This is a genomic window from Algoriphagus sp. 4150, assembly GCF_031457395.1.
Taxonomy (GTDB): Bacteria; Bacteroidota; Bacteroidia; order Cytophagales; family Cyclobacteriaceae; genus Algoriphagus.
This window is the reverse complement of sequence record NZ_JAVDWS010000002.1, coordinates 576,715-634,385: the sequence shown is the minus strand read 5'-3', so window position 1 is coordinate 634,385 and position 57,671 is coordinate 576,715. Positions and strand designations below refer to the sequence as shown.

Genomic DNA, 57,671 nt, shown 5'->3' with positions numbered 1-57,671 from the left:
CTTGAAAATTATATTCAGAACGCTCAAGATACAAATCTGGTAGAATTGGCAAGAAATATGCTAAAACCAATGCTATCGCAGTCTGAACTGGCAGAACTGAATCCTAAAGAAATAGAGGAAGCGGATTCCACAAAAGTCGAAAATGGAAAGGTGGCGGAAAATGGGAAAAATGAGGTCTCGACAGGGTATAAATACAGTGAAACCACAACACATATCTTTGTGATTGCGATGGATCCGGGCCAGGCTGAAGGTGCTAAAAGTCTTTTGGCAGACTTAGAGAGTTTTCATTCTACCAATTTCTCCAAGGAAAGATTAAGAACCGGAAATATGAATATGAATAGGGAAAATGCAATTTTCATCATCAGCCCATTTTCAAACGCTGCAAAAGCAAAGAATTACTATAGCAAGTTTCAAAAAGAATTCAAATCCGATGGACTGCCTGATGAGGTAAAGTCCAATTCATTTGTGATTTCAATTGAAAACTTTCAGGCATTGAACAAAAGCAAAAATTTAGAAGAATATAGGACTTTTTTCAAGTCCGCATATAAGTAAACTATGAGTAACAAAGCAAAACCTCAATCTTCCTCTTGGGTGCCCAAGACTATTAAGTTCCTTTGGATCGCCTTTACAGCAGGGTTTTTAGGTTTCATTCTATTTGTATGGATGATTAGTATCAATTTTCTGGGGCTGTTTGGAACACTTCCTGACTTTAAAGCCTTGGAAAATCCTGACTCGCAGATAGCGTCAGAATTATACTCTTCCGATGGATTGCTTCTGGGAAGATATATTCGTGAAAACAGAAGTCCGGTCACCTATGATGAGCTTTCTCCCAAACTGGTTGAAGCATTGATAGCCACTGAGGATGTTCGGTTTGAAGAGCACTCGGGAATCGATTCGAAGGCAATGATGAGGGTTCTATTCAAGTCTATTCTGCTGGGACAGGCTACGGGAGGAGGTTCTACCTTAAGCCAGCAAACAGCCAAAAATCTTTTCAAGACAAGAACGGACGCAAGCAATGGGCTACTTAGCTCTGTCCCGGTTCTTCGTATGCTCATTATTAAAACCAAGGAGTGGATTGTTGCGACTCAATTGGAAAAAGCGTACACCAAAAATGAGATTCTGACACTTTATCTCAACACTTCCGATTATGGTTCCAATGCTTTTGGAATCAAAACAGCATCAGAGACTTTTTTCAACAAAAAGCCTTCAGAACTATCCACCCAGGAAGCAGCGGTATTAGTAGGCCTTTTCAAAGCGCCATCGTACTACAGCCCCGTTTACAATCCTGAAAATTCCTTGAGAAGAAGAAACACCGTGCTTGCCCAAATGATGAAAAACAATAACCTCACAAGAGAGGAATTTGATTCTTTGTCCAAGTTACCCATAGAATTGAACTACAGTGTGGCGAACCAAAACAAGGGCTTGGCTACCTATTTCCGGGAAATTGTAAAGGCTGATCTAATCAAATGGACTAAAGAAAACTTAAAATCCGATGGCAGTGCATATGATCTCTATGGGGACGGTCTCAGGGTGTATGCCACCATTGATAGCAGAATGCAGCGATATGCAGAGGAGGCCGTAGCAGATCACATGAAATCTCTTCAAACTCTTTTCTACAAAGAGATGGGCACTAGAGACCCATGGGTAGATGGAAGCAACCGTGTGATCCCAAATTTCATCGAAGATGCAGTACGGCGGACAGAGGCTTATCGTTTGCTTAAAGTACGGTATGGAGACGAAACTGATTCAATCAACCTTAAGCTGAATGAAAAGAAGAAAATGAAAGTCTTTTCGTGGGAAAAAGGAGAAGTGGATACCCTTATGAGTTCCATGGATTCGCTTAGGTATTATAAGAAGCTACTTCAGGCAGGATTTATGAGCATGGATCCACATACCGGCCAGATCAAAGCTTGGGTTGGCGGATTGGACCATAAGTATTTCAAGTTTGACCACGTAAAACGAGGCAAGCGACAGCCGGGCTCTACCTTCAAGCCCTTCGTATATGCGGCGGCTATTGAGAATGGATACAGCCCTTGCTACAGCGTAATCGATCAACCTGTGGAAGTATATATCCCTGGGCAGCCTGCTTGGAGTCCTTCCAATGCCGACGGGAAGTTCACTTACCAGAAAATGACAATTCGTAAGGCAATGGCGCAGTCGGTCAATTCCATTACTGCCTATATGATGAAGAAACTAAGCCCTAAAATAGTGGTCGAAACTGCAAGAAGATTGGGCGTCACCAGTGATTTAGAGGAAGTACCCTCTTTGGCCCTAGGAGTAAACGATGTGTCTATTTTCGAGATGGTAGGAGCCTTTGGGACATTTGTCAACAAAGGCGAGCATACAACTCCATTCTACATAGACAGAATTGAAGACAAAAATGGAAATGTAATTCAGCAATTCACTGCCAAAAAGAGACCTGCTATGAGTGAAGAGCATGCCTACCTCATGACCTACATGCTAAGGGGTGGTTTTGAAGAAGGAGGAGGAACCAGCCAAGGAGTACCTTATTCATTACGGGAAGGCAATGAACTTGGAGGAAAAACAGGGACCACCCAAAATGCTTCCGATGGATGGTATATGGGTATCAGCAAAGATTTAGTCAGTGGAACATGGGTAGGAGGAGATGATCGCGCTATTCACTTTAGAAGCTGGACAGCCGGTCAAGGCGGCAGAACCGCCAGACCTATATGGGTGAATTATATGACAAAAGTATATGAAGATAAAAGCTTAGGATATACTAAGGGGCCTTTTCCAAGACCTGACAGACCGCTAAGCATAGAGATTGACTGTGATGCGTACGAGAAAGAAAGCCAACGATTTGCTGATTTTGATTACGACTCTCAGAAAAATGATTTCTAGAAAAACATAAATCCTCCTAGAAAAACAGCCTTAATCCAAGGCTGTTTTTTTAATTTTAGACCATGCAATCTTCCTCCTTTTTACCTACTGAGCATTTGACACTCCCAGACCATCCAGGTGTGTATAAGTATTTCAATGAGGAAAATGAATTGATCTACGTAGGCAAAGCCAAAAGTCTTAAAAAAAGGGTTGGGAGTTATTTTAATAAAAACGCAGGAGTAAATCTCAAGACCAGAAAAATGGTCAAAGAAATAAGAAGGATAGAGATCACCATAGTAAACAGTGAATTTGACGCGCTTTTACTTGAAAATAACCTCATAAAAAAGACTCATCCCAAGTATAACATCCTCCTAAGGGATGATAAAACCTATCCCTATCTACTGCTCACTAAAGAAAATTTTCCGAGACTTTTCCCCACCCGAAAAATGATTCCCGGCAAAGGCAGCTATTATGGTCCCTTTGCAAGTGTCAAGGCTATGAATACTGTGCTGGATTTGGTCCGAAACGTATTTACCATCCGAACTTGCAAGCTGGATCTATCGCCTTATAAAATAGCCGAGGAGAAATATAAAGTATGTCTGGAGTATCACATCGGAAATTGCCTGGGGCCTTGTGTAGGGCTTCAAAAAGAAGCTGACTACCAAAGGGAATTAGAGCAGGTTAAACATATTTTGAAAGGGAATCTGAGTGTAGCAAAAACTTATTTCAAGCAGGAAATGCAGCATCATGCAGAGAGCTTGCAATTTGAAAAAGCTCAGAAAATGAAGGAAAAGCTCGAATCATTAGAAAAATATCAGGCAAAATCACTTATAGCAAGTCCTTCAATTAACAATCTGGATGTATGCACAATTGTCTCCGACGAGAAGAGTGCATATGTGAATTTCATGAGAGTGAAAAACGGTGCTTTGATCACCTCTAAAAACGTAGAGCTTAAAAAGAAACTGGATGAGCCCGATGAGCAGTTGCTTTTAACGGCATTAATCCGACTTCAGGATCAATTCCAAAGTGATGCTGAAGAAGTCTTGTTGAACATAGAATTGACTGAGCCTATAGAAGGTTTGAATGTATTCATGCCTAAAATCGGGGATAAGAAAAAACTAATCGAACTCTCGCTGAAGAATGCTCTCTACTATAAAAAGGAAAAAGCATTACTTCTTGGTCTCAATCAAGACAAAAAAGACCGTGTGATCCGGCAACTTCAGCAGGATTTGAGTCTGCCTGAAATCCCTGATCATATTGAATGTTTTGATAACTCAAATATCCAAGGAACGAATCCCGTCGCCAGCATGGTCTGCTTCCTCAATGGCAAACCTGCGGTAAAAGAATATCGAAAATACCATATCAAAACTGTAGTGGGACCGGATGATTTCGCCAGCATGAAAGAAGTCGTAGGCAGAAGATACAAACGCTTGCTGGAAGAAGGTAAACCCATGCCCAAGCTGGTAGTAATCGACGGTGGGAAAGGACAACTATCCTCAGCTGTAGAAGCGCTAAAAGAACTAGGCGTATATGGCCAGATGCCCATCATAGGTATTGCCAAGAGACTGGAAGAAATCTACTTTCCGGGAGACTCCTATCCTATTCATATCGACAAGAAATCCGAAAGTCTAAGGCTGCTGCAAAGAATCCGCGATGAGGCCCATAGATTTGCCATTACCTTCCACAGAAGCACAAGAAGCAGAAATGCCTTTGGTACTCAATTGACTGCTATTCCGGGAATCGGACAAAGCACAGCTGACAATCTATTGAGTCACTTCAAGTCGGTAAAAAAAATCAGTGAAGCCAGTGAAGAGGAAATAGCTAAGGTCATTGGGGCCAGTAGGGCGAAGATGCTGATAGAATGGAAAGAAAAAAATGAAGGGGCTTAAAAAAAGCCCCTTTTTATATTACCACTCCCAAAGGGAGTTTTCGTATTCCAATAACTTGTATTCAAATGATAACGCATCTATATAAGCCTGCATCTCGGGATTCGGATGATCCACTGAGACAAGATCAGCAATCAGTGCCTCCTCCGAATTAGTGAATTTCCTGACCACAGACCTAAACAATCTAGTCTCAAAAGCTTCATCATAAGTTAAGCTCTTTGATAGGTTTTGGAAATTAAGCCATCTTGCCTCAGGATGATCTTTGAAATAATCATAGAAATCCTTGTAGCGAATGAAACCGATGGATTTTTGCCCTGCGTTGGAATTTGTTTCAGAAGGCATAACCAATTCTAGGTGCTTGATATCAAATACCAAAGTTGAGTGATGCTTGTCAAAAACAAAATCTTCTCTAAAATCGATGTAATACAGCTGCTTGGAGAAGATACTGTCTCCTGTAGCATTTAACCAGAAATTGTCCTGAAATTCAGCGATAGACAACGGACGTGTAAATTCTTCGTCAGCAAAAACTTCCAAAGCATTCTCCTCTACAATAGCCTTATAGATTTGATTTACTATCCCATTGGATTTGGTATCTCCTGATCCGTAAAGAGACTTATTGTACTTCTCCCGAAGATCAATCCTTCTCCATACACCAATTTGGTACATTTTATCGTCTTCTCTCATTCTCTTGGCAGAGTAGACTGTATCCATCTTGAACTGACGATCTCCATATCCCGAAGGACTTACGCTTGTAGGGGCAATCTGCGCCTCACTTGTAAGAGGTGCAATGCCTGCTGCTACAAGCAGGGACAAGATTAATTTTGGAAGAAACTTTTTCATAATCATTCGTTTATCTTAATCCCTAATTACGTCTTACTTAACGCGAATAGGAACAACTTGTCTTAATTCTGAAGGAATCTTATTTCCTCTGAAGTTTGTCCTGGTCACTTGTCTGATTTCAAATACAACAACATCACCGGCTCTGGCGCTTTCCAATAACGAGCGCATTGCCAAATTATTACCGCTTGAGATCTGAACTGTTTGTCTTGGAACTTCATTTCTCAACAGTCTCATTTCACCGCCGGTCACTTCGAAATTGGCATCTTTAGCCATTGTTCTTGCAAATGTAGGTTCTGCCTTGGCCTGAAGCTTAAGGCCCATCAAAGAACTGATGGCTTGAGCCTGGCTTAGATCAAGCTCCGATCCATTGGCAGTGACAGGAACTAGAGAAGGGGTAGGAACCGGCCTGATATCGTAATCAACTGCACCGATTTTATTTCCTCCACTGCTAACCCCAATGTTTACTTTTCCGGATCCTCCCGGAATTACCGTCAGCTGTCCAGGCTTACTTCCTTTGATAGACTGTCCATTGCTCACCGCAAACTCCGGAGAATACGTATTACCCAATGCAGGCACTTCTATCAGAAGCTCATTGGCACAATCAGCATAAAGCTGTTGCACTACTTCCGATGAAACTTTGATCACAGGCTGAGCGACAAAGTACTTGTACTCTACAGGAAGAACCTTGTCTTCACCACCTACATTGGTAATAATTTCACCTTTCAGTACTCTTTCTGCCAATCCTCTATCATCATAACTTGAAGCGGGAGCAGCGGTAAATTCAATCTTGCCAAAACCTTTTGCATCGACAGGAACTGATTTCCCATCATAAGTCATCGTAGGAAGCGCAGTAGAAGAACTGGAAGCGATAAACATATCAGCTTCAAATTTGGTACCTGCTGCTACCACATTGGATGAAGCTGCAATTCTCGCCTCAGTCACATCTGCCTTGAAGAAGAATGAACCTATTGTATTAGCTAAAGCAGTAAGTGCTTCACTTTCTATATTCAAAACCTCATTTTGATATTGGGAGATCAAGGCCATTACTGCCCCTACAGGAGATTTCACAAAATTTAAAGCGACAAAATCCTTATTTTTCGTTTCATTATTGTTTGCAAAAAGAGGAATATCTTTTGCATCCTTTGCAATAGGAGAAAAACTCAGCTCAGGAACTCCGGCACTGGCCAAAATTTCAGTAATCTCCTGTGGATAGGAATTTAGCCTAGCCTTCATTTCCTCACCTTTACCTTGATTGGCAAATATATTACCTGCAATTTCTGTGTTCTTCAAACTTGAATTCTGATATACACCATCATCCCCCTTCGCATTGGACTGGGAAATTAATTGCTGTTTCAAATCTTCAAGGTAGTTGTAAACCTCTGCCGTAGATTCTCTAATCTTCTCAGAAGCCGCAACCTTAGGAACATCCTTCTCGTTATTTCCCTGCTGATCTACTGTATATTTAATTGATTCTACAGCATTCTCATTTTTATTGATAAAGTTTCGGGAGGTTCTTTCCATCCCATCGTTAATCAACACAAATTTCTGGAGGATCTGGTTGCTTACCTGGAGGGCCAATAAGGCCGTCAAAACCAGGTACATCATACCAATCATCCGCTGTCTAGGTGTCTCTTTAGCTCCTGCCATTGTTAAGTTTTAATGGATTTTAAATGAATTGAAGAGAAATTAACCTTTCATAGCGGATAGCATTCCACCATAGATTTTATTCAAAGAACTTACGTTCTGATTCAATTTTGATAATTCAGTCTTAAATGCTTGTGTCTCTTTACCTGCCTCAGAAAGACCCTCCATCGCAGCAGTCATATTCGCATAGAATTTATTCAATGTCTTTACATGACTATTTGCATCCTGAAGTTCCATTTCATAGACAGAATTCAAGGCTGAAAGATTTTTGGTGACAGTCACCACTTGTGTATGATACGCTTTGGCATCCTGAGACGCGGAAGACATTTCAGTAAGTGCAGCTGCAGTTTTGCTATATGAAGCATTCATGTCCACCAAAGTCTTGGCCGCGGATTTTACATTTGTAGCATACTCATTGGTAGCCACGGCAGCGTCGGAGAGATTCCCCATCTTCTCAGCAGAAACAGCAAGATTCTGCATTCCTTTACCCAGACTTTCGATTAATTCAGGACCTACTTTGGCATTCGCAAGCATTTCGTCAAGCTTTTGAGAAACTTGATCGCCTCCACCGGCTACTACTCTTTGAACTCTTGGTGCGCCTGGTGCATCACCTGCTAGCTCAGGATAAACTTTAGACCAATCTACATCTTGATGTTGTGGCTCAAATGCGGATAGGAAAAATATAAATGCCTCAGTACTTAGTCCAATACCAATCATCCAATTGGCTCCAGCCCAATCCAAAATCTTGAACATAGCACCGAGAATAACCACAGCAGCACCAATACCATAAATCTTTGGCATTATGCTGGAATAAAATTTTGCTGAAAACGAGTTGCTGTTACTAGCCATGTGAAATGAAGTAATAAGTTGTTAGGTAGTTGTTTTTGTTATAGGATAAAGGTTATCTTCTTCTTCGTGAAGAACTTTTTATGTCCATCGCGCCTGAACGGCCAATGAATGTCATTTTTGTTCTGAATCCAATGTGTGCCTGAGCTACATCTTCGTATTCATAGGTTCTTGTACTCGTCTCCAAGTAGTGTGCAATATCTTTCCAGCTTCCGCCTCTTACCACTTTTCTCGGTTCATTTGGATCTTCGTACACAGGATTCAAATCCCACATAATGGAGCTTGAAGTAGTAGCATAAGCATCAAGTACCCATTCGGCCACATTACCGGCCATATTATACAGACCATAGCCATTTGGAGAGAATACATCTACAGGAGCTGTGTAAGCAAATCCATCATCTATGTAATTACCCCGTCCCGGTTTGAAGTTAGCCAGCAAGCAACCTCTTTTATTTTTCAAATAAGGACCACCCCAAGGATACTTGGCTATGTCTTTGCCTCCTTTGGCAGCATACTCCCACTCTGCCTCGGACGGAAGCTGAAATGCAGGACCGTCAAAGTCGCTGTCATCGTTTGCCCGCATATGATAGGTTTTCCATTCACAATATTTTTTGGCTTGATCCCATGAAACTCCTACTACAGGATAATTATCAAAAGCCGGATGATCAAAATAAAACTCCATCAAAGGATCTCCGTAATGGTAAGCAAAGCTTGTAGACCAGACAGTAGTGTCCGGCTTAAGCTCTTCATAATTCAACTGAGGAGGATCTTTCAAGGTGGTTGGTGTACCGGTCTCATAGGTTCCACTTTTCACAGTTTCTAAAAATTGACGGTACTTGTTGTTGGACACTTCGTATTTGTCCATGAAAAATTCCGAAATGGTAATTTGTTTGTTGAGCGCGGATTGCGTGTATGCAATATCTTCATCAGCCTGTCCCATCCAAAAAGTTCCTGCTTTAACGGGAACCATGTCGTAAGGAAGATTCTGTTGCCAGTTGGTACGCTTTGGAACTCCCGTCACCTCTCCTCTTCTGTTTAGCTTTTCGCTGGCAGAACCTCTTTTACCAAAAAGACCGCACCCCGGCAAAAGCGTCACCAATGCCAACCCTAAGGTAACGGACATTAAGCGAACATTATTTTTTCTATACATAAATGACGTTTTTTCGTTCATCAAATAATTACGCTGTGTAAAATATTTTCAAGATTCGAAATTTAGCTGAATTTGGCACAATAATGCAAATAACCTGCCAAAATATGGGACAATGATAATACCTAGTTAAAACTCACCCTATACAAAACTCTACTATATTCAGACAATTTCAAAATCTAAACCTAGGAGTTCTTTGGATTACACGTTGCACTTCCCTACTCATATCAGACAATGCATACCGAAGCATCAGCTCATGACTAGTAGGCGTTTTGGCTTCAACACCACTAAATACAAGGTCAAATGCATATCCCAATTTGAGTGAATTGTCTCGCAGGAGGCTGTACCCAAGAATAAAAGAAATCGATTCCTCCCCTCTAAAACCAAGCCCTCCACTTATCTTATTTTGATGCGTAGCAATAACGCTCACTTCATAAGAAAAATTATTAAAAGAGACTGTTTTTAAAAACAAACTCGGCTCAATAGCCAACTGCCCCACCGGTCTGAACCTATATCCCAGCAACAAATAGGAATGATTCTTCAACTGATTCGCATAAGAACCATCACCAAAATCAAAGTTTGGCTCATTAATGTGTCTGCTGCTCAACCCTATATAATAGTCACGGGCATCAAACAGCAACCCGGCACCCACATTGAAATTAATCTGACTCTCCTTTCCCGAATTCGGGAGGTTTGGCTCAGGGTTCACCACTATAAGCTCCCCATAATCTATTGAACTGGAATACATCCCTGCATACGCACCAAAACTCAATGTAGCTCTATTGAGCTTTTTGTGATAAGCGCCTTGGAGATTAATTTCCAGGTTTCCCACAGCTCCTATCTGATCATTGACAAGGGTAAGCCCGTATCCAATATTTTTCCCCTGAACTCTCCCTTGGGCTGTTATCAATTGGGTAACAGGCGCTCCTCCCTGTCCGGAATTTGTAGTATAATTCAACCACTGTGACCGATGAAGAGCAGAGAATCTAAACCCACCTTCTTTACCCGCAAAAGCCGGATTATAGTACATGCCGTTATACATGTACTGAGTAAATTGAGGATCCTGCTGGGCCATCAGCGAAGAAATCTCAAAAAAGAATAACAAGAGAATGGAATATCTCAAAAAGTATTTTGAATGGCCTTTTTGAATCATTGTATAGTGGTTTCGTCCAACGTAAGAACTATTCTAAGAATTTTAACTGAAAAACCACAGATTTAGATTCTATGTTTTACAAATTATTCACCTTTTTAATATAAAGTTCCAATGCGCCGGTCATACTTGGGGCATTTGGCATAGGAGCTTCAATATCCAAAATCAAATCCACATCTCTCACAGCCTGTGCCGTGGTAGGACCAAAAGCAGCAATTCTTGTATCCCCCTGCTCAAAATTAGGGAAATTAATTTTTAGGGATTTTATCCCCGATGGACTGAAAAACGCCAAGATATCGTACTTCACATCAGCCAAATCCGACAGATCCGCCTCCAATGTGTGGTAGATTATAGCTTCCGTAAATGCAATCCCATTCTTTTCCATGTATTCGGGAATATCATCCTTTCGGATGTCAGAGCACGGGAATAAATACTTCTCCGATTTATGCTTTTTGAAATAATCAAATAAATCCTGTGCTGTCTTTTGACCTACGAACAATTTACGTTTTCGGATTACGATATATTTCTGGAGATAATGTGCCGTTTGATCAGAAATACAAAAATATTTCATATCTGCAGGCATCTCAATCTTGAAATCCTTACAGATTGCAAAGAAATGATCAATCGCATTGCGGCTTGTAAAGATTACCGCTGTATGCTTTAAAATATCAATCTTTTGCTTTCGGAATTCTTTCGGCACAACCGGCTCAACCTTGATAAACTGACGAAAGTCAATTTTCAGATTATATTTCTCAGCCAATTGCAAGTAGGGAGAATTTACATCCGCCGGGGCCGGCTGAGATACTAGAATACTTTTTACCGGTCTAAACCTGTCTTTGGTAACTGCGCTCATGCTTCTATTATTCCTTTTGTGATTACCGGAATCAATGACCCAAATCAAGCACCAATTTGGCCAAGATTAAAAAGGGCACTAATTCTGCGATGCAAAGGTAAGTAAATAAATGATATTTCTTAAAGCCCAGTCTATTCACCATAATTAAGAACAATCCTAGGAGACCTAATATATACATCCAGAAAAACCCCGTAAACAAGAGTTCCAAAGCCGTTTTGATCGCTGAAAATTCATTTAACAGGAAAAACGCACACACTAGAATCAACCCTATCGTTGTAATTGCCACCAACCGTAGCAAATAAAAGAAATGAGGGAATTCCAATTTTCCCAAATCAAACAAAAAAGACAACATTTTGATGGCTGTAAACTTGAGAATAGTAAGTAGTAAAAGAAAAAAAGCCCCTCCGATCCATACTATCATCAGCACCCCAAAACCAAGTTCGATTCTCGCTTCCAGCCATTCTTGACGGAAGACGACCAGTCCTGTCACCATCGCGAGGGACAAAAGCATATTTACTATAAAGACATAAAACAAAATATCTACTGAAAAAAACTTTTGCAAGCTCCCGCTTTCAGAAAAATCTTCGGCATTCAGCAAAGAAATAGGTTTGATCATTATCGCAAAAATAAACGGATAAGCCAGTTTATAAAGCGTGATCAGCAGTAAGCAAACCAGCAATCCTACACAAAAAAAATCACGGATACTCTGCCGGTCAAAATCTCTCTTGCTTATCCGCATCTCCATTTCTTCTGTGCCCGATTCAGCAGTCTGAAATTTTAATATTTTCCTTACACTTGCCTGCTCAGAAGAAATCCCGTTTTTAAAAACAGTAAGGTTTGCTCTGTCTCCCGAAAATTCCTCTTTGAACTCTCCCACTTGGGTTGTAAATGCGGTATCCTGCTCCGTGAAAAACCAAAGTTTCTCCCCCACAAAAACCACGGAGTGATCCGGAAACTCAAAAGAAAAATAGGCTAAAGGAAAAGTCTCCAAATCCAGATCCAACATCAATCTATCATTAGAACTAAACCAAGTCTCGCGCTCGCCTTCTTTCCATTGAGGATTGTAATCTTCCAAAACCTGTGAAAATGCATGCTGCCCTGCCACAACTAGTAGTGACAGGATAACTAGCGACTTGCTGATCATTTTTTTCATACTCAAAATCTGGCTAGGTAGCCAAAGTGTATCCTGGAATAGGAGAATTGTAAGGGTTGTAAATTAGATTTTCCGACTCCGTAAATAAATCGAAAGACACCGGCGCCGGTATCAAGATTGATACCGGCGCCGAAAGAGACGGGTTTGTCCAGCGCAGGTGCAAAGTACGGGTTTTCCAGAATCCCAAAGTCAGTGAAAACCATAAGAAATGAGTTTTCCCCAAAAAAAAGTCTCTGCTCCATGTTTATGTAGCCATAAGATCTCGCAAAAAAGAAATTCTCATTGAATCCGCGAACACTCTTCAATCCACCCAGACGGAATAAATCATTTAGCAACAAATTTTGATTTTCGGTAAAGCCCCCACTTCCCTTTAACCACATTCCCCAAGTTTTTTTGATGAAAATATACTTTTCTATCACTCCCTTCCCCATGTACTGAGGGCTGTTCAAATTTAGATTTGCATACACCTCCCGTGGAAATCCCGTGTTTTCAAGAATCTTTTTGTTTCCCATGGCAAATTCACCACTAAGAAAAAATCCCCGCCTTGGAAAATAGGGAGAATCCAGTTTATCCCAAATCCAACCTACCCCATACTGATTCCATCGATAATCTGCTATATCCGGAAGCTCGGTCACGTCACGAAAAGCTTCCGTGTTGAGGACATCACTCGATTGCCTTTTGGTAAAAAACCGCAGGTAGCTTTTCGTGCTCAAGTGATAGCCAAAGTCCAAACTTAAATACCTGCTTAAAAAAGAGGAATCTTGCTTCAGCAGATTAAATCCTACCCGAACGTCCAGTGGTGAATTAAACAAAAATGATTCTTTGGCAGAAATGTCCAAAGACTGGGTTTCTATATTCAGACGCTGCCAATGCAATGTCACGTCTCTTCCCTTGCCTCCCAAATGAAATAATTCCAAGTCAAGCTGCCCCGTAATTAGCAATTTTCCAGGCTCGTTTGCATTGGGCAGCAAGCCAATTATTCCATCCAGCACATTGGTGTTTCTGTCGCTTAAAGTAATTAGTGCCTGAGCCTTTTTGATTTGAAAATTGACTCCGGGAGGCTGGGTCTGCCGAAAGTAAGGAGAGCGGCTAAGCACTTGACTAGCCTCATCCAATTGCTTTTGGGAAAAAGGCTGACCGGGCCGAATCCGGGTTATATTCTGCACATAGTTTCCCTGAGTTTTGGTTTTGCCTTCTATTTTCACACTGTCCCAAAGTATAAGCGGACCGGCATCATAGGCGAAAACCGCCGTAAGTGCATTGCCATTTCGCTGAATACTATCCAGTTTTACCTGGGCAAAAGGGTAGCCGCTATTCTCAGATTCTATAATCACATGCCGCATCAGCCGTGAAGCGGAGGAATATTCCCGGGTTAGTGGATCACTATTCTTGAAAAATTCTTCCGGAACATTTCCTTGGGCAATTGATTCCCAAAAATATTTCTCTCCCGGTACGAGTTTCATCAGTAAAGAATCAGGCCCTATCATTTCTCTCTCGATATAAAGCTCCAGATATCCCTCATTTTGAAAAGAATTTTGAATAGAATCGGTGTATTTATCGCCTGCTGCTTTAGAAGAAAAAGCCTTCCAATCAGTACTGGGCTGTGTATCATTACTCAGCATCTTTACCCAATAGCTATTTTGCGCTTCGCAAATCAATCCTCCGGCAAGAAAAAAAAGGACACATGCCAAAATGGAGGTTTTCAAAGGACTGGATCGGATTGGTTATATTTGCAAAATAATATAATTCACTTTGGCGGGCATATACATTCACATTCCTTTTTGTAGGCAGGCTTGCCATTATTGCGATTTTCACTTCAGTACTAATCTGGACAACATGGATCAGATGGCTGAAATGATATGTCGTGAATTAGAATTAAGAGCAAGTTACTTTCAAAAAACCCCAATAGAGACTATCTACTTTGGAGGGGGAACACCCTCTCTTTTGCAACCGCTATTGATTGAAAAAATCCTAAACCAAATTTCAATAACGTACAACTCGGATTGGCAGGAGGTTACTCTGGAGGCAAACCCCGACGATTTGAATGTGGATAATTTGAATTCGTGGAAAAGTCTGGGCATAGACCGGCTAAGTCTGGGTATTCAAAGTTTCGATGAAGATGTTTTGAAATTTTACCATCGGGCCCACACTGCCGAAGAGTCGAAATTTGCTATTTCAAAAGCTAGGAAAATGGGTTTTGAGAAATTCAGTCTGGATTTGATCTATGGTTATCCACAGCCAAACCACGAGTTGTGGAAGCGTGATTTATCCGAAGCTATCTCTCAGGATCCTGGACATATTTCCAGTTATGCACTCACTGTAGAACCTAAAACCGCGCTGGGCAACTGGACGAAAAAAGGGAAATTCCAGCCCGCTGAGGAGGATTTTGTGGCTGAGCAGTTTGAAATACTACAAGAACAAACCAACAAAGCAGGCTACATTCAATACGAAGTATCCAACTTCGGCAAGCCGGGACAATTCGCATTGCACAACACCAACTACTGGAAAGGTGTCCCCTATTTGGGTGTAGGTCCCAGCGCTCATTCTTTTGACGGAAAAAACAGAGGAGCAAATCCTTCAAGCAACTCCCGATATCTGAACAGCATGAAGGGCAGCGCTATCCCATTTACTGTGGATAACCTTTCAGATGAAGAGCGATTGAATGAATACATCCTTACCGGATTGAGGACACTGTGGGGGATAGATTTCGGAGTTATCCACCGGGATTTCGGAAAAGACCTTCTCTTTTCCAAAAAAGACCTTTTGACCAAGATGGATGCCGAGGGTTGGCTCATTTGGAAGGATAAAAACCTATCTTTGAGCAAAAGCGGAAAACTTCTTGCAGATAGTATTGCAGCAGCACTTTTCGTTTGACATCAGCAACGATATGAGCAAGGACGGATATTTCAGTAGAAAAAAGGAAGTGGCTCCACTAGAGTCAGCTTTCAATGATCTACTTAAAGCTTACCGATTGGAAGGTAAATTCAGGGAGAAATCTTTAGTGCACGATTGGCCGGATCTGGTGGGAAAAACCATCGCAGACCGTACCACTTCTGTGTTTGTCCGGGACAAAAAGCTCTTTGTAAAATTAAGCTCAGGACCAATTAAGAAGGAGTTATTGATGAACAAAAGCAAAGTACTTGTGCTTATCGATGAGCGGTATGGCACCGGAGTGATCGAAGATTTGGTCTGTATGTAGCTTAGGGATTCTTTGCGGTCTAGTGAATTTAGACTTTTTAACACCTCCCCATACTGAGTAAGTTATCCACCTTCACAATTTTCCAATCCGAATGAGTATTATTGTGGAAGCACATTCATGATCAAACTACCACCAATCCATATCGGAAAGCTAAGCTTGTTGCTCGCCATCCTGGTATGGCTTGCTTTGCTGTTTGTGAATTTGGTTAGACTTTTTGGGGTTCTCAACCAATTGGATTCGGGAATTGCCGTAGAATTCACCTGGATTTTGCAAACACTTTTTTATTTAACCGTCTATGGTTTTTACAAGTATTCCATCGTAAAAAGCACTCAAAGTGATTTTCTGAATCTTATTTGGAGAGGTGTTTCCACCGGTATTTTCGCGGTGGCAGTTTATATAATCATTGAATTGTTTTATAGTTCTTTGGGCGAAAGCAAGCTTGCCTCAGAGCCGTTTCTCCAAACCTTCTTCTACCATGTCCGCTTCGGTCTGGTGACGATATTTTTGATATCCACCTCTCTTCTCTGGCAGCACCTTATTCTTTATCAGAAAACCAAGCGTGTAGTCAAACAATGGCAGGCATATGAAATAGCATTGCTAATAGCCATGTTTCTGGTGTTTTTTGATCGTGGGGCAAATGAATACCCTTTCTTCTTTGGCTTGGTCCTGCTGGGGATATTGGCAGTGATTCTCTCCACTAATTTGAAATGGATTCCATATTTGACCTTCAAGGAGAAATGGAAATCCCTGCTTTTTCTGGGCACAATTATCGCATCTATAGGATATTTGCTATGGTACACCTTTTCACATGAAAGTGAGCGGATTTACCCTGTCAATCTTACTTGGAATTTATTTCTGATCTCCTTGTTTTGGTTCGTTTTGATCTATGCGGTTCTCAGCTTTCTTGTCACCCTTTTTAATCTTCCTACTTCATCGGTATTCGAGCAAAAGCTGACAGAGGCAATCAATTTCCAACGCTTGAGTCAGTCTATACAGCCGGAAGAGAATGAAGAACAAGTGCTGGATATCCTAATGGACTCCTGCATGAGTGCGGCATATGCAGATGCTGCTTGGCTGGCTATGACCAGTGAAGAATTTCCCGACGGCATTTTCCAGGAACGCTTTATTGACCGCAAAACCAGAGAGGAAATCACGGATCTGATCCAGCAGCAGAAATCCGCACGGGAATGGGCTTCCGAAAAACTTCCGGATAATCTAAGTCCTATAACCCTCAGGTTAGCCCATCCGAAATTTGAATCCGTACTGTTGGTCCCTTTGGTAATCAATAAATCCGTAATAGGAAAAATAGTCCTGTGCAAAGAAGTCCGGGACGGATTTAATAAAGAAATGCTGAACATCATCAGCACATTTGCCAGGCAAGCCTGTATTGCGGTAGAAAACCACAGATTGCTCAACCAGGCTATATTGAACGAACGCTATCAAGAGGAATTGAAGATAGCCCAGCGTGTACAAAAAGCGTTGCTCCCCACCAAACTGGATCACAATCAGTTCTTTGATATTTGCGCCTACTCCAATGCGGCAGATGAAGTAGGAGGTGATTATTACGACACGTTCAAACTGGACGAAGACCGCTATGTGCTGATTATTGGAGATGTGTCAGGAAAGGGAACTTCTGCGGCTTTTCATATGTCTCAGATGAAAGGCATTTTCCAGAGTCTTATTCAGTTGAATCTCAGCCCTTCTGATTTTATGATCAAGGCCAATTCCGCTTTGAGCAAATGTCTGGAAAAAAACCATTTCATCACCGCATCAATTTTCATCATTAATACTGCGCAACAAACCATCTGCCACTCACGTGCAGGGCATGTGCCAACCCTCTTTCATCAGAAAGAACGGAACAAATCCGAATATTTGGAGATTGATGGTTTGGGTTTGGGTATTTTAAGAAACATGCAGTATGAAAAACACGTTGTGGAAAAGACATTCACTTATAAGTCAGGCGATGTACTGGTATTGCTTACAGATGGTATAGTAGAAGCAAAAAATGAAAAATCCCATCAATTCGGTTACGACCGCATCAGAAACCTATTAGAAGTTTATCACGGACTTAATCCACTGGAAATTCAGACAAAAATGATAGATTCCTTGCATGCCTTTGTTGGTGGCGACGGATTGATTGATGATGATTATTCTATTATGGTGGTGAAATTTACCGAACAAAATAATGAAAGCTAGAAAATGCTAACGATAGAAACCCAACACGAAAACGGACACGACATTTTGCTGCTCAAAGGCGAAGTGGATGCCAGCAACTCTGTAATACTGGATGAGGCAATCACCAAAATGGTCACTGACGGCAGCAGTTCTATCCTAGTTGACGGTACAGGACTGGAATATATTTCCTCGGCGGGTCTGGGTGTGTTTATGTCCTATCTGGAAGATTTTCAGGAAAAAGAAATTGAACTGAAAATCTATTCCCTTTCCGACCGTGTTTTTGAAGTATTTAAGATTTTGGGTTTAGACCAGCTGATCCGCATCTATCCCGACAAAAAAACAGCGCTACTTACCTGAAATGAAGCATCAGATGAAAATATCCTGTCAAACTACCGCACTCTCGGAGCTGCGGGTCTTTTTGAAAAAGACCCTGGGAGAACTGCATATGTCTGACATCGACCGACACCAGATCACACTGGCGGTGGAAGAGGTATGCGCCAATCTGATTATCCACTCCCACAAGTGTAATGCACTTGACTATATCCAGCTAAAAATCAAGCAAAATCCCGGCAAATTGATTTTTGAAATCACCGATGAAGGACAAGCCTTTAATATGCTTGATTACGAGGTCCCGGATCTGGACAAAGTAAAAGGTGAAAAGCGAAAAGGTGGTTTAGGCATAATTTTGGTCAAGAAAATAATGGATGAAATCGAATTCGAATCCAGCAAAGGCACTAATACCTGCAGGCTCATCAAATGGTTTCAGTCCTAATTCTTGTTAAATGCTTAGTATTCGGGACATTTGACTTGAAATCGTAATAAATTTGTAAAATTGCATTCAAATTCTGCCATTTAACACATGACAAACCGAACCATTTCGGCAATTATATTCACCCTCCTCCTAACATTTGAGTCTTCCCTAACAGCGATGGCTTTTGTTCAAGCATCGGTGCAGGATGATCCCCTATTGACGATAGGCGGCAAGCCTGTGGACAAGGATGAGTTGATCTACTTACTGTCTAAGGGCAACAAATCTGAGCCTGGCACTCTTGGTATGTCTAGAGACGAGTTTGATGAGAATCTTGAACTTTTCATCAATTATAAACTAAAAGTAAGAGAGGCGGAAGCTCAAGAGCTTGATCAGTCTGAAGAATTTCGCAGAGAGTTTGAATCCTTTCGGGAAAACATCAAAGCTCCATTCCTTATCCGCAACTCTCTGGAAGAAGGGGAATTGCGAAAGGCTTACTCAAGAATGCAGGAGATTATCCGTGCCAGTCACATTCTCCTCAAATTTCCGCCAAACGCCGGTAAGGAAGACAGTCTGATTGTCCTTCGCATGGCTTTGAAAATTAAAGAAGAAGTAAAAAACGGAGGTAGCCTGAATGATCTTGCTGTAGAATATTCGGACGATCCGTCTGCTCAGGTCAACAAAGGAGATCTTGGTTATTTCACAGCCCTTCAGATGGTGCAGCCGTTCGAAGACGCTGCTTTCTCCCTACAGCCGGGACAGGTTTCTGACCCAGTATTGACAAGCTTTGGCTACCATATCATTAATGTAAAAGATCGCCAACCCAATCCCGGGCAAGTGCGCGTTTCGCATATCTTGGTTAGAATAGAGGACAGTTCGCCTAATGGGGAAGATCTCGCCAAACGTAAGGTAGCCGACATCTATAATGAGATACAGAAAGAAAGCACCATCTGGGAGGATATTGTAAAAAACTATTCTGAAGATCCTGCCAGCAGTCAAAAAGGCGGGATGCTGCCATGGTTTAGTGTTGGATCGATGATTCCGGAGTTTGAAATGGCCGCATTTTCATTGACAGAAATAGGCGAAGTATCTGCCCCAGTCCGAACCAGATATGGATATCATATCTTGAGGCTGGAGGGCAAAAAGCCGCTGGAAAGTTTCGAATCCATGGAAGAAAGTATACGCTCTAGTATTTTAAGAGATTCCCGCTCCACCATGATTCAGTCTCAGGTGATGGCGATTCAGAAGTCCCGGTACAATTTTGACGAGAATGAGGCAAATGTAGCCAAGCTGAGGACAGAATTAAACAATACCACCAAAAATGGCTTTGCCTTGGCCATGTCCGAGAAGAATCTATCCGGTATTCAACTCTTTACTCTTAAAGGGAAAAGCTATATAGCACAGGATTTGGCTGATTTTATGGCCGCCGAGGAAATCAGCATAAAGAACAAAACAAGCACATTTGATGCATGGTATGAGCGCTTTACTGCCTCAGAATTAAATAAAGCCGAAGAGGCAGATTTGGCTGCCAACAATAAAGAATACCGAATGCTGTTGAAAGAGTATAGAGATGGCATTCTACTCTTTTCGCTCATGAATGAAGAAGTCTGGCAAAAAGGCCTTCTTGATTCTGTGGCCCAGAAAGCGTTTTATGAAAAGAACATTACAAAATACCAGTGGAAAGGTCGGGTAAATGCCTTCATCGTCAAAGTTCTTGACATGACCCAACTGGATGCTGCCAGAAAACTGCTTCAAGGGAAATCCCTTTCGGATGAACTCATAACTACTTTTGAGAGTAGCTATGAAAGCTCCAATTCATTAGCTTACCAGACAGAAACCGGAACCATTGAATACAGTGAGCATCCCGTCTTGTCTAAAGCCGATTTGAATAAAGATTATCAAGAACTTGAAGTAAACGGACACCTCCATATTGTGGTCTTTGGGGACAGAATCAAACCCGGCCCTAAGAAATTCGAAGAAACACGCGGGCCGGTTATTCGGGATTATCAGGAATACTTGGACAATACCCTCGTCGAATCGCTCCGAAAGAAGTACCCGATTAAAATCAACACCAAAGCTAAAGAGGAAACTTTCATAGCATTGAATCAATAATAATTCACCTAAGAAAACCGTCTCGTAAGTATCAAGAGATGGAAAAACATCCATGAAATTGCTAAACCGACTCACATTCACTCTGATCGCCAGCTTGCTGATTACCGCATCATTCGCACAAGAAACTCCTCCTACAGGCCAGGTTCTTGACAAAATTGTGGCTAAAGTTGATAATTATATCCTGCTCGAATCAGACGTACAAAAATCTTACATAGAGGCTGTTTCCCAAAATCAGCCTGCTCAGACAGCTCCCACCAGATGTGAAGTATTTGAATCCTTGATGATCAACAAACTGATGGTAGCCAAAGCAGAAGTCGATTCGGTAATGGTTACCGATGCGGAAGTTATGCTTCAGACAGAACAGCGCTTCAGTATGGTCATGCAGCAGTTTGGCGGAGATGAAGAGACACTGGTACAAGCATACGGAAAAACATCAGACCAGCTCAAGGCAGAGATCGAGGACGTGATCAAAGAGCAACTGATCGTACAACGCATGAGAGGTCGTATCACCGAAGGATTGACTGTTTCTCCTAATGACGTGAGGCAGTTTTTCAACAGTATTCCCAGAGACTCTTTACCGCTATTTACCTCAGAGGCTACAGTAGGCCAAATCGTGATAAAGCCTAAAGTAAATCCCCAAACGAGACAGGATATTTATGATCAGATGCTTCAATTCAAAAAGGATATCGGGGAAGGTAAGGCTGATTTTGCAGATTTGGCTAAGAAGTATTCCGAAGATCCCGGATCTGCCAGTAATGGAGGGGATCTAGGTTTCGCCTCCAAAGGACAAATGGTTCCTGAATATGAAAGTGCCGCTTTTGGACTAAAACAAGGGGAGATTTCGGATCCCATAGAAAGTGATTATGGGTTTCACTTGATTCAATTATTGGAAATCAAAAACAACTCCTTTAATACCAGACACATATTAATATCACCTAAGGCAACAACAGCAGACATTGAAAAAGCAGAAAGACAGCTTGACAGTCTCAAAACCGAGATAGAAGCAGGAAGGCTGGATTTTGCCAAAGCTGCAAAAGATTTCTCGAATGATAGGAGCACCTCCGATAACGGCGGTTTTTTTACCGATCCCGCCACTAATTCAAACCGCCTTTCCCTTAGGACACTGGAAGACCCATTACTTTTCTTTACTATAGATACCATGAAGGTAGGAGCCATTACCAAGCCTATGCTTTTTGAAGATCCAAGAGAAGGAACAAAAGTCCGAATACTCTACTATAAAGCGAAGTACCCTGCACACCGGGCAAATATGGAGGATGACTACGAAAAGCTAAAAGCTGCTGCCCTTCGCAAAAAAGAAGATGATCTTCTTAGCAAATGGTTTATTACAGCCAAAGAAGATATTTTCATTGATCTGGACCCTGCCTACGATAAGTGCAACGCACTGGGAGCAAAATAAAAACTCAGGGAAAAATATACCCAGAACTTCACAAAGCTGTGCTCACCTAGGTCAAAATAGCCTTTCACAAAAAATGCCCGAGAAATGACTCGGGCATTTTTTTTATCTCTTTTCAAAAAGCGTCTTGATAGCCAATCCAATTTGCTTCAATCCTTCTTTGAACAAGCCTTTGGACTCTTCAAATTTGGGTTTGAAATCACTGGAGCGTTCTTTAAACTCACGTTCCAAAATCTCCTTGCCTTTTTTAAATTCTGCCTCTAGGGAAGTCTTATTCTCCTTCAGCTCCTTGATCTTCTTTTCTATCTCATCCTTGGCATCCGATCCCGCATTTGCTCCTTTTTGAACAAGTTCTTCGATTTTGTCGCCAATTTCCTTAAGTACTTTTTCTATATCTTGACTGGTGGATTTCTTTTCTTCCATGACTAATGCCGGTTTGATGAACTGATGCACATCAAGTTAAATACTTTTTCTTGAATGCTTATTACTTGCGGTTAACTATGAATCAAAAAGCCTAATTATCAACAGATTCACCTCTGGTTTGCTTTTCGTAAAGCTCAGCATACACGCCTTTCTGCTTCATCAGTGAGGCATGGTTTCCCCGCTCTATGATCTTACCATCGTCCAATACAATAATCTGATCAGCCAGCTTGGCAGAGGATACCCGGTGGGAAATAATGATGGAAGTCCGGTTCTGCATAATATTTTTAAGTGCCGTCAGGATCACATTCTCCGTCTTGGTGTCCACTGCAGAAAGGCAGTCATCCAAAATGAGAATCTTCGGTTCTTTGGCAATTGCTCTAGCAATGGAAACCCGCTGCTTTTGCCCTCCGGAAAGTGTAATTCCCCGCTCTCCCAACATAGTTTCAAATCCTTTGGGGAATTCCACGATGTTTTGATAGACATCAGCATCCTTTGCAGCCTGTTCAATGATCTTTGGATCCGACTGCTCTATTCCAAAAGCAATATTATTTCCTATGCTGTCAGAGAATAAGAATACATCCTGAGGCACATAGCCTATCTGCCTGCGCAGATCGGAAATGGAAAATGCATCTATCGCATGACCGTCAATTTTGATTACCCCGCTTGTAGGATCGTACATGCGCATCAATAGATTGGCTATAGTGGATTTTCCCGATCCTGTAGTTCCTATAATGCCGAGCGTTTGTCCTTCTTTGATCTGAAAGCTGACATCCTTCAGAGTCTGGATACCGGAATCAGGGTATACAAAAGATACATTTTCTACGTCCACTGTCCCGTGAATATCTGCCTGAATCTTATTTGTACTAATAATGTCATTCTTTTCATCCAAAAATTCATTGATCCTAGTCTGGGAAGCTGCCGCACGCTGCACAATACTTGTCACCCATCCCAAAGACGTCACCGGCCAAGTCAGGATATTCACATAAAGGATAAATTCCGCAATTACCCCATAACCTATTTCTCCGCTGATCACCTGAAGACCGCCAGCGTAAACAGTAATGATGGTAGAGATTCCTACCAAAGCCATTATTATGGGAAAGAACAACGCATTTACCCGTGTCAAGTTTATAGACTTTACCTTATAGTCTTCACTTGCGGTGGCAAAATCGTTTGCACTGTCACTTTCTCTGACGAAAGCTTTTAGCACACGGATTCCCGAAAAAGCCTCCTGGACGAATGTACTTAGTTCACTTAGACTACGCTGAATCTTCTCAGAGCGCTCATTGATCATATTATTCACATAATATATACTCAGAGAAAGTATGGGAAGAGGCAACAGCACATAGAGCGTGAGTAATGGGTTGACGGTAATCATATAAGAAATCACCATCGGAAAAAGAATCAACAGATTCAAGCCATACATGATTGCAGGTCCCAGATACATGCGGACCCGGCTTACATCTTCGGTGATCCTTGCCATCAGATCTCCCGTGCTGTTCTTTCTATAGAAACTTAGCGGGAGTTTTTGGTAATGATCGTAAATCTCATTTTTCATGTCATACTCCACCTTTCTGGACATGATGATGAGTGTCTGCCGGATAAAAAACAAGAAAATCCCCCGCAGCAAGGCCATCACTAAGATCAAAACCCCGAAGACAACTACGAATTTTAAAAAAACATCCTGTGCCTGACTGCCCATTCCACCCTGAGCCAGAGGCCTGTAAATAGAAAAACTTTCTACCACATAATCTATTGCAAGTCTGACCAGTTGTGCAGGTATAATTACGAAAATATTTGATATCAGCGTAAAAACTATCCCCAAAAGGATCAAGCCCTTGTATTTATATAAATACTTATTGAGTCTCCAAAGTGGTTTCACCAAATAAAAATTTTAAAATGAAGGAAATAGATTAGGAAAACTGGGTATATTAATCCTTTGAAGGCCGATAAAAGCATTTAATTTTGTATCGGCTATTTTCACAAAGGAGTACCCAAATATAACACATTCTAAAAAGCTAAGTTCACATGTTAGAGATTAAAGCTACTGAAACAGTACGTGAAGGTTCAATCTTTGGCCAGATCAGCACGATGGATCACGAGCAACTCGTGATCTGTAATGATGAAGCTACCGGCCTAAAGGCATTGATCGGAATTCACAACACCACCTTGGGCCCGGCATTGGGCGGAACCCGTATGTGGCCGTATGCTTCCGAAGAGGAAGCAATTACAGATGTCCTTCGTCTCTCCAGAGGAATGACATTTAAGAATGCCCTGGCCGGATTGAATCTCGGCGGTGGCAAGGCAGTGATTTTGGGTGATCCAAAACTGAAAAACGAAGCTTTCCTCAGACGTTTCGGCAGATTTGTCCAGAGTCTTGGCGGTAGATATGTGACCGCCGAGGACGTGAACATGAACACCTCGGACATGGAATTCATAGGGATGGAAACCCGCCATGTCACGGGACTGCCGGAGGTCAAAGGCGGAGGCGGAGACCCTTCCCCGGTCACTGCATACGGTGTATACATGGGCATCAAAGCCGCTGCCAAAAAAGCTTTTGGCTCAGAATCATTGCATGGAAAGCGAATTGGTGTGCAGGGCGTGGGTCAAGTGGGCAAATACTTGATCGAACACTTGGTGAAAGAAGGAGCCAATGTATTGGTAACTGATATTTTCGAAGAAAAACTTATGGCTGTGGCGAAAGCAACAGGAGCTCAGCCAGTCGACCCCAATGTCATATACGACTTGGAAATGGACATTTATTCTCCTTGCGCACTAGGTGCTACGATCAATGATCAGACCATAGACCGTCTGAAATGTGCCGTGATCGCAGGAGGGGCCAATAACCAGCTGAAGGATGAAGCTAAGCATGGACGGATTCTGATCGAGAAGGGAATAGTATACGCTCCGGACTTCCTTATCAACGCAGGCGGCGTTATCAATGTAGGAGCAGAGTACTTTGGCGGATACAACAGAGATACCGTTTATCGGCAAACTGAGAAAATATACGATACCTGTCTGGATATTTTGAATAAATCCGAAAAGGAAAACATTCCCGCCCAGCAAGCAGCTATCGAAACAGCAAAAGCAAGAATTGAAGCTATCGGAAGAGTGAAGCTTTCCTTCTAAGTAAGCAAACATCCTTATCAAAACCACCGGGAATGACTTCCGGTGGTTTTTTTGTCTCGTCCAACTAGATGATAGCCACACCAAATTACCTATATTTGCAACTCATTTCGAAGACATGCTAAACAGAAGAATACTACGAGTAAAGGCTTTCCAAAACCTATATGCATATGAGCAGTGCAAAGGTTCCAACCTCAACCTTGCAAAAGATTTTATCAGAACCACCTTTTTACCTGATTTGAATAGCATGGAAGTGCAGGATAAATCCGCACTCAACAAAGAAGCTGCGGAGGCAATCAAGCTCTTTGAACAAAACCTTACCACAAAAGACTTACTCAAGTCAAGTGACGCAAGCCGTAAAGTCAAACAAACAGTATTGGATGCTTTGAAAAGGTATCATGAGGCAAACGAAAAAGACCACCAGTTTCTGTTAAGGAATATGGTAGTATCTGCCGAGCGAATCCCTCAGTTGTACTTATTGGCAATTGAGCTGCTGCAGGCATTTGCAAAGCATGTAGAGAAAGAAATTGAGAAGAAGAAAAAATTTGCAGGCAATAATCCTGCAGGCTTTGGGAATGAATTGAACTTCCCCAACAATCAAGTATTGGCCTCTCTCCGGGAGTCAGATTCATACAGGGCCGCCCTTGCCAGAAACAATGTCAATTTAGATGATGTGGAACTGGAAATCAGGGAATGGTTTAGAGACTATATAAAACCATCAGAACACTATCAGGCGTATCTTGAACTGGAAAGTCCCACAGCCGAGCAGGATTTTGACTTGGTGGATAATTTGCTGAAAAAGGTGCTTTTCAAAAATGACGTGATCTTGAATTTCTTTTCTGAAAAAGACCTCAACTGGACAGAAGACAAATCAGTGGTAAGGAGCTTGGCATCCAAGGTTTTGAAAAATGCGGCTAATCTCAATGAAGAAAATGAAAGTGAAATGCCTGAGATTGCCATGAACTGGGATGAGGATAAGGAGTTTTTTCAAAATATCTTTAACTTCACCATTGAAAATGATGCCAGTAGCAAGTCTCTTATCACTCAAAAAACCAAAAACTGGGACATTGACAGGCTTGCATTTACTGACAAAGTGATCATCTCGATGGCAATTGCAGAAATGAAAAATTTCCCGAGCATCCCTGTCAAAGTAAGTATTAATGAGTATATAGATATTTCTAAGACCTACAGCACCCCGAAAAGCAAGCAATTTGTCAATGGTTTGTTGGATGTGATGGCAAAAGAGCTAACCGATAGCGGAGAAATCCGTAAGAGCGGTAGAGGACTATTAGACAATAAATAATATAACTATGAGCAAGAGCAGTAATTCACTCATCGCATTCCTAATTGGTGCAGGCGCGGGCGCGGCACTTGGAGTACTTTTTGCACCCGATACGGGAACCAACACCCGTGATCGGCTTACTTTCAAACTTTCAAAGTACAAGAAGGATTTAGAAGAGCTGATTGACGATTTGGTGGATGGCAAGGAGATGCACTTAAATGAGGCAAAGACCGAAGGAAAGCGCGTTATATCCGAAGCGAAAAACAAGGCTGAGAATCTGCTTAGCGATGTGAACAAGTTAATTGATCAAATCAATCAAGAAAATAATTAATCGATATGAAATCGAGTGAGGCGTATCCGTCCCACTAAGGAATGATAATCGATCAAGCGATACAAGTTATGACCACTGAAAAACAAAAAATAAACAGATGAAATCGACACGATTAAAATCATCATTAAAACACACAAAGCAATGATTATTTTAATCGTCAAAGATTCCATCTGACCATTAAAAACCAAATTATAAACAGATGAAAATCAACCTTATAAATATGGCGGTATTTTCCGTCATGCTTGCCTTGGGAACTTCATGTGACCAAAAAAATGATCAGGACGCAAAAATTAAGGCGCTGGAAGATAAAATTTCTCAACTGGAAACAAGCAATACCACTGTTACTCCGGTAAATGCCCAGTCTACTCAGGCGGCAGACCCTGCGACCTTAGGCGCATTTGGATTTCCTGAAATGGAATATGACTTTGGTGCCATCAAGGACGGAGAAGTCATAGAACATATCTTTAAGTTCACAAATAACGGACAGGCGCCTTTGGTAATATCCAACATCACAGCATCTTGTGGATGTACAAGCCCGGACTGGACCAAAACTCCGGTGAAGCCAGGTGATGAAGGCTTTGTGAAGGTAGTGTTCAACTCTGCCGGTAAGTCAGGTGCACAAGCCCCTACAGTAAGTATTCAGGCAAACACCAACCCTAACGTTACCAGATTAAGATTAAAAGGTACAGTAGCTCCAAAAAATGCAGGCGCAGCAACACCGGTAGGCCCGGTTAAACGATAATTATGATTTCTACAGTATTAGCCCAAGCTGCCGCAGGAGGTGGATGGCAAGGGATTTCGGGACAGGTTTTCTTATTCGGTTCTATCATATTGATCATGTATTTCTTCATGATCAGACCTCAGCAAAAGAAACAAAAGGAAAGCAAAAAATTCATTGAAGAAATAAAAAAGGGGGATGAAGTCGTAACCATTGGTGGGCTTCATGGCAAAGTAAGTTCTGTGGAAGGCGACGTCGTATTTCTAGAACTCGATCGCGGGCTTAAAGTAAGAGTGGAGAAATCAGCCATTTCTCTGGACTTCTCCAAAAAACCGGAAACAAAAAAATAAGTTGAATTTTGTCGGAAACTAAAAAATCCTCCCAGAGGATTTCTCCCAAAAAACTCTCTAATCTGAAAGTGGTAGTTCTCTGCATCGCAGCAGCTACCACTTTTTGGATTTTAAACGCCCTGAATAAGGACGATTACAATACGATTGTTGATTTTCCAGTCGAGATCATCTACGATCAAAGCCAGTTCATAGCGGTAGCCGGTCTCCCAAAAACGCTGGAAATAGAAATCGCGGGAAATGGCTGGGATCTACTTCGAAAGTACTTCAGCTTCAACAATGATGCTTTCCCTATAGAGCTTAACAATCCCGCCTCCACCAACTACCTACTCACTGCTGACCTAAAAAGATCTCTTGGTGAATTTCTGTCCCCTACCCAGCTGGTCTCGGTACTTGATGATTCGCTTAAATTCAACATCAACAAGATAAAATCTCTCCAAGTCAAGCCTATTCTTGATTCTAACAGTTTTTCAATGGCTAAAAACTATCGTATAATCGATAAAATTACTTTTAGCCCTGAAACGATCACCCTGAATGGGCCCAGCTCCATTATAGACACTTTGGAAAGCACCTTAAAAATCCCGCTCGATGAAAATCGTATAAACAAATCCATTGAGAAGGAAATCACTCTGGAAGTACCCGATGAAATGGGGAACCTAGTACGCATCGAAGAGAAAACAATCCGGGTGAAATTTGAGGTTATTGAATTTCTCGAAGGGAATAAGCGGCTTAAAATTAAAAAACTGAACTTCCCCAATTCAGTCAAGTTAGCCGAAGAAGATATCGTAATTATGATTTCTTACCTCGTGGATGAGCGAAAAGTAACAGATTTAAAGGATGTTGAATTTGAAGCTGTACTGGATTATTATAAGAGAAATAAAGAAGACAGCACGATTTCTGTCCAGATGAAGCCCATGCCGGATTACTTGGATAAGGTAGTGATCTCACCGCCGATTTTAAAGCTGAACTATGAGTAAGTCCGGTCCTCTCTTAGTTGGCATTACAGGCGGAATCGGATCAGGAAAATCCACTGTGGCAAAGATTTTTTCCATACTCGGTATTCCGATTTACTATGCCGATGATCGGGCCAAGTGGCTAATGGCAAATAACATACAGCTCAAAAACCGGATTACAACTGCTTTTGGAGTCGATTCCTATCTCCCCGACGGAAATCCAAACCGAAGTTTTCTGGCTAAGGAGGTATTCTCTGACCCTGAGAAAGTCAAGACAATCAATTCCCTTGTCCATCCTGCTGTAGGAAAGGATTTTGCTGACTGGGCCTCCATACAAAGCAGTCCCTATGTACTAAAAGAAGCCGCTTTGATCTTCGAGACAGGGAACAATAAGGTACTCGACCATGTGATCAATGTAAGCTCACCACTGAAAATCCGTATCGCCAGAACACTGATGAGAGATCCATTTCGCTCGGAAGAGCAGGTGAATCAAATCATTAATCAACAACTTCCTGACGAGCAGAAAAATGAGCTGGCCGATTTTGTGATTAAAAATACGGACAACAAGCTTTTGATTCCTCAAGTTTTAAGCATTCATCAGCAACTTATAGCTGAGAAATGCGAATGACTTGCCGATGGGTAAATTATCCGAAAACATCCAAAAGCATGTAGAAGAATTGATCTAATGAAGACTATAACTCCTCAACAATTTTGTTAGCTGGGATTTTGTTCGGTATTTTATTTAGGAATCTTAGTTAAGCATTCTTCTTGGTAGGCAAGGAAGGCTCAGATAGAATTATAATGGATCAAACACTAACACTACGCAGGGTAAATGTGACCCGCTATATCTTACCACTGAGAGAAGGCGGTTCTTTACCCGCTCTTGCTGATGCGGATGACGGGTTCAAATACGTGTTGAAATTCCGTGGGGCAGGTCAACGCGAAAAAGCGCTCATAGCTGAGCTTTTGGGAGGAGAGATCGCAAGAATTTTGGGGATGAAAGTGCCGGAGCTTGTCTTTGCAGGCTTGGATCCGGCTTTTGGAAGATCCGAAGGAGATGAAGAAATCCAAGATCTTCTCAAATCAAGTCAGGGGCTCAATTTGGCTTTGCACTTCCTGTCCGGAGCCATCAATTACGATCCTATAGCCATGAGTACAGATCCACGCTTAGCTTCTCAAATAGTGTGGCTGGACATGTTTATCACCAATGTGGACCGTACGTTTAGAAACACAAATATGCTTGTCTGGAACCGGGAGCTTTGGCTGATCGATCATGGTGCTTCTTTCTTGTTTCAGCACGCTTGGGTCAACTGGCAAAAAAATGCCCAAGGGCCTTTTCCAATAATCAAAAATCATGTGCTACTACCCCAAGCTTCAGCGCTTGACTCAGTAAACGAAGAATTCAAGAAAATCCTGACAACGGAAAAAATCAACACAATCGTAAATGCAATTCCGGAAGAGTGGCTACTAGCCGGTGGTGACTCAGAGGATGCAAATGAAATCAGGAAGGTCTACCAAAACTTTCTGGAACTCCGTCTTTCTTATTCAGATCAATTCATAAAAGAAGCTCAAGATGCAAGAACAGCACTTATATGAATATGCAGTAATCCGGGTAGTCCCCCGGGTGGAGCGGGAAGAATTTATCAATGTAGGGGTGGTGTTATGCCATTGGAAAAGAGATTTTCTTGGATGCAAAATCCACTTGAATACAGACAAACTACTGGCACTTGATCCACTGGCTGACGTAGAAATGATACAGCTAAACTTGACTTCTTTTGAAAAAATATGTGCCGGCATGGCCAGTGGAGGTAATATTGCTTCAATGGATTTTGCATCAAGATTCAGATGGCTTACCGCTGTAAGAAGCTCCATAATCCAAACTTCCAGACCACATTCAGGTTATGCCGAGGATTTGCAGCAAACGCTCCAAAGGCTTTTTGAAGAGAATGTAGGCTAGCCAAAAGCAGCTTGCGAATAAGAACGTTGGCAATAATTTTATCTTACTAGAAGCATTTCTTATCCATATTCCTCCGGTTACAATTACTCGGACTTCAGCAGATTGGTAATCTTACTACGATCACATCTGCTGTTTCCTTCAATGAAGAAATTCTACAGCACTTATTGTATCATTATTTTCACTCATAGCAGTGGGTTTTAACTAGGGCTTGCTGAAAAAGTCTCAGTTATGCCAGCTTCAAGGCGGCCGAATGAAGATGTATGCTTATACCTCGAATGAGGCCAACATAGAAGATGGTATGGCTGAGGCTAGCTTGAAAATTCCGATTTTGGGATTTTCTGATGCATGGATAAAGACCTATTGTGGTCAATAAGCTTGCACCTGCTGAAAAACCGTTCGCATCAAAAATGGGTTAATCATTCAAAATGATAACTTTTGATCTATTACCGGCGTTTTTCAGCATGCCCTAACTATGAAGTACTCAATAAAATCACTAGATTCAAGCGCCAAAAAGCCGGTATAAAATTTTAAGATTTCACTATGAAAAAAGCTCTAATTCTTTTAGCTGCACTAATTATTCACTGCAATTCCTTCGCTCAAATTCTTTTTGAAGAAGGGCATTTTCTCACTAATTCAAATGAAAAAATCGCATGTTTGATAAAGAATAGTGACTGGAAAAACAACCCGTCAACCATCGAATACAAACTTGCCTCCGGAGGACCTGTACAACATGCAGATATCCAAGCGATCAAAGAATTTGAAATTAATGGATTTTCTAAATTTATTCGAGCTACGGTCCAGATTGATGAGTCAGGTCAAAACCTCAATAATCTGGGAGAGGACAGGAGCCCTAAGTTTGTGACAAGAGAAGTTTTTCTCAAAACAATCATAGAAGGACAGGCTTCTCTTTTTTCATTTGAAAGTAATAATACCAAAAGGTATTTCTATTCAATTAATGGCTCTGAAATCACCCAATTAGTCTACAAAAAATATAAAATTGACAACAGGATAAGCGAAAATACACAATTCAGAAATCAGTTGAACAATCAGTTGGTATGTGGGTCAATCAATTCGCAAGAGTTCAAAAACTTAGGCTACAAGCAAAAGGAGCTAGAATCAATTTTTGTTAAATACAACGAATGTACTGATTCTTCATACACCACATATGGAGTTGCAAAAAGGCCGGATTTATTCCATTTATCTATTAGACCGGGCATTAGTGCAAGAAGTCTAACAATCGAAAATCCACAGGCAGCTGTAGAAAAAGTTGATTTTGAAAACAATTTAGGGTTTAGAATCGGAGTAGAGGCAGAATTTATTTTGCCTTTCAATAAAAACAAATGGGGAGTAATTATTGAGCCAACTTTTCAAAGTTACAAGTCAGAAAAAACTGCCAGTACAAAAAATTCGACAGTGAACACTTATAATGTTACTGCCGATTATAAATCACTGGAATTGCCCATTGGACTCAGACATTATATGTTTTTAAATGCCAATTCTAAATTATTCATCAATCTTTCTTATATCATAGATTTTCCGTCCAAAACAACGATTGGGTTTGAAAGGTCAGATGGAGCCCAGGGGCCAAATCTAAGTATCAAAACGGGAGGAAGTTTTGGATTAGGAACCGGTTTTCAGTACAACAATAAATTACACATGGAATTAAGGTATCATACCAACCGGGAAATTATAGGAGGTTACCATTTTTGGAACTCCAATTATCAGTCACTTAATTTAATTTTTGGATACACTCTTTTTTAAAACCGTCTTTCAGAAAAAAAGCGTGAAGATAAATTCCCACGCTTTTTTTATCCTCACTTCTTAAGAGATCTTGTCAAATCCCAAATAAGGGTGAAGTACTTTCGGCATGTTGATCCCTTCCGGTGTTTGGTTGTTTTCCAGAATAGAGGCAACAATTCTAGGCAAAGCCAGGGCACTTCCATTCAGTGAATGTGCTAGATGGGTTTTCTTATCCGCTCCTTTGAAGCGAAGTTTCAATCTATTGGACTGATACGTTTCAAAATTGGAAACAGAACTTACCTCCAGCCATCTCTCCTGAGCGGCAGAAAACACTTCCATATCGTAAGTCAGCGCAGAGGTAAAACCCATATCTCCTCCACACAGTCTCAATACCCGATAAGGAAGTTCGAGTTTTTGCAAAAGGTGCTGTACATAGCTACTCATACTTTCCAGCGTCTCGTACGACTTGTCCGGATGGGTGATTTGCACGATCTCTACTTTGTCAAACTGATGTAGCCTGTTTAGCCCCCTTACATGGGCACCCCAGCTTCCTGCTTCTCTTCGGAAACATGGAGAGTGGCCTACATTTTTTATTGGCAGCTCACTTTCCGCAAGAATCACATCGCGATAAATATTGGTAATCGGCACTTCTCCAGTGGGGATCAAGTACAAGTTATCAGCATCCGCATAATACATTTGTCCCTCCTTGTCCGGAAGCTGCCCGGTTCCATACCCCGAATCCTCATTGACCAAGATCGGGGGCTGAATCTCATAGTATCCCTGTGCCAATGCCTCATCCAAAAAGAAATTAATCAATGCACGCTGCAACCTCGCCCCTTTTCCTTTATAAACAGGGAAACCGGCTCCCGTGATCTTCGCCCCAAGTTCAAAGTCAATAATGTCATATTTTTTGATCAAATCCCAATGCGGAAGTTTCTCTGCATGAAGTGTGGGAATGATTCCATGCTCCAATACAACCTCATTGTCTTCCGCTGACTTACCGGCAGGGACAGAAGTATGGGGCACATTGGGAATGGTATAAAGCAAAGCTTTCAACTCTTCTTCAGCTTTCGAGTTTTGATCTTCAAGATCTTTGACCTGAAGCTTAAGCTCGGCCGTTTTCTCACGGATTAAAACTGCTTCTTCAGCTTTCCCCTCGCGCATCAATGCTCCAATCTGTTTCGAAATAGTATTGGCCTCGTTTTGTATCTGATCACGTTCTACCTGAGTGGATTTTCTCAGTTCATCCAGCTCAACAGCCTGATTCAGTACAGCTTCTGCATTTGGGAAATTCCTCTTTTGAAGTCCGGCAAGTACACCGGCATAGTTTTCTCGAATTTGATTGACTAAAAGCATCTTAAAATCTTTGAAATTGAAGCTTCAAAGATAAGCATGTTAGCGAACAATGATGTCTCTACTTACACTTGAAAATGGTCCGTCCAGCTCTTTTCCATTTTCTCCAAGCAACCGCACTTTAACCATGTATTTTCCCTGAGGAAGATTTTCCACCCTGACAGGAGCCATGTGGTCAATTTCATAGCGCAGCTCATTTACCTCTATTGCCACTTTCAATCCATCCAATTTCATATCTCCCCCTATTACCAAAAAATCGACAATCACCTCAGAGCCTACCTCATAGACCTGATCCGAGTGAGGAAAATTCAATGCAAGGTAGGGTTCGCCTGAATATGGGAAAGGTCTAGACTCTCCCACCTGAAAATCCCTGTCTACATAATTCCCGAAGTTCTTCAGAGCCAGTCCTTCTTCATCCACCAAATATGCGACTACACGATAACTCCCTACAGGAAGGTCCCTTTGAAAAATAGGCGAATAAAATCCTACCGGATCACCTCCATTTAAGATATTGAACAGTTTGAATTCTTTCGTTGCGTTCAAGTCAAAAGGAAAATTCTTGACATTGAACTCAAAAGGCACTTTCCCCGGTTTGAAGACCTGATTGCCCAGAGGAGTGTACAACTCAAGCATAGCATCCGGATAGGCTGCTTGATCTTCATATTGGAAGAATTTTACCTTCGGGGCATCAGACTTCGCTGCATCAATGTGTGGAGGCATTTCTATTACTTCCTCATTCACTCGCTGTTTTTCGGATGAACAGGCTGAGAAAAGACAAATCAGAAATAGTAAAGTCAGGATTTTATTCATACTGCACGTAAATTGAGATTAAAGATATTTAATTTTAAAGATAAATTAGACCCCGAACCATAATACATCCCCTATGGAAATCCTATTTGATGAGATCCCGAGTTTAGATTTGGCTGATTTCACTTCCGGTACTCCGGCACAAAAGGCAACATTCGTACAAAAGCTTGGAGAAGCTTACCAAAATATCGGATTTGTGGCCATCAAGAACCATGGCCTGTCACAAGATCTCCAAGATAGACTATACGGATCTATCAAAGATTTTTTCTCCTTATCCGACGACATCAAAACAAAGTACGAAAAACCTGAAATCGGATTTCAACGAGGCTACACGGGCAAGGGAAAAGAGCATGCCAAAGGCAGAAATACAGGGGATTTAAAGGAATTTTATCATGTAGGCCAAGAACTCAGCCGAATTCCCGATGCCGATCCTATCAAAAGTGAATATCCTTCAAACATCTGGCCATCGGAGTTGCCCGAATTTCAAAACGATGCCAACGAAGCATACCGCACCTTGGAGAGTGCAGGCAAAGCGATGCTTCAGGCTATTGCACTATCCTTGAATCTTGACGAGTATTATTTTGAGGACAAAGTAGCCCATGGTAATTCCATTCTCAGACAAATTCACTATTTCCCGATCGAAAACCCGGACGAAGTCCCTGCCGATGCTGTAAGAGCTGCAGAGCATGGAGACATCAATTTGATCACCTTATTGATGGGTGCCAGTGCAGACGGGCTTCAGGTTTTGAGAAAAGACGGCAAATGGATCCCTATTACCGCACTTCCCGACCAATTGGTGGTAAACGTGGGCGATATGCTGGAGAGATTGACAAATAAAAAATTAAAATCCACAATCCATCGCGTAGTGAATCCTCCACGGGAAAAAATGAATACCAGCAGATATTCTATTCCTTTCTTTATGCATCCGCGTTCTGAGATGGATCTCACATGTCTGGAAAGCTGTATTGACGCTGAGCATCCAAAACAATTCGAAGATGCCACTGCGGGAGAATTTTTGGAGGAGCGGCTTCGCGAACTTGGCTTGAGAAAATAGGCATGTCGGTAAAGCAAGTCCGATACTATTTATTTTTGAAAGATACTATTACACTTTCCCTTACCGCATTTGGAGGCCCACAGGCATTTCTTGCGATGCTTCTGGAGCGTATGGTGAAGAGGCGAAGTTATATACAGGAAGATGAGCTCTGGGAGCTTAACGCACTTTGCAATATGCTTCCGGGTCCGTCTTCCACGCAACTCGTTTGTGCGATTGCCTATCGGGTAGGAGGACCCAACCTAGCCTATCTCGCCCTTCTAGTCTGGATATTGCCCGCTACACTCCTTATGATTTTAGCGGCCATGCTGATTCATTTTCTTCAGGAGAGCACTCCCGGAGCATTGGATTTCGCGCGGTTTATTCAGCCAATGGCTATAGGGTTTATCATCTTTGCTGCTCAAAAAATAATCGGAAAGACCGTCAAAACAACCGAAGCTATGGTACTGGTCTTGATTTCTGCTTTTGTTTCCTTCTTCTACAGTTCACCTTATATCTTCCCTGTATTGTTGTTTATAGGAGGATTGAGCACCTCTATCAAGTACAAACAGCAACCCGAGCTGGAGAAAGAGGCGCCGCTAAAAATCGAATGGGCCAATTTTTATCTTTGGGGCGGCGTGCTGGTTTTGGCAGCAGTTTTGGGTGGTATTACCAAATACCAACCGATTATTCTTTTCGAAAATTTCTACCGAAACGGAAGTTTGATTTTCGGTGGAGGCCAAGTGCTAGTCCCTTATTTGTATACTGAGTTTGTCGACTTCAAGCACTACCTAAGCTCCGAGGAATTCCTTACAGGCTACGCTATTTCCCAAGGCATCCCAGGTCCCACTTTCAGTATTTCCTCATTTGTGGGAGCATTATCCATGAAAGAATTTGGGACGGTGGGCTTTTTCATAGGTGGATTTATAGCCGCAGCGGGCATTTTCCTGCCGGGGATTTTTCTCATATTCTTTGTGATCAGATTTTGGGATCAGCTGAAGAAATACAGGCCCGTAAGGGCTGCTCTGGAAGGAATCAATGCGGTATCCTGTGGAATGCTAATTGCGGCAGCTTATTTGCTTTTTGAGCCACTGGAGGCAAATGGCATAAATATTCTATTTATTATGGCCACGTATGTCTTACTTCAGTTCACTAAGATATCTTCACCTGTAATCATCGCCGGGGGGGTGATTCTGGGCATTATTTACAATAATTTATTTTTGTAAAGCCGGAACACCTGTTTATTTCCCTCAAAAGGAACAAGAATAGGCCTTTTCACGTTTTATAATCTAAATTCATTCCCTATCTTTCATCTATGCACGCCTACGAATACATCAATAACCTGATCCCCCCACTGAAGCTTTCCGATAAAACCGGAATGGCATTGTCGTGGATGGAAGAAATCAGGACTGATGTACTTCCCGTTGTTGACAAGGGTATTTTTTTGGGACTGATAAAAGAGGAAAGGATATTTGAGGCAAACAATCCGGATAGCCTAATTGCCGATATAGAACCCGATAATCCTGACTGTTGGGTTTTTTCAGACAAGCATATTTACGATGTACTTCGAGTAAGTTCAGAGCAAAATTCGAACATTGTCGCAGTGTTGGACAGAGAGCTAAATTACATGGGTATCGTGACGATGGAGGATTCTATTTCCGCTTTCGCAGATAGTCTTTCTATCCAATCTCAAGGAAGCGTGTTGATCCTCTCACTTAGCATGACAGACTACAGTTTGTCAGAGATTGCCAGAATCATAGAATCCGAAAACACCAAAGTCCTCAGTTCGTTCCTCACCACAGATCCTCTGGACGATAATAAGATCAAGGTGACATTGAAACTGGATAAACCTGAACTACGACACATCAAAGCCACACTGGAGCGGTTTGGATATAAAATTATAGATCACTATCAGGAAGAAAGTGGCGTGGGAAGTGAAGAAGAGAGGATCGGTAACTTGCTAAGATTTTTAGATATTTAGGACATGAAAGTCGCACTTCATGGCTTAGCGCTGAAAGCAGAATTGTTTTCAGACGTTCAGTCACTATTCAACGAACTCACCAAACATGAATTTGAAATTTTTGTCACCGATCAATTTGACCGGCAATTGCGAATGCATGGAAATAAAGCTCTAAACTATTGGGTACTGGAAAACAGGGAAGAGATGGCTTCCATGGATTTTGTCATATCCATAGGAGGAGACGGCACCTTACTTGATGCTGTCTGCCAAGTCGGAGACCTCGAAGTTCCAATTTTGGGTCTCAATACCGGCAGGCTTGGTTTTTTGGCTACGGTGGCGACCGAAAAAATTGCTGAAGCCGTCGCAGACTTGGCTAACAATAATTACCAAGTAGAAACAAGATCTCTGATCTCTGTCCATAGTCAACGTAAGTTATTCAACGGGTTGAATTTCGGGTTAAACGACTTCACTATACACAAGCGGGATACTTCATCGATGATCACTGTCCACACCTATATAGACGGAAAATATCTGAACAGCTATTGGGCAGACGGATTAATTGTCTCTACTCCTACAGGATCCACGGGGTACTCGTTAAGTTGTGGTGGCCCTTTAATCTCCCCGGAGGCTAAAAACCTCGTGATCACACCGGTAAGTCCACATAATTTAAATGTAAGACCCATTATTGTTTCGGACGAAAGTGAGATCAGTTTTGAAATAGAGGGGCGGACAGAGAAATTCTTAATATCTTTGGACTCACGATCCACATCAATTTCCTCAGAGGTGAAGCTTAGTGTTAAGAAAGAAAATTTTTCAGCAAAATTGGTAAAGTTGCCTCATTATCATTTCTTTGATACATTAAGACAAAAGCTCAACTGGGGTTTTGACATGAGAAACTGAATTAATCTCTTAAGACATAGCCAATTTGAGCTTAACAATTATTAACCCGCTAAATACTGTGATGCGTTTTTTTAACGTTAGGTACTTCATATCTTGCATCGTCTTGAAAAAGGTCAATTTTCAGATTTCCAACTACTTACTTGTGTTCTCAATGCTTTTCTTCGGTATTTCGGGAGAAATTCAGGCACAAAAATATGAAATAGGTGGAGGCATAGGAGCAGCCGCCTATACAGGTGATATAATCAGGAAAATTGATCCGGGCCAGTTAGGCCTTCAAGTCACGTTGTTTGGCAAGAGAAATTTTGACAATGTGTGGTCGCTAAGAGGAGGCGTGACCGGAGCATTTCTATATGGAGCAGATAGTGTCAAACCTATCGACAAAAATGCCCACATTAGAGATGGACGGTTTAGAGCAGGGGTATTGGAATTATCAGCAGTTATGGAATTTAATTTCCTTGATTATCTGGCACCTAATTCTGAATTCCGGTTTTCACCCTATGCATTCTTTGGTTTAGGCTACTCCTTTATTTTCGCAAAAGGGAATACGTACAGGTATCTTGTCTCCTCGAGATATAATCTGGGAACAGTGGTAGTCCCTTTCGGAGCAGGTATAAAGTATCAACTTGATCGAAGGTGGACATTGGCAGCTGAATTGGGCTTTCGGCCGACCTTTACAGATTATTTGGACAAAATAGACAGCAAAGGGCCGGTGATACCAAGACATGAGGATCCTAATGATCCCAGCATCCCTTTTGGAATCAACTTCGGGAATGCCTACGACAAAGATTGGTATTACTTTCTGGGGGTGACAATTAGTTATACGCTCATGTCTACCAAATGCTATGTGTATTAATAAATCAAGCCCAAGGACCAATATTTGGAAAAGAAATGGCACTTTTGTACCTCTAAAAAAGTAAGGAACCGGTGACGGCTGGAATGAAGGAAGTATCTGAAAATAAAAACATCCCCAAGCATATCGCTATAATCATGGACGGCAACGGTCGCTGGGCCACGAAGAAAGGCGCTATGAGAATATTTGGGCATAGAAATGCCACAAAGGCAGTTAGGGAAGCCATAGAAGGCGCAAACAGTCTAGGAGTTAAATACCTGACCTTATTTTCGTTCTCAACAGAGAATTGGTCAAGACCAAAGGCGGAAGTTGACGCACTAATGGAGCTATTCGTGAGGACTATGTCTGATGAGCTCCCCATGCTAATGGACGGCAATTACAAATTGGAAAGTATAGGAAATGTAGAAAGCCTGCCCCCTTCAGCATACGAAACACTGAAGCGGGTGGAAAAAACAACCTCTAAAAATACCGGCCTCAAAGTGATCTTGGCACTAAGCTATAGCGGTCACTGGGAGCTCACCAACGCAGCTAAGCACATTGCTCAAAAAGTCTCAGAAGGAAAATTAAACGTGGCAGATATTACGGAAAAAGTAATGGCGTCACATCTGGAAACAGCCAACTACCCTGACCCTGAACTTATGGTCAGAACTAGTGGTGAATACCGGATTAGCAATTTCCTGCTTTGGCAACTGGCCTATACAGAGATGTATTTCACACCTGTATTATGGCCGGATTTTAGAAGAGAGCACCTCTTTGCTGCAATTTCTGACTACCAATCACGGGAAAGGAGATTTGGCAAGACGGGTGAGCAAGTTAAATCTTAAGTAATTAATGAAAAAAAGTTTATTGATTCTGTTTTGTCTGGTTTGGGCAAGTTCAGCAATGGCGCAAATACGTTTGGGTCAAAGTCGCTATGCCACAAGCAAGCCAATCGATATTTTGGAGCTGAACTACGCTAAGCCCCAAACCTATAGAATCGCAGAGATAAAAGCTGTGGGTCTCACTACCTTGGATGAAATCGCCATTCTTTCCCTGTCTGGATTGAAAGTGGATGATAAAATCGAGGTACCGGGAGACGATATTTCCAATGCTTTGAAAAAGCTATGGGGACAAGGGATCATCGGAGATGTGAAAATTCTGGTAACCAAAATAGAAGGTGAAGATATCTCTCTCCTTCTGGATCTGACTGAGAGACCTAGATTCTCCCGAGTGGAATTTACCGGAATGAATAAAACCCAAGAAGGCGAACTTCGTGACAAAGTAAACATCAGAGGCCGTGTAGTACGGGATGATGTACTGAATAACGCCAAAAGAAATATTGAAAAATATTACTTGGACAAAGGGTTCATGAATGCTGATGTGAAAATCAAGCAGGAAAGAGACACCACTCTTCCAAATTCAGTAAAACTGATATTCGAGGTAGAGCAAAATGACAAAGTCAGAATCAATGCCATTGACTTCTATGGCAATGAAGAGATCAGTGATGCCAAACTGAAAAAGAAGCTAAAGAAAACCAAGGAACATGCCAGGGTAAGTATATTCAAAGACGGCTACTCCAGACTGACGGGTGCTACCGGCGAGGATATCAAAAACTCCATCTTATACACTGACTCAGTGTCGAATGCAGAGGTAAAAGACTACATCAACAAAAACTTCAAACTAAACTTTTTCAACGGATCCAAGTACATTCCAAAGGAATACCGGAATGACAAAGAAAATGTGATTAACTTCTACCAAAGTAAGGGCTTTCGTGACGCTAAAATCGTCGCTGACTCCGTTTACAACTTTGGCCAGGACAAAATCAATATAGACATAGCACTGGAAGAAGGCAGAAAGTACTATTACAGAAATATCACCTTCAACGGAAACTTTATACACCCGGACCAAGTCCTAAGGGCTCTGCTTGGGATTGAAAAAGGAGATGTATACGATAAAGAAAAACTGGGCAAAAGACTTAATTACGACCCTACCAGAGGCGATGATGTGAGTTCCCTGTATCAAAATGACGGTTACCTCTTTTTCGACATTAACCCGGTAGAGGTCAATGTAGCGGGAGACTCCATTGACTTGGAAATGAGGATATTTGAAGGCCCTCAAGTGACTGTAAACAGTGTCAGCATCAAAGGAAACGAAAGAACATCCGATCATGTGGTCATGCGGGAAATACGAATTCTTCCCGGACAAAAATTCAACCGTGAACTCTTAGTACGTACGATTCGTGAACTTTCTACTTTAGGCTATTTTGATCCTGAAAAAATCAATCCTGATTTACGTCCAAACTTCGAGGCAGCGACAGTAGATATCACGTTTGAACTGGAAGAAAGACCAAATGACCAGATCGAACTGTCAGGTGGCTGGGGTGGATTCTACGGCTTCGTAGGCACCGTCGGCCTTTCCTTCAATAACTTCTCGATCAAAAACATCGGGGATTTCTCAAAATGGGATCCTCTACCGGTGGGAGATGGCCAGAAGCTCTCACTCAGAGTGCAGGCCAACGGGCGTTCTTTCCAGAACTACTCCGTATCCTTAACCGAGCCTTGGTTTGGAGGCAAAAAGCCAAATGCACTCAGCTTCTCGTTTAACCATTCGGTACAGCGACAGGTGGATTTCTTCAATCAGGCAAGTTTTGGCGATGAATTAGGTTATTTCAAAATTACAGGTCTAACCTTAGGTCTTGCCAAGCGGATAACCTGGCCGGATGATAACTTCAGTATCAGTAATTCCCTGCAATTTCAGATCTATGAATTTGACCGGTTTGGTACCTCATTCGGTTTGAGTTACCCTACGGGCACATCAAACAGTCTTACCTGGAATACTACGATTGCCAGATATAATATAGATAATCCTACCTATCCAAGGCGGGGTTCGAATATTATTCTATCTACAGCCTTTACTCCTCCCTATACCTCTCTGAACAAGAGTATCGACTCAGAGTCCACAGATTTGGAGAAATACAAATGGCTGGAATACCACAAGTGGATGTTTGATGCATCTCTATATACACCACTTTTTGGCTCAAACAAATTGGTAGCCAGTGCTAGAGCTCATATGGGCTTTTTGGGATCTTACGGCTCAAAGCTGGGTCTAATTCCTCTGGAAAGATTCGTATTGGGCGGTGACGGCATGACGATGAATAACTTTGCATTGGGTCAGGAAATCATCGGTCTGCGTGGCTATGAAAATCAATCCATCACACCGGGTGCAGCAACGAGGGGTCAAGAAGGTGCAGAACCCTATGGAGGAGTGGTCTATAACAAGTATGTAATGGAAGTAAGGTACCTCGTATCCCCTAACCCTTCAGCGACCATCTTTTTGCTTGGCTTTGCTGAGGCAGGTAACAACTGGGGTTCATACAGCAACTATAATCCATATGATCTGAAGAAATCAGCAGGTATGGGAGCAAGGATCTTTATGCCTGCATTTGGTCTACTTGGAATTGATTGGGGCTATGGATTTGACGCCATTCCCGGGTCTACCCAGAGAAGTGGCTCACAATTTCACTTTACTATAGGCCAACAAATAAGATAAGTATGGAAATAGAGCGGGGAATAGTTAATTTATGCAAAAATTAACATACCGAGAAAGTTACGAATCAAGCTAAGGTTAACTTCCCTAACACATGAATAAATCGCTGAAAATTGTATTTTTGTTGCTCTTTGTGCTCCAAATGGAGCATGTGACAGCTCAGAAGATCGGATACATTGATTCAGAATATATTCTCAACAAGCATCCCGATTATAAAATCATTCAGCAAGAGCTGGAGAACATCAGCTCCGAATGGAAGAAAGAGGCACAAAATTTGGATAAAGAGATAAAAGATTTAACTGTCCAGCTAAAAGCAGAAGAGGTGCTCCTCACAGAAGAAATGTATCAGCAACGGCTGGATGCAATTAAATTGAAACAAAAAAAGTCCCAAGAATTCAATAGTAGGATTTTCGGCATAGACGGGCAGTACTTCCAAAAACAAGCGGAATTGATGCAGCCCCTACAATCCAAAATCTATGATGCCATTGAAAGAGTAACTCGGAGAAACAATCTGGGAATGCTGTTTGATAAGGCCGCCGAACCATCAGCGATTATCTATACAGATCCCCGGCACGACTATTCGGAGTTTGTCTTGGAGGAATTGGGAATAGAAGAAAACAAATAAAATAGAAACACAGAAATGATGAAAGTTAAAGTTATCCTTTCCGCAATAGCCTTGCTTTGCGTAGGATTCGCAGCTCAGGCTCAAGAAGTTAAGATTGGTTATACCAATGTGGAATTTATCATGGATTTGATGCCCGAGATGGAGCAGATAGCTGCTGACATTAAAGATTATGAAACACAGCTTCAGACTACCTTGCAAATAAAAGGCGAGGATTTCCAGCGTCAGGTTCAAACTTTTGAGCAGGCATCCCAGACCATGACTGAAGAAGCTAGAGCAGCCAAAGTACAAGAATTAACGGCTCTTAGAGATAATCTTCAAAAAATGGAATCTGATACGCAAATCAGCTATCAAAGAAAACTGGGTGAGCTTCTTTCACCGGTTCAGACTAAGGTAGTGAATGCTATCAATGCAGTAGCTGCTGAAAACAACTACACGCACATTTTTGCAGAATCAGCGGGTCAGGCGCCTATCTTGCTTTATACCAAAGAAGAAGATAAGTTCACTGAACTGGTACTGGCAAAGTTGGGCCTTGAGATGCCAGTTGCTCCTGCAGGAAATTAATTAACCACTACTAATCAGGAAGCCGCTAGTTCATTATAGAATTAGCGGCTTTTTTGTGGAAATACTTTTTCTCACCGCCGAGAGCACGGAGGCTTACACGGAGAACGCAGCTTCGGATGCGGATAACCACATTCTTTTCAATACTATGCCCAAGCGAAACCCGAAAGACCTAATCATTAAAAGCCAGGAAGCTATCTTGGTGGACTTCTATGCGGACTGGTGCGGCCCATGTCATACAATGGATCCCATCATTGATGAAGTACTCACAGAATTGGGAGGAAAAATCAAGCTACTGAAAATCAATATCGATAAAAGTCCCCAGCTAGCTCAGCAATTTGCAGTACGCTCTATTCCCAATTACATTCTTTTCAAAAAAGGCAAAATTCTGTGGAGAAAAGGCGGCTTGATTACCAAGCGGGATTTGCTGCAGGCATTGAAGGGATTTGTTTAAAAATCGATTTGAAAAGCTGTTGTATTTTCAGGTAATTTAAATCCGGGACTCCCTTACATGTATAAATTTGTGATACGTGTTAATTATCATTCTATTTAGATAAATATTATTTGCTATGCTCTTCAATTCGCTTGACTTTGCAGTCTTCTTGCCAATAGTATTTATTCTCTATTGGACTATATGCAGAAATAGCCTAAAATCTCAGAATCTTTTAATTGTAGGAGCCAGCTATCTATTTTATGGCTGGTGGGATTGGAGGTTTTTATCTTTGATAATTTTCAGCACTTTAGTTGACTATATAGTTGGTATCCGGTTAGAAAGTGTCGAGAATCGCTTCAGACGTAAGAGTCTTTTGGTCGTGAGTCTTTTGGTAAATATTGGTCTGCTTGGTTTTTTCAAGTACTATAACTTCTTTCTTGATAATTTTATTTCTGCCTTTACATTTATGGGCATGCCTATAAACGCAAATACGCTGAATATAATCCTACCGGTGGGGATCAGTTTTTACACTTTTCAAACCATGAGTTATTCTATAGATGTATATAGAAAAAAATTGCATGCCACCAAGGATTTAGTGGCTTTCTCAGCTTTCGTAAGTTTCTTTCCTCAGCTTGTGGCAGGACCAATAGAGAGAGCAACCAATTTGCTTCCCCAATTTTTTGAAAAGAGAAAATTTGATTACCTACAGGCAAAGGATGGCTTGCGGCAGATGTTATGGGGACTATTCAAGAAAGTTGTCATCGCGGATAATTGCGCAGAATTTGCAAATAAGATATTTAACAACTCGTCTGACTATGAAGGCAGTACTTTAGTGCTCGGAGCGGTATTTTTTGCATTTCAGATTTATGGAGATTTTTCAGGGTATTCTGATATCGCCATTGGGACATCACGCTTATTTGGATTCGGTTTAATGCAGAATTTTGCGTTCCCCTATTTCTCAAGGGACATAGCAGAATTTTGGCGACGCTGGCACATTTCCCTTTCCACTTGGTTCAGAGATTATGTATATATCCCACTGGGCGGCAGTAAAGGAAACACAGGACAACAGATACGGAATATCTTCATAATATTCCTGATCAGCGGTTTTTGGCATGGTGCCAATTGGACTTTTATAGCTTGGGGAGCACTCAATGCTATCTATTTTATCCCTCTCCTGCTAGTTGGTAAAAACAGACGACATCTCGCTACTGTAGCCCCCCAAGATAAGTACCCGAATTTCAGGGAATTGCTTGCAATGCTGGCCACATTTGCACTAACCGTATTTTCATGGATATTCTTCAGGGCAGAAAATATGAACCACGCGCTAAGCTATATTTTTGGGATTTTCTCGAAAAAATTATTTGAACTGCCTGATTTCTCCCTCTTCCCCGGAATGATCACCTTACTTGTATTGATAATTGGCTTTCTTTTGGTGGAGTGGAAAGGAAGAACCGGTCAATATGCGATTTCCGGAATGCAGTCAATGCCAAGTAAGGCATACCGTTGGTCAATTTATTTGTTGCTTATCTTTATCATCGATATATTCGGCAATACTTCCGAAGAAATCGAATTTATATATTTCCAATTTTAATCTTATGATGATAAGGCTGTTTCTCAAGCAGGTTTCTGTTTTCTTCGTTTTACTATTGGCACTAAATTTTTTACTGTTCTTTTTGATTCGGGGTTTTTATATAAAAGATTATGACGAAGTCGATTTAGAGTATACAGAATACTTACTCGCCGATTCGCATGGGACCCCACTGGGTGATTTTACAGAAGTCCATAATGTTCACAATTTCTCGGGTCAAAGTGATTCTTATCTTGATATGGAGCGTAAGTTGAAATATCTTATACGCAATACAACTGTAAAAAAAGTCTATCTCAGTGTCGATGATCACACACTCTCCCCTACAAGAGAGAGTCAAAACAATTTAGACAGATCGGCATATTATGCAGACATAAAGGATTTCGAGAATTATCAAGAATTTATATATGACAAGTACCTTAGGTACTATTGCGTTTTTTTGAATGACAGGTATAGTTTAGTGATTAAGAATTTTTTGCAGGATGAATTGTTTAATTTCTCAAAGTGGGGCGGGGTTAGGTCTAAGAGTGCTTGGGAAGACTTGTCCAACTCCGAGCAGATAGAGATATGTGAGGACCGAATAAATAATTATTTTGAATTTCCATTTCCATCTGTAAAAATGTCAGGCTCCCTACAAAGGATCATCTCTATATGCAAGGAAAAAGATATTGAACTGATAGGACTAAGGTTTCCATTGAGCAGAACTTATGCTGACATGTTGAACGAGGAAAGCTATGGTGCAGATAGTATACTGATGAATTACGGATTCCAGATCATTGACTTCGACAGTTTATATCTGAACCATGACTACATGTTTAGAGATATGGATCACTTAGATAAAGAGGGAGGAGAAAAGTTTGTTGAGATTTTATTCGACAGTCTAAAAAGTAAGCAAGTTATGAAAGCAGGCATACGGTCTATATAATACGATACTTTGTATTCCTGAAATACAGAACTTAAAAACCGGGATACTTTTTACAATTGATTGAAAATACAGCTGTATTCCTTTTTTCGCCAGATGCCTCAAGTGCACTTCGGAATATGGAGTCCCGGAATCAGGAACAGAAAAACTATTCCTGATGATAAACGGGTATAACTACTCAAATTGTAAATGACCCCTGCCATATACCAATGTGGTAGTTTTGAAGGTAAATAGGGCTTGCTGAAAAACCGTTCTCATCAAAAATGGGTTAATCATCCAATATGATAGCTTTTGATCTATTACCGGCGTTTTTCAGCAAGTCCTAAATAGAGTGTCACACAAACCATACATGACAACACTCAGTCCTATCTTTACATGTCCTTCTATAACAGCCCTTGTTCTTCCAGGCGTGTTCGCGTTTCGGCATTGTTTGCCCAAAATTTCTCCTCTATTCTTACCCAGATTTCTTTGAACTCAGGGTGATTTTTGATTTTGTCTGCGATAGGATCCTTGTTCAAAAACAGAATCACCCAATACTGAATATGGTCCTCCTTGGCAAAAAGTCTAAAATGGGATAATGCCTTTTCGAAATCTCCTTCATGTGCATAATACATGGTGAATCCGAGATTTTTGTAGGCTGTCTGATCCTTTTCCAGATAGCCCCTGTAGCTCTCAATGAATTGTCTGCCCTCCTCTATTTTCCCGATCTTCTCAAAGACCACTCCGATGAGCATATTTTCGTGCACATATACATTGAGGTTTTGCTGCTGCCTGAACCGGTCGAACCGCTCATAATAGTAATAAGCAGAGTCGTAATCTCTGAGATAATAACTGACTTTTCCCAAATCCTGTAGGATATCAAAACGGGAGGTATCTTTATCAAATTCGATTTTCAACAATTCCCGGGTATGACTCAAATCATAATCCTGCGCAAAGCTCACAAATGCCCTTACATATCGGGAATACATATTCCCTGAAAAATAGTCCAGAGATTTGTCAATATAATAACTGGATTCATCCACAAACCCTGTTTGGATCAGGGCATTCCCCAATCTTAAATAAAAATAACTGGTAGCCACAGAATCACTTGATCCTGCATCCAGTTGCACCCCACTAAGTGCATACTCAAGGTACTTTTCGGTGTCGGGAAGATGATTGGCATAAAAATCTGCCAGCAGCCCGATGATCAGTGAAGAATTGGGTCTGTATTCCAGCCCTTTTTCCAGAAAAGGCAAGGCTTGGCTATATTCCTTTTTCAGAAGGTAATACATGGCTTTGGCGGTAAGACTTTCACCCAAGGATGGATCGTAAAGCATGGCTTTGTCTGCATACGTACCCAACTTATCCAGATGAACCTTCTCGGATCTGAATATATCATAGTAGTAAAAAGCTATTCCGGCACAGGCATGGGCCAGCGCAAAATGCCCGTCTTCCCGAATTGCCTCTTCAAAGTAACGGACTGATTCCAGCAAATATTCGTCCCCTCCTTTATTCAACAGATCCAGTCCCTTCATAAAGGAATCATAGGCTTTGAGATTTTCGGTAGGTTCCTTTTCAATTCTGGATTTTTCCTCAGGAGTGATGATCGCCTGGATTTCCTTAGCTATGTCCTTGGATATTTCCTGCTGCAGGGCAAAAATATCCCTGATCTCCCTTCGATATTGCTTACTCCATAGATGGCGGTCCTTAGCTCCATCGATAAGCTGGATATTCAGGACTATTTTGTCTCCCATTTTCTGACCGCTGCCTTCCACCAAATAATTGACATTCAGCTCATCGGCCATTTCGGGCATGGATTTCTTACTTTCCCTGTATTTTTCGGCTGAGGTTCGGCTGAGCACTCTCAGGTCTTTTATTTTCTGCAAGTTACTTAGCGTGGCCTCCATCAGTCCGTTGATAAGGTAGACATTGCTCGAGTCGGTACTTTCGTTTTTGAATGGCAAAACAATTATAGACTTTTCCCTAGTAAGTTTTTCAGTAAAAAAATCCTGACTCATCCAAATCCCTCCCATTACAAACAGCAAGACAATTCCCAGTGCTACCGGCATCCACTTTCGTTTTCCGGACTTAGAACTTACTTGCTCAGGATTTACCTCCACGACAGTTTCGGGATGCTTCCCTACTTCCCCCGGAGGATAACCGTAATGCTCCCGAAAGCATTTGATAAAATAAGAGGGACTGTTGAATCCCACTTGATGGGAAACTTCGGAAACATTCCGGGAGCTGTCACGAAGGAGCCCCATGGCCTGCTCAAGACGGATCTTATTAATAAATTGACTGACGGAAAGATTGGTTGTTTTCTTGACCTTTCTCAGCAGATTGGATCTGCTCATGTTCATCTCATCCGCCAAATGGGCCACACCAAATTCCTCATCTGCGATATGTAAATTGATCTTTGCTATCAGCTGGGCTAAAAATTCTTTCTCCTGAGGAGGTAATTCGGACATGGTGTTCTTAAAGTAAGGATGTTTTAAACGTAATTGGTCATGCCAGCCAGGACGCTTTAGTAGACCCTATTTAGGGATTGAATTTAGGCTATTTGCGCCATTTTTTATATCGCTGCTTCATAATTGATATGCCTGTGACAATTACTTATGCTTTTGGAAGCAAGACTGTTAAGTAGGACCATCGCCGAGGACCTTACTTTGTGACATTCAAATCAAATTATAAACACATGGAAAAACTTGTATTTCAATCCCAGATTTTCGCCATACTTATTATGGCTATGCTCTTATCAACCTCCTGCGGAACATCTTCTGCCAAAAAAGAAGGCGCTCCGGAAATAGACTTGCATACAGCAGTAATCACCGGAGATACGGAAGCAGTCAAGCAGCATATAGCAGCAGGAAGTGATCTGAATGAAAGAGATCCCTTTGGCGGCTCAAGTCCTTTGATCACTGCAGCTGTCTTCGGCAAGAATGATATGGCCGTTTTGCTTTTGGATGCAGGAGCAGACATTAATTTTCAAAATAATGACGGCTCTACAGCACTGATTTCAGCAGCATTTTTTGGACGTCCTGAGCTAGTCAGGCTATTGTTGGATAGGAATGCTGACAAAACCATCAAAAATAAATATGGCACTACTGCTTATGACAATGTAGCGACTCCATTTGCCGAGGTAAAAGAAGTTTATGATGTGATGGGCGGAATGCTTGAGCCCATGGGCCTCAAACTAGACTATGCCTATCTGGAGAAAATCAGACCGGAAATTGCAAAAATGCTGAGCTGATCCCATGAAAAACCCAACTCCCATTACCGGCAGACGATACGATATTGATTGGTTGAGGGTGATCGCAATCGGACTGCTCCTGATTTATCATGTATCCATTGGATTTCAGTCTTGGGGCAGAATGGTCGGTTTCATTACCTCCGACAAACCATGGGCCGCCTTGTGGTGGCCCATGGCTCTACTGAATATCTGGAGAATCCCGCTCCTGTTTTTTGTCTCAGGGATGGGCTTATATTTTGCGATGCAGTCCCGCAATTGGAGCCAATTGATATGGGAGCGGACCAGAAGAATTCTGTTGCCCTTTGTATTTGGCATATTCGCCATAGTTCCGCTACATCTACTCATTTGGCGTTTGTACTATGGGATGGATCTGAAGTACTCTTGGGCACCCGGTCACTTATGGTTTTTGGGTAATATCTTTAGCTATCTCCTTCTTTTGTCTCCGGTTTTTTACCTGATCAAAAAAAATGAAACGGGCAAGCTAGTCTCTTGGATCAAAAAGGCTCTAAGTAAGCCTACGGGTTTGCTGCTTGTACTGGCTACTTTTGTAGCAGAGGCTGTTTTGATCAATCCTTTACCATTCGAACTCTATGCGATGACCTGGCATGGATTTATCTTGGGGTTATTGGCTTTCTTCTTCGGCTTTTGCTTTGTACTCAGTGGGGCCTCTTTTTGGAAAATGATCCAAACCTATCGATGGATATTCCTTATCACGGGATTGCTGCTGTTCGGAGTTCGAATAAGCCGGTTTGCCAGCTTCACTCCTGCCTATTTATTGGCAATTGAATCCTTTTCTTGGATTTTAGCTGTTTTCGCGTTTGGAAGTCTCTATCTCAAGGGGCCAAGCAAAACCCTGTCCTATCTGAGCCAAGCCGCCTATCCAGTGTATATTCTTCATATGGTGTTCTTGTATTTGGCATCGCTTTGGATATTTCCATTGACTATTCCTGTTCAGCTGCAGTTTGGATTGGTGTTGTTGGTGACTTTTGTCGGCAGTTTCTCCACATTCGAATTGATTCGGAGGGTATCTTTCCTTAGGCCATTATTTGGATTGAAGCAGTGAACAGTATCCTGTGATTGTAGTAAGGGTATTAAAAGGTAAGGGTTCATCGGTGTTGTACGCATAGTAATCGTTGTAGGGTTGTTGAAAAGCTGAGAGACAGGAAGATTGGAGAACGGACACTTAGGCATTCAGGATTCTCATAAGTACAGGGCTTTCAATTATATCATTTCAGCTCTATACGGCTCCATCGTATGATGCAAGTGTAGATCGACTACCGATACAAGTTCTGAAGGCAATTTTCAAGTTGATAGGACATTGAATCGCTACATATCAAATAGTGCTTCGTAGTGTTTTGGCAGTTCAGTCAGGGGTTTGATTTGTATATCTTTGAAAAAGACTTCCGCGGACTCACTCTGTAATTGGATTTTCCCTTCAATCAGAGGAACCTCTTCGCCATCCTCATTTTTATACCGGGAGTTTTCCAATACCATGGCTACATTACCATTGACGATATGCAAACTTTTTCCTTCAAATGTAATGAGCTCGAGTGTAGTCCATCCTCCATCGGGGCTTTCAAAATTGGATGACCTAAGACAAAAGACATCTCCACCGCTTTGGAAAGGACGAAATGGTTGACTTTCATCCGCCACAGGGCTCATTTTATCCCCTTCCGAAGGAAAAGAACGGATATCAATAGCTGAGCTTGCCTGGCACCAAAAGTCTCCCATGTGGCCTTCCATCACCTGAAATTCCTGTGAAAGCATCCAAGACCTCCAGTATTCTACTCCGGCTTCACCGATGGAATGGTACAGAATTCCAGAATCTCTGAGCAAGTCCTTTCGTGGCTCATATTTGTCTACGCCCCACTTAACCTGAAGTTTTAAGTGATAATTCTTATAGGACTTTCGTGTAAAAATACTGCCATAGATTTCTCCGCTCACCCGTAGCACAGGTCCCTCCGGTTCTTCTATAATCGTAAAAACACCTGTTTCATCTTTGTTGTAGCCAATCGGTGGGATATCCACTCCATTTTCGTCTTTTGGTATTTTTCCATTGTACCCTGATTTATGCCTATAGCTGAGGTAATTTTCCCACTGGGTCAGACCTGAATCTAAAAGTAGCTCCCAATCGTCGTTAATTTCTGCTGAAGGCTGGTTTACAGAGACTAAAAAAGCTATCCATGCTAAGACAAAGAATTTCATACAGTTGTTTTTAAATTTATATCCTGTCAAAATTAGAACCGACACCTTTCACTTGAATTGTAAAAATCCATTATTAATAGGTACATTTCTTGACAAATGCGGACTATATGAAACGCTATCTATTACATACTCCATTTAACATTTATCATTTTGAAGCCGGTGAATGGCAGCATCCACTCCACAATCACACGTACTTTGAGATTATTTTTATACTTAGAGGCAGCGGAATCCATAACATCAACGGCAACTTCTTTGCCTATGGGGAAGGGGATGTTTTTCTTTTAGGGCCAGAGGATTATCATTCCTTTGACATCCGGGAGGTGACGGAGTTTTGCTTTATTCGATTTAATGAGCCCTTCAGCAGGGTACTTTCGGTAAGTGATGAATCCAATTGGAAACCGATCATAGAAGCTTTGCTTTATATCCCTCTACAAAGCAGGGGATCACTGGTGCAGGACAAGCAGGATAAAACTAAGCTGCTAAACATACTTTCTGTTCTGGAAAGTGAATATGAAAACAATCAATCCCCCTATTATGAAATAGTCCGTGACAGTCTGATGCGTAGTATTTTGATTATTCTGGCCAGAAAACTGCGACAGTCTGACGGAGTAGGTCAAGTTCCTGCCTATTCCGATTCGGCAGAGTCCATTCTTTTGTATGTGAAAAAAAACATCTATTTCCCTTCACGGCTAAGCATCGAAGCACTGGCAGAGAAATTTAACATGGCACCAAATTACATCAGCATTTTTTTCAAGAAACAGGTAGGCGAATCGATCAAACAGTACATTACAAACTACAGATTCGGGCTTATTGAGGCCAGACTTATGTACAGTAAGCTTACCCTATCCGAAATCGCCCATGAATTCAGTTTTACGGATGAAAGCCATTTCTGCAGGCAGTTCAAAAAATATTGTGGAGTCACTCCTACTGAGTTTAGAAAGAGAAATTAAGGAAGGTTTTTTCTTCTTGACAGTTTATTGTCTTGCTCGCTAACGAGTTATTTCCAGCCCATTCTTTTGACGCCGTGCATCCTGAAAGACTGGATGGAATTTACACTTCATCCCTCATATCATGGCCAATTTGTAATTAGGTATTGAATTGGGGCCTGGATTTAAATCCAGAAGGATGCAATAAAAGTCGGTGTAACCGACCTCATCCCATCCTTTCCAGATATTACGGGCAGGCTCTTCCCGATACGCAGCGCTATCAGGACAACCGCTTAAAGAGGAAACGCTTGTGAGGTTTATTTACACAAATTTGAGCTGTCGCTAGATTGAGAGGTTCTCTGAATTTAATTAAAAGTTAACTGTTCGTCTTCTACATATGCAAGAAAAAGGAAAATCGGAACTTCCCAACATGCTGCCAGGCCCTTGCTAAAACAGTCCGTCGTCGCAAGTTGTTTTTTTTAACGCTCAGACTTCCTGAATAAGCTGTTTTTTTTTATGAAAACCAGAAAGTTGGACTTAGGAAAAAAAAACTATAAGTCTGGTGCAAAAGAAGGATTCATTTTTCACTTAAGTGCGAAAGGATGATAAAAGCGTTTTTATGCTTCACATCATTGATTTATTCCAAATTTATACCAGGTTTTTACTTCATAACCAGAGCTCTTGAAACAACCCAATAAACATCTTCGTTTATTGGGTTGTTAATATTTAGTTTTTTTTTTTAACTTGTTATGAGCGAAGTGATTCTGCAAAATCAATCAAAGTAAACTTAATTCGAAGGCTTTCCATTCTACACTACATTCCCGTAGGTAGAAATTAGATAAAATACTAATCATATTATCCATTTCTGTGAGCACGATAACAAAAGCAGGAAAGAAAAAAGATCCGCACGGTTGGGGCACTTTGATCAAGCTGCAGAGACGAAGCGCACACATACAACTCTACGATAATTCTATTTACAAAGATATGAGTATCAGAAATTATAAACGTAACAGAATTATAACTGGTTTTAATCCTGGGAAAATCGCCCTCGCCCTCCGCTGCGGCAGAGGGAATTACCCAATTTGAACTTCTAACATTAACTCCAAATACACACCTGAAGCTAAGCAGATACACATACTACAAAATTAGGATTCTTCAAAAAATATTTTATCACTTAAAGTAAATTAAAATGAAGCTAAAACCTCCTAAAAAAAAGAATTTCTGGAAACAATCCCAAGCTATAAATTTAATAATTCCATTTTTTCTATTGATCAGTTGCCAAGAGGCCGAATTTCCTAAACAAAAGTGTCGAGTAAAATCTGTGGATGGTCCACTGGATGATCTTTCGGGTAAATGGAAATTAGCAGGCATCAGAAGTCTTAATATGCAAACCGGAAAAGTAAATAAAGTTGATTTTTCTTGTGATGATATTCTTTACTATTTTCAAGAAGATGCAAGTTTAAGAATTGAAAGCAATGTAGATGAGGCGGTTTATCCATCGGGAGATTATGAATTTGGGCTAACCCTTTCACCTTTTCACGAGACATTGGATGGTTTCACCTTGGAAATAGGAAAAACCTCCTGGCCCTGTTACATTTATTCCGATAGAATGACTTTAGACAGTTCTCCAACTGATGGACCAACCTTATATTTTGTTAGAATTAAATAGTAATAAATAATTTTATATGAAGAATATTTTTATTGTATTGTTTATGCTAGCGTGTTTTTTACCATTGAAATCACAAGCGCAGCAAAATTTAATATTTGATCAAGTTCTTACTGCTAAAAATAATGGAGTTAAGTTCATTAATGAAGCAGAACTTTTCTCTAAAAGCGATCCAGCACGTGAATTACTTAATCAATTTAAAAAATCAGATGAAGTTGAATTCTTCATTTTAAATAAAAACCTAGGCAGTGAACTTGGAGAGGCTATTGAGATAACTTTACCAATTAAGTCAAATAACATTCAATTAGAGCTACTTAGGGTTCCTGATTCATTTTATGAGTACAACGTAACTTTAAGTAATGGTACACAAGGGAAATCAAATGAGTCTATCAAGCATTATCGTGGCATCGTAAAAGGCAATGCAAATAGCATAGCTGCAATAAGTATTTATGAAAATGAAGTAATTGGGATAGTTTCCACTGATGAAGGAAATTTCAATGTTTCTTTAGACAAAAAAAGTGGAAAGCATATTTTTTTCAATGAAAGAAATTTAATCGAAAAAATTGATTTTTCATGTGAAACAAACGAGGGCGTAGAGCGCATAAAACCATATTCTGCTGATATTTTAACCTTTCCATCTAAAAATGATATAAACTCAAGTGAAAACTGCGTAAGGCTATATTTTGAAACTGAATATGATGTTTTTCAAACACTTGGAAATGCGTTTGCGGTAGAATTTTTTGTTGCTTCCCTTTTTAATCAAGTCGCAACTCTTTACCAAAATGAAAACATTAATACCAGTATATCTAATATTTTTATTTGGAACTCCACTGACCCTTACACCAGTAATACTGCTGGCTTCTTACTTACCCAGTTTCAAAACAACAGAACTAGCTTCGATGGTGATTTAGGTCAACTTTTAACCTTTAGAGATGTTGGAGGGGGATATGCTGCAGGTATTGGAGGTTTATGTAGTTCAAACGTTAGTAATCGCCTGTCCGTTTCAGGAATTTTTAACAGTGTTGGGACTATTCCTATTTATAGTTGGTCTGTTTCAGTTGTCACTCATGAATTCGGACATTTGCTAGGTTCCAGACATACTCATGCTTGTGTTTGGAACGGGAATAATACTGCTATCGACGGATGTGCTTCTCCTGAAAATTTGCAATGCCCAAGACCAAGCATACCTTCTGCTGGCGGCACTATTATGAGTTATTGTCACTTCACGAACGTTGGAGTGAATTTTAATTTAGGATTCGGAATTCAACCTGGTAATGTGATAAGAAATACTGTAGCAAATGCTTCTTGTTTATGTCAATGCGGAAATTCTTCCATAGTTGGACCAAATTTTTTATGTTCTACAAGTTCTTTTTCATTACAAAATCCTCCTGCAGGTAATTCTGTTACATGGTCTGTTTCACCAACAAATTTATTTTCAGGCAATACCTCCGGAAATGGTAACTCAGCAAACCTAAATATTAATAGTGGTAGTCGAGGCTTGGCGATTTTAACATACACAATTTTGACATCATGTGGAAATGTTGAAGTCAAAAAATCCTTTTGGGTTGGAAAAGCAAGCCTTGACATTATTGGGCCATATGATATTCAATTTAATACTGCACAAAACTATTTTACTCAAGGTAGTTTTCCTTATGTATTACATACAGGTTTAATGGGAGTCAGTAATTACCAGTGGGCAGTATATCCTTCTGGATATGAATGGATAGGAGGAAATGGATCTTCGGGCATTTCTTTAAGTATTAGCCATACAGGAGTCTATTCCCTTTCATTAGATGTTACCAACCCATGTGGTGTAATAGGGTCTGAGACATCTATTTATGTTAGCGATTATTCGACGTCTTTTAACATTTATCCCAATCCTACTAGTGAAATTGTCACTGTTAAAAACACGGTAGCAGATGATATTAACAAATTAAAAGATAGCAGCGATATTTTTGAAGTAAGCTTATTTAATGAAAGAGGTCAAATACTTCTTAAAGAGCAAAAAGGAGATAAAGAAGTTAATCTAAATGTTAAAGACTTAGATAATGGCTTATACTACGTCCATATATCCTATAAGGGCATGATAATAAAAAGAGCTATCTTTAAAAGATAATGTTGAGTTACAACCAATTGTTTAGATCATTTAACCTAAATATGCATTAGCATTTCTATTACATCCTAACCCGTCACGACAGATAAAATCAGAAGTTTC

Annotated in this window: 52 protein-coding genes (1 of these 52 running past the window's edge); 38 read left to right on the top strand and 14 right to left on the bottom strand. The window is 41.2% G+C overall.

Translation table 11 applies throughout. The features are described from left to right. The 3 genes from J2X69_RS06045 to uvrC form a co-directional block, all read left to right on the top strand. Positions 1 to 552, top strand: the 3' portion of a protein-coding gene (locus J2X69_RS06045; RefSeq protein ID WP_310100021.1) for a gliding motility protein. The gene continues 2,064 nt to the left of window position 1, outside the view; the window shows 552 of its 2,616 coding nt (coding positions 2,065-2,616); its start codon lies off the left edge, out of view; its stop codon occupies positions 550 to 552. Between the two features lie 3 nt (positions 553 to 555). Beyond that, complete coding sequence (locus J2X69_RS06040; protein WP_310100018.1) at positions 556 to 2,862, top strand: transglycosylase domain-containing protein; 2,307 nt, start codon at positions 556 to 558, stop codon at positions 2,860 to 2,862. A gap of 62 nt (positions 2,863 to 2,924) precedes the next feature. Next, on the top strand, positions 2,925 to 4,730 hold the full coding sequence (gene uvrC, locus J2X69_RS06035; protein WP_310100015.1) for an excinuclease ABC subunit UvrC: 1,806 nt from the start codon (positions 2,925 to 2,927) through the stop codon (positions 4,728 to 4,730). An 18-nt stretch (positions 4,731 to 4,748) separates the two neighbouring features. On the opposite strand, the gene gldN is transcribed toward uvrC, so the two are convergent. The 8 genes from gldN to J2X69_RS05995 all read right to left on the bottom strand — a co-directional run bounded on the left by gldN (position 4,749) and on the right by J2X69_RS05995 (position 14,066). Then, positions 4,749 to 5,567, bottom strand: coding sequence for a gliding motility protein GldN (gene gldN, locus J2X69_RS06030; protein ID WP_310100012.1), 819 nt, complete (start codon positions 5,565 to 5,567; stop codon positions 4,749 to 4,751). Between the two features lie 33 nt (positions 5,568 to 5,600). Next, positions 5,601 to 7,214, bottom strand: coding sequence for a gliding motility protein GldM (gene gldM / locus J2X69_RS06025; RefSeq protein ID WP_310100009.1), 1,614 nt, complete (start codon positions 7,212 to 7,214; stop codon positions 5,601 to 5,603). A 39-nt stretch (positions 7,215 to 7,253) separates the two neighbouring features. Continuing rightward, a complete protein-coding gene (gldL, locus tag J2X69_RS06020; protein ID WP_409014393.1) occupies positions 7,254 to 8,060 on the bottom strand; it encodes a gliding motility protein GldL in 807 nt (268 codons plus the stop codon). A 52-nt stretch (positions 8,061 to 8,112) separates the two neighbouring features. Next, positions 8,113 to 9,207 carry a gliding motility lipoprotein GldK gene (gene gldK, locus J2X69_RS06015; RefSeq protein WP_310100002.1) on the bottom strand — a complete coding sequence of 365 codons (1,095 nt, stop codon included), beginning with the start codon at positions 9,205 to 9,207 and terminating at the stop codon, positions 8,113 to 8,115. A gap of 169 nt (positions 9,208 to 9,376) precedes the next feature. Next, positions 9,377 to 10,357 (bottom strand): type IX secretion system membrane protein PorP/SprF, encoded by a 981-nt coding sequence (locus tag J2X69_RS06010; protein ID WP_310099999.1) that lies wholly within the window; start codon positions 10,355 to 10,357, stop codon positions 9,377 to 9,379. 76 nt (positions 10,358 to 10,433) lie between these two features. Further along, positions 10,434 to 11,207, bottom strand: coding sequence for a uroporphyrinogen-III synthase (locus J2X69_RS06005; protein ID WP_310099996.1), 774 nt, complete (start codon positions 11,205 to 11,207; stop codon positions 10,434 to 10,436). Between the two features lie 31 nt (positions 11,208 to 11,238). Beyond that, the gene (locus tag J2X69_RS06000) at positions 11,239 to 12,360 is read right to left on the bottom strand and encodes a DUF4271 domain-containing protein (protein WP_310099993.1); all 1,122 of its coding nucleotides are present in this window, start codon (positions 12,358 to 12,360) and stop codon (positions 11,239 to 11,241) included. A gap of 2 nt (positions 12,361 to 12,362) precedes the next feature. Beyond that, positions 12,363 to 14,066, bottom strand: coding sequence for a BamA/TamA family outer membrane protein (locus tag J2X69_RS05995; RefSeq protein ID WP_310099989.1), 1,704 nt, complete (start codon positions 14,064 to 14,066; stop codon positions 12,363 to 12,365). 46 nt (positions 14,067 to 14,112) lie between these two features. Between J2X69_RS05995 and hemW the strand changes: the two genes are divergently transcribed. The 7 genes from hemW to J2X69_RS05960 all read left to right on the top strand — a co-directional run bounded on the left by hemW (position 14,113) and on the right by J2X69_RS05960 (position 22,011). Next, positions 14,113 to 15,234, top strand: coding sequence for a radical SAM family heme chaperone HemW (gene hemW / locus J2X69_RS05990; RefSeq protein WP_310099986.1), 1,122 nt, complete (start codon positions 14,113 to 14,115; stop codon positions 15,232 to 15,234). A 13-nt stretch (positions 15,235 to 15,247) separates the two neighbouring features. Next, positions 15,248 to 15,559, top strand: coding sequence for a DUF721 domain-containing protein (locus J2X69_RS05985; protein WP_310099983.1), 312 nt, complete (start codon positions 15,248 to 15,250; stop codon positions 15,557 to 15,559). 117 nt (positions 15,560 to 15,676) lie between these two features. After that, entirely contained in the window at positions 15,677 to 17,755 is a 2,079-nt protein-coding gene (locus J2X69_RS05980) for a SpoIIE family protein phosphatase (protein ID WP_310099980.1), read from the top strand. Positions 17,756 to 17,758: 3 nt separating this feature from the next. Beyond that, complete coding sequence (locus tag J2X69_RS05975) at positions 17,759 to 18,091, top strand: STAS domain-containing protein (protein WP_310099976.1); 333 nt, start codon at positions 17,759 to 17,761, stop codon at positions 18,089 to 18,091. Between the two features lie 13 nt (positions 18,092 to 18,104). After that, positions 18,105 to 18,506 (top strand): ATP-binding protein, encoded by a 402-nt coding sequence (locus tag J2X69_RS05970; protein ID WP_310099973.1) that lies wholly within the window; start codon positions 18,105 to 18,107, stop codon positions 18,504 to 18,506. Positions 18,507 to 18,593: 87 nt separating this feature from the next. Further along, the gene (locus J2X69_RS05965; RefSeq protein ID WP_310099970.1) at positions 18,594 to 20,594 is read left to right on the top strand and encodes a peptidylprolyl isomerase; all 2,001 of its coding nucleotides are present in this window, start codon (positions 18,594 to 18,596) and stop codon (positions 20,592 to 20,594) included. 52 nt (positions 20,595 to 20,646) lie between these two features. Continuing rightward, positions 20,647 to 22,011 (top strand): peptidylprolyl isomerase, encoded by a 1,365-nt coding sequence (locus J2X69_RS05960; protein WP_310099968.1) that lies wholly within the window; start codon positions 20,647 to 20,649, stop codon positions 22,009 to 22,011. A 102-nt stretch (positions 22,012 to 22,113) separates the two neighbouring features. Here the strand turns inward: J2X69_RS05960 and J2X69_RS05955 are convergent, their stop codons facing one another. Beyond that, entirely contained in the window at positions 22,114 to 22,431 is a 318-nt protein-coding gene (locus tag J2X69_RS05955; RefSeq protein WP_310099965.1) for a hypothetical protein, read from the bottom strand. A gap of 91 nt (positions 22,432 to 22,522) precedes the next feature. After that, positions 22,523 to 24,310, bottom strand: a complete 1,788-nt coding sequence (locus tag J2X69_RS05950; protein WP_310099962.1) for an ABC transporter ATP-binding protein — start codon at positions 24,308 to 24,310, stop codon at positions 22,523 to 22,525. A gap of 146 nt (positions 24,311 to 24,456) precedes the next feature. Here J2X69_RS05950 and J2X69_RS05945 point away from each other — a divergent pair, with 146 nt between their 5' ends. The 11 genes from J2X69_RS05945 (at position 24,457) to J2X69_RS05895 (ending at position 32,903) form a co-directional block, all read left to right on the top strand. Then, positions 24,457 to 25,557 carry a Glu/Leu/Phe/Val dehydrogenase dimerization domain-containing protein gene (locus tag J2X69_RS05945; protein ID WP_310099959.1) on the top strand — a complete coding sequence of 367 codons (1,101 nt, stop codon included), beginning with the start codon at positions 24,457 to 24,459 and terminating at the stop codon, positions 25,555 to 25,557. Between the two features lie 115 nt (positions 25,558 to 25,672). Continuing rightward, positions 25,673 to 26,857 (top strand): transcription antitermination factor NusB, encoded by a 1,185-nt coding sequence (gene nusB / locus J2X69_RS05940; RefSeq protein WP_310099956.1) that lies wholly within the window; start codon positions 25,673 to 25,675, stop codon positions 26,855 to 26,857. A gap of 7 nt (positions 26,858 to 26,864) precedes the next feature. After that, positions 26,865 to 27,167: a YtxH domain-containing protein gene (locus tag J2X69_RS05935; protein ID WP_310099953.1), complete on the top strand. Its 303-nt coding sequence runs from the start codon at positions 26,865 to 26,867 to the stop codon at positions 27,165 to 27,167. A gap of 199 nt (positions 27,168 to 27,366) precedes the next feature. Then, positions 27,367 to 27,909 carry a DUF1573 domain-containing protein gene (locus J2X69_RS05930; RefSeq protein WP_310099950.1) on the top strand — a complete coding sequence of 181 codons (543 nt, stop codon included), beginning with the start codon at positions 27,367 to 27,369 and terminating at the stop codon, positions 27,907 to 27,909. Positions 27,910 to 27,911: 2 nt separating this feature from the next. Further along, positions 27,912 to 28,235, top strand: a complete 324-nt coding sequence (gene yajC, locus J2X69_RS05925; RefSeq protein ID WP_310099947.1) for a preprotein translocase subunit YajC — start codon at positions 27,912 to 27,914, stop codon at positions 28,233 to 28,235. 8 nt (positions 28,236 to 28,243) lie between these two features. Then, the gene (locus tag J2X69_RS05920) at positions 28,244 to 29,209 is read left to right on the top strand and encodes a YbbR-like domain-containing protein (RefSeq protein WP_310099944.1); all 966 of its coding nucleotides are present in this window, start codon (positions 28,244 to 28,246) and stop codon (positions 29,207 to 29,209) included. Then, positions 29,202 to 29,813, top strand: coding sequence for a dephospho-CoA kinase (gene coaE, locus J2X69_RS05915; protein ID WP_310099941.1), 612 nt, complete (start codon positions 29,202 to 29,204; stop codon positions 29,811 to 29,813). Before J2X69_RS05920 ends, coaE begins: the two co-directional genes overlap by 8 nt. Before the next feature lie 173 nt (positions 29,814 to 29,986). Then, positions 29,987 to 30,781 carry a HipA family kinase gene (locus J2X69_RS05910; protein ID WP_310099938.1) on the top strand — a complete coding sequence of 265 codons (795 nt, stop codon included), beginning with the start codon at positions 29,987 to 29,989 and terminating at the stop codon, positions 30,779 to 30,781. Further along, positions 30,759 to 31,142 (top strand): DUF3037 domain-containing protein, encoded by a 384-nt coding sequence (locus J2X69_RS05905; protein WP_310099935.1) that lies wholly within the window; start codon positions 30,759 to 30,761, stop codon positions 31,140 to 31,142. Before J2X69_RS05910 ends, J2X69_RS05905 begins: the two co-directional genes overlap by 23 nt. Positions 31,143 to 31,350: 208 nt before the next feature. Beyond that, positions 31,351 to 31,515 carry a hypothetical protein gene (locus J2X69_RS05900; RefSeq protein WP_310099932.1) on the top strand — a complete coding sequence of 55 codons (165 nt, stop codon included), beginning with the start codon at positions 31,351 to 31,353 and terminating at the stop codon, positions 31,513 to 31,515. A gap of 167 nt (positions 31,516 to 31,682) precedes the next feature. Next, positions 31,683 to 32,903, top strand: coding sequence for a tRNA modification GTPase (locus J2X69_RS05895; RefSeq protein ID WP_310099929.1), 1,221 nt, complete (start codon positions 31,683 to 31,685; stop codon positions 32,901 to 32,903). Positions 32,904 to 32,963: 60 nt separating this feature from the next. Here the strand turns inward: J2X69_RS05895 and serS are convergent, their stop codons facing one another. Both serS and J2X69_RS05885 read right to left on the bottom strand, forming a co-directional pair. Next, positions 32,964 to 34,238, bottom strand: coding sequence for a serine--tRNA ligase (serS, locus tag J2X69_RS05890; RefSeq protein WP_310099925.1), 1,275 nt, complete (start codon positions 34,236 to 34,238; stop codon positions 32,964 to 32,966). A gap of 39 nt (positions 34,239 to 34,277) precedes the next feature. Next, positions 34,278 to 35,045 (bottom strand): hypothetical protein, encoded by a 768-nt coding sequence (locus J2X69_RS05885; protein WP_310099923.1) that lies wholly within the window; start codon positions 35,043 to 35,045, stop codon positions 34,278 to 34,280. 73 nt (positions 35,046 to 35,118) lie between these two features. On the opposite strand from J2X69_RS05885, the gene J2X69_RS05880 reads away from it, so the two are divergent. The 12 genes from J2X69_RS05880 to J2X69_RS05825 all read left to right on the top strand — a co-directional run bounded on the left by J2X69_RS05880 (position 35,119) and on the right by J2X69_RS05825 (position 47,433). Further along, a complete protein-coding gene (locus J2X69_RS05880; protein WP_310099920.1) occupies positions 35,119 to 36,096 on the top strand; it encodes a 2-oxoglutarate and iron-dependent oxygenase domain-containing protein in 978 nt (325 codons plus the stop codon). A 2-nt stretch (positions 36,097 to 36,098) separates the two neighbouring features. Next, positions 36,099 to 37,298 (top strand): chromate efflux transporter, encoded by a 1,200-nt coding sequence (gene chrA, locus J2X69_RS05875; RefSeq protein WP_310099916.1) that lies wholly within the window; start codon positions 36,099 to 36,101, stop codon positions 37,296 to 37,298. Positions 37,299 to 37,387: 89 nt separating this feature from the next. Next, positions 37,388 to 38,053: a cbs domain containing protein gene (locus J2X69_RS05870; RefSeq protein ID WP_310099914.1), complete on the top strand. Its 666-nt coding sequence runs from the start codon at positions 37,388 to 37,390 to the stop codon at positions 38,051 to 38,053. 3 nt (positions 38,054 to 38,056) lie between these two features. After that, positions 38,057 to 38,932, top strand: a complete 876-nt coding sequence (locus J2X69_RS05865) for an NAD kinase (RefSeq protein WP_310099911.1) — start codon at positions 38,057 to 38,059, stop codon at positions 38,930 to 38,932. Positions 38,933 to 39,035: 103 nt separating this feature from the next. Further along, positions 39,036 to 39,785, top strand: a complete 750-nt coding sequence (locus J2X69_RS05860) for a DUF6089 family protein (protein ID WP_310099907.1) — start codon at positions 39,036 to 39,038, stop codon at positions 39,783 to 39,785. An 83-nt stretch (positions 39,786 to 39,868) separates the two neighbouring features. Next, complete coding sequence (locus tag J2X69_RS05855) at positions 39,869 to 40,606, top strand: isoprenyl transferase (protein ID WP_310099903.1); 738 nt, start codon at positions 39,869 to 39,871, stop codon at positions 40,604 to 40,606. Positions 40,607 to 40,613: 7 nt separating this feature from the next. After that, a complete protein-coding gene (locus J2X69_RS05850) occupies positions 40,614 to 43,310 on the top strand; it encodes a POTRA domain-containing protein (protein ID WP_310099900.1) in 2,697 nt (898 codons plus the stop codon). Between the two features lie 91 nt (positions 43,311 to 43,401). Continuing rightward, positions 43,402 to 43,932 (top strand): OmpH family outer membrane protein, encoded by a 531-nt coding sequence (locus tag J2X69_RS05845; protein ID WP_310099897.1) that lies wholly within the window; start codon positions 43,402 to 43,404, stop codon positions 43,930 to 43,932. Between the two features lie 15 nt (positions 43,933 to 43,947). Beyond that, positions 43,948 to 44,493: an OmpH family outer membrane protein gene (locus tag J2X69_RS05840; protein ID WP_310099892.1), complete on the top strand. Its 546-nt coding sequence runs from the start codon at positions 43,948 to 43,950 to the stop codon at positions 44,491 to 44,493. A 145-nt stretch (positions 44,494 to 44,638) separates the two neighbouring features. Then, complete coding sequence (gene trxA / locus J2X69_RS05835) at positions 44,639 to 44,944, top strand: thioredoxin (protein ID WP_310100096.1); 306 nt, start codon at positions 44,639 to 44,641, stop codon at positions 44,942 to 44,944. A gap of 115 nt (positions 44,945 to 45,059) precedes the next feature. Then, the gene (locus J2X69_RS05830) at positions 45,060 to 46,514 is read left to right on the top strand and encodes an MBOAT family O-acyltransferase (RefSeq protein WP_310099888.1); all 1,455 of its coding nucleotides are present in this window, start codon (positions 45,060 to 45,062) and stop codon (positions 46,512 to 46,514) included. Positions 46,515 to 46,518: 4 nt separating this feature from the next. After that, the gene (locus tag J2X69_RS05825) at positions 46,519 to 47,433 is read left to right on the top strand and encodes a hypothetical protein (RefSeq protein WP_310099885.1); all 915 of its coding nucleotides are present in this window, start codon (positions 46,519 to 46,521) and stop codon (positions 47,431 to 47,433) included. Positions 47,434 to 47,813: 380 nt separating this feature from the next. Here J2X69_RS05825 and J2X69_RS05820 read toward each other — a convergent pair whose 3' ends face one another. Next, positions 47,814 to 49,877 carry a helix-turn-helix domain-containing protein gene (locus tag J2X69_RS05820; protein ID WP_310099882.1) on the bottom strand — a complete coding sequence of 688 codons (2,064 nt, stop codon included), beginning with the start codon at positions 49,875 to 49,877 and terminating at the stop codon, positions 47,814 to 47,816. A 227-nt stretch (positions 49,878 to 50,104) separates the two neighbouring features. Here J2X69_RS05820 and J2X69_RS05815 point away from each other — a divergent pair, with 227 nt between their 5' ends. Both J2X69_RS05815 and J2X69_RS05810 read left to right on the top strand, forming a co-directional pair. Then, positions 50,105 to 50,659 (top strand): ankyrin repeat domain-containing protein, encoded by a 555-nt coding sequence (locus J2X69_RS05815; RefSeq protein WP_310099878.1) that lies wholly within the window; start codon positions 50,105 to 50,107, stop codon positions 50,657 to 50,659. A gap of 4 nt (positions 50,660 to 50,663) precedes the next feature. Beyond that, the gene (locus J2X69_RS05810; protein ID WP_310099875.1) at positions 50,664 to 51,722 is read left to right on the top strand and encodes an acyltransferase family protein; all 1,059 of its coding nucleotides are present in this window, start codon (positions 50,664 to 50,666) and stop codon (positions 51,720 to 51,722) included. 263 nt (positions 51,723 to 51,985) lie between these two features. Here J2X69_RS05810 and J2X69_RS05805 read toward each other — a convergent pair whose 3' ends face one another. Next, positions 51,986 to 52,864, bottom strand: coding sequence for a DUF1080 domain-containing protein (locus J2X69_RS05805; RefSeq protein ID WP_310099872.1), 879 nt, complete (start codon positions 52,862 to 52,864; stop codon positions 51,986 to 51,988). A 107-nt stretch (positions 52,865 to 52,971) separates the two neighbouring features. Here J2X69_RS05805 and J2X69_RS05800 point away from each other — a divergent pair, with 107 nt between their 5' ends. From J2X69_RS05800 to J2X69_RS05790, 3 genes are all read left to right on the top strand, one after another. Further along, positions 52,972 to 53,814, top strand: a complete 843-nt coding sequence (locus J2X69_RS05800; protein ID WP_310099869.1) for an AraC family transcriptional regulator — start codon at positions 52,972 to 52,974, stop codon at positions 53,812 to 53,814. A 1,165-nt stretch (positions 53,815 to 54,979) separates the two neighbouring features. Continuing rightward, positions 54,980 to 55,459 carry a hypothetical protein gene (locus tag J2X69_RS05795; RefSeq protein WP_310099866.1) on the top strand — a complete coding sequence of 160 codons (480 nt, stop codon included), beginning with the start codon at positions 54,980 to 54,982 and terminating at the stop codon, positions 55,457 to 55,459. Between the two features lie 16 nt (positions 55,460 to 55,475). After that, the gene (locus J2X69_RS05790) at positions 55,476 to 57,572 is read left to right on the top strand and encodes a M12 family metallo-peptidase (protein ID WP_310099863.1); all 2,097 of its coding nucleotides are present in this window, start codon (positions 55,476 to 55,478) and stop codon (positions 57,570 to 57,572) included. The last annotated feature ends 99 nt before the right edge of the window (positions 57,573 to 57,671 follow it).

What these genes read in the sequence shown, in the direction of transcription:
- J2X69_RS05930 (WP_310099950.1), top strand. Translation starts at nt 27,367, where the DNA reads ATGAAAATCAACCTTATAAATATGGCGGTATTTTCCGTCATGCTTGCC.
- J2X69_RS05985 (WP_310099983.1), top strand. Translation starts at nt 15,248, where the DNA reads ATGAGCAAGGACGGATATTTCAGTAGAAAAAAGGAAGTGGCTCCACTA.
- uvrC (WP_310100015.1), top strand. Translation starts at nt 2,925, where the DNA reads ATGCAATCTTCCTCCTTTTTACCTACTGAGCATTTGACACTCCCAGAC.
- gldM (WP_310100009.1), bottom strand. Translation starts at nt 7,214, where the DNA reads ATGGCAGGAGCTAAAGAGACACCTAGACAGCGGATGATTGGTATGATG.
- J2X69_RS05970 (WP_310099973.1), top strand. Translation starts at nt 18,105, where the DNA reads ATGAAAATATCCTGTCAAACTACCGCACTCTCGGAGCTGCGGGTCTTT.
- J2X69_RS05880 (WP_310099920.1), top strand. Translation starts at nt 35,119, where the DNA reads ATGGAAATCCTATTTGATGAGATCCCGAGTTTAGATTTGGCTGATTTC.
- J2X69_RS05840 (WP_310099892.1), top strand. Translation starts at nt 43,948, where the DNA reads ATGATGAAAGTTAAAGTTATCCTTTCCGCAATAGCCTTGCTTTGCGTA.
- J2X69_RS05895 (WP_310099929.1), top strand. Translation starts at nt 31,683, where the DNA reads ATGAAAAAAGCTCTAATTCTTTTAGCTGCACTAATTATTCACTGCAAT.
- J2X69_RS05975 (WP_310099976.1), top strand. Translation starts at nt 17,759, where the DNA reads ATGCTAACGATAGAAACCCAACACGAAAACGGACACGACATTTTGCTG.
- J2X69_RS05825 (WP_310099885.1), top strand. Translation starts at nt 46,519, where the DNA reads ATGATGATAAGGCTGTTTCTCAAGCAGGTTTCTGTTTTCTTCGTTTTA.
- J2X69_RS05935 (WP_310099953.1), top strand. Translation starts at nt 26,865, where the DNA reads ATGAGCAAGAGCAGTAATTCACTCATCGCATTCCTAATTGGTGCAGGC.
- J2X69_RS06010 (WP_310099999.1), bottom strand. Translation starts at nt 10,357, where the DNA reads ATGATTCAAAAAGGCCATTCAAAATACTTTTTGAGATATTCCATTCTC.
- serS (WP_310099925.1), bottom strand. Translation starts at nt 34,238, where the DNA reads ATGCTTTTAGTCAATCAAATTCGAGAAAACTATGCCGGTGTACTTGCC.
- gldK (WP_310100002.1), bottom strand. Translation starts at nt 9,207, where the DNA reads ATGTATAGAAAAAATAATGTTCGCTTAATGTCCGTTACCTTAGGGTTG.
- J2X69_RS05945 (WP_310099959.1), top strand. Translation starts at nt 24,457, where the DNA reads ATGTTAGAGATTAAAGCTACTGAAACAGTACGTGAAGGTTCAATCTTT.
- chrA (WP_310099916.1), top strand. Translation starts at nt 36,099, where the DNA reads ATGTCGGTAAAGCAAGTCCGATACTATTTATTTTTGAAAGATACTATT.
- nusB (WP_310099956.1), top strand. Translation starts at nt 25,673, where the DNA reads ATGCTAAACAGAAGAATACTACGAGTAAAGGCTTTCCAAAACCTATAT.
- gldN (WP_310100012.1), bottom strand. Translation starts at nt 5,567, where the DNA reads ATGAAAAAGTTTCTTCCAAAATTAATCTTGTCCCTGCTTGTAGCAGCA.
- J2X69_RS05795 (WP_310099866.1), top strand. Translation starts at nt 54,980, where the DNA reads ATGAAGCTAAAACCTCCTAAAAAAAAGAATTTCTGGAAACAATCCCAA.
- yajC (WP_310099947.1), top strand. Translation starts at nt 27,912, where the DNA reads ATGATTTCTACAGTATTAGCCCAAGCTGCCGCAGGAGGTGGATGGCAA.
- J2X69_RS05905 (WP_310099935.1), top strand. Translation starts at nt 30,759, where the DNA reads ATGCAAGAACAGCACTTATATGAATATGCAGTAATCCGGGTAGTCCCC.
- J2X69_RS06040 (WP_310100018.1), top strand. Translation starts at nt 556, where the DNA reads ATGAGTAACAAAGCAAAACCTCAATCTTCCTCTTGGGTGCCCAAGACT.
- J2X69_RS05850 (WP_310099900.1), top strand. Translation starts at nt 40,614, where the DNA reads ATGAAAAAAAGTTTATTGATTCTGTTTTGTCTGGTTTGGGCAAGTTCA.
- J2X69_RS05815 (WP_310099878.1), top strand. Translation starts at nt 50,105, where the DNA reads ATGGAAAAACTTGTATTTCAATCCCAGATTTTCGCCATACTTATTATG.
- J2X69_RS05885 (WP_310099923.1), bottom strand. Translation starts at nt 35,045, where the DNA reads ATGAATAAAATCCTGACTTTACTATTTCTGATTTGTCTTTTCTCAGCC.
- J2X69_RS05855 (WP_310099903.1), top strand. Translation starts at nt 39,869, where the DNA reads ATGAAGGAAGTATCTGAAAATAAAAACATCCCCAAGCATATCGCTATA.
- J2X69_RS05830 (WP_310099888.1), top strand. Translation starts at nt 45,060, where the DNA reads ATGCTCTTCAATTCGCTTGACTTTGCAGTCTTCTTGCCAATAGTATTT.
- gldL (WP_409014393.1), bottom strand. Translation starts at nt 8,060, where the DNA reads ATGGCTAGTAACAGCAACTCGTTTTCAGCAAAATTTTATTCCAGCATA.
- J2X69_RS05800 (WP_310099869.1), top strand. Translation starts at nt 52,972, where the DNA reads ATGAAACGCTATCTATTACATACTCCATTTAACATTTATCATTTTGAA.
- J2X69_RS05960 (WP_310099968.1), top strand. Translation starts at nt 20,647, where the DNA reads ATGAAATTGCTAAACCGACTCACATTCACTCTGATCGCCAGCTTGCTG.
- J2X69_RS05805 (WP_310099872.1), bottom strand. Translation starts at nt 52,864, where the DNA reads ATGAAATTCTTTGTCTTAGCATGGATAGCTTTTTTAGTCTCTGTAAAC.
- coaE (WP_310099941.1), top strand. Translation starts at nt 29,202, where the DNA reads ATGAGTAAGTCCGGTCCTCTCTTAGTTGGCATTACAGGCGGAATCGGA.
- J2X69_RS05870 (WP_310099914.1), top strand. Translation starts at nt 37,388, where the DNA reads ATGCACGCCTACGAATACATCAATAACCTGATCCCCCCACTGAAGCTT.
- J2X69_RS05820 (WP_310099882.1), bottom strand. Translation starts at nt 49,877, where the DNA reads ATGTCCGAATTACCTCCTCAGGAGAAAGAATTTTTAGCCCAGCTGATA.
- J2X69_RS05980 (WP_310099980.1), top strand. Translation starts at nt 15,677, where the DNA reads ATGATCAAACTACCACCAATCCATATCGGAAAGCTAAGCTTGTTGCTC.
- J2X69_RS05790 (WP_310099863.1), top strand. Translation starts at nt 55,476, where the DNA reads ATGAAGAATATTTTTATTGTATTGTTTATGCTAGCGTGTTTTTTACCA.
- J2X69_RS05910 (WP_310099938.1), top strand. Translation starts at nt 29,987, where the DNA reads ATGGATCAAACACTAACACTACGCAGGGTAAATGTGACCCGCTATATC.
- J2X69_RS05810 (WP_310099875.1), top strand. Translation starts at nt 50,664, where the DNA reads ATGAAAAACCCAACTCCCATTACCGGCAGACGATACGATATTGATTGG.
- trxA (WP_310100096.1), top strand. Translation starts at nt 44,639, where the DNA reads ATGCCCAAGCGAAACCCGAAAGACCTAATCATTAAAAGCCAGGAAGCT.
- J2X69_RS05865 (WP_310099911.1), top strand. Translation starts at nt 38,057, where the DNA reads ATGAAAGTCGCACTTCATGGCTTAGCGCTGAAAGCAGAATTGTTTTCA.
- J2X69_RS06000 (WP_310099993.1), bottom strand. Translation starts at nt 12,360, where the DNA reads ATGAAAAAAATGATCAGCAAGTCGCTAGTTATCCTGTCACTACTAGTT.
- J2X69_RS06005 (WP_310099996.1), bottom strand. Translation starts at nt 11,207, where the DNA reads ATGAGCGCAGTTACCAAAGACAGGTTTAGACCGGTAAAAAGTATTCTA.
- J2X69_RS05965 (WP_310099970.1), top strand. Translation starts at nt 18,594, where the DNA reads ATGACAAACCGAACCATTTCGGCAATTATATTCACCCTCCTCCTAACA.
- J2X69_RS05955 (WP_310099965.1), bottom strand. Translation starts at nt 22,431, where the DNA reads ATGGAAGAAAAGAAATCCACCAGTCAAGATATAGAAAAAGTACTTAAG.
- J2X69_RS05845 (WP_310099897.1), top strand. Translation starts at nt 43,402, where the DNA reads ATGAATAAATCGCTGAAAATTGTATTTTTGTTGCTCTTTGTGCTCCAA.